This window comes from Streptomyces sp. NPDC005931, assembly GCF_042871235.1.
Classification (GTDB): domain Bacteria; phylum Actinomycetota; class Actinomycetes; order Streptomycetales; family Streptomycetaceae; genus Streptomyces.
In genome coordinates this window covers 1-54,889 of sequence record NZ_JBIAIG010000008.1, presented here as the reverse complement: position 1 = coordinate 54,889, position 54,889 = coordinate 1, and the positions used below count along the sequence as shown (strand labels likewise).

The 54,889-nt window shown below is 72.2% G+C and carries 56 protein-coding genes (1 of these 56 cut by a window edge); 32 read left to right on the top strand and 24 right to left on the bottom strand.

What is annotated here, in order from left to right; genetic code table 11:
• The 3 genes in view from ACFYOV_RS19710 to ACFYOV_RS19700 are tightly spaced (at most 40 nt apart) and all read right to left on the bottom strand, a layout consistent with a single transcriptional unit that may run on beyond the window.
• Positions 1-1,052, bottom strand: partial view of a hypothetical protein gene (locus ACFYOV_RS19710; protein ID WP_389089318.1) — the 5' portion only. Its footprint begins 319 nt before the window's first position; only the first 1,052 of its 1,371 coding nucleotides appear in the window; the start codon lies at positions 1,050-1,052; the stop codon falls past the left edge of the window.
• A 7-nt stretch (positions 1,053-1,059) separates the two neighbouring features.
• Entirely contained in the window at positions 1,060-1,314 is a 255-nt protein-coding gene (locus ACFYOV_RS19705) for a MoaD/ThiS family protein (protein ID WP_389089317.1), read from the bottom strand.
• 40 nt (positions 1,315-1,354) lie between these two features.
• Positions 1,355-2,272 carry an alpha/beta hydrolase gene (locus ACFYOV_RS19700; RefSeq protein ID WP_389089316.1) on the bottom strand — a complete coding sequence of 306 codons (918 nt, stop codon included), beginning with the start codon at positions 2,270-2,272 and terminating at the stop codon, positions 1,355-1,357.
• 219 nt (positions 2,273-2,491) lie between these two features.
• On the opposite strand from ACFYOV_RS19700, the gene ACFYOV_RS19695 reads away from it, so the two are divergent.
• The 5 genes from ACFYOV_RS19695 to ACFYOV_RS19675 all read left to right on the top strand — a co-directional run bounded on the left by ACFYOV_RS19695 (position 2,492) and on the right by ACFYOV_RS19675 (position 7,940).
• Positions 2,492-3,271: a response regulator transcription factor gene (locus ACFYOV_RS19695; RefSeq protein ID WP_389089315.1), complete on the top strand. Its 780-nt coding sequence runs from the start codon at positions 2,492-2,494 to the stop codon at positions 3,269-3,271.
• Positions 3,272-3,378: 107 nt separating this feature from the next.
• Positions 3,379-4,401, top strand: a complete 1,023-nt coding sequence (locus tag ACFYOV_RS19690) for a LacI family DNA-binding transcriptional regulator (RefSeq protein WP_389089313.1) — start codon at positions 3,379-3,381, stop codon at positions 4,399-4,401.
• Positions 4,402-4,604: 203 nt separating this feature from the next.
• On the top strand, positions 4,605-5,603 hold the full coding sequence (locus ACFYOV_RS19685; RefSeq protein ID WP_389089312.1) for a S1C family serine protease: 999 nt from the start codon (positions 4,605-4,607) through the stop codon (positions 5,601-5,603).
• Positions 5,604-5,751: 148 nt separating this feature from the next.
• Positions 5,752-6,486, top strand: coding sequence for a response regulator transcription factor (locus tag ACFYOV_RS19680; protein ID WP_389089311.1), 735 nt, complete (start codon positions 5,752-5,754; stop codon positions 6,484-6,486).
• On the top strand, positions 6,483-7,940 hold the full coding sequence (locus tag ACFYOV_RS19675; RefSeq protein WP_389089309.1) for a sensor histidine kinase: 1,458 nt from the start codon (positions 6,483-6,485) through the stop codon (positions 7,938-7,940). Before ACFYOV_RS19680 ends, ACFYOV_RS19675 begins: the two co-directional genes overlap by 4 nt.
• Before the next feature lie 499 nt (positions 7,941-8,439).
• Here the strand turns inward: ACFYOV_RS19675 and ACFYOV_RS19670 are convergent, their stop codons facing one another.
• The 3 genes from ACFYOV_RS19670 to ACFYOV_RS19660 form a co-directional block, all read right to left on the bottom strand.
• Positions 8,440-8,715, bottom strand: coding sequence for an EsaB/YukD family protein (locus ACFYOV_RS19670; RefSeq protein WP_389089651.1), 276 nt, complete (start codon positions 8,713-8,715; stop codon positions 8,440-8,442).
• 111 nt (positions 8,716-8,826) lie between these two features.
• Positions 8,827-9,144, bottom strand: coding sequence for a hypothetical protein (locus ACFYOV_RS19665; protein ID WP_389089308.1), 318 nt, complete (start codon positions 9,142-9,144; stop codon positions 8,827-8,829).
• A gap of 77 nt (positions 9,145-9,221) precedes the next feature.
• Positions 9,222-9,674 carry a hypothetical protein gene (locus ACFYOV_RS19660; RefSeq protein ID WP_389089307.1) on the bottom strand — a complete coding sequence of 151 codons (453 nt, stop codon included), beginning with the start codon at positions 9,672-9,674 and terminating at the stop codon, positions 9,222-9,224.
• Positions 9,675-9,847: 173 nt separating this feature from the next.
• Here ACFYOV_RS19660 and ACFYOV_RS19655 point away from each other — a divergent pair, with 173 nt between their 5' ends.
• Together ACFYOV_RS19655 and ACFYOV_RS19650 are read left to right on the top strand one after the other, a co-directional pair.
• Positions 9,848-10,099, top strand: a complete 252-nt coding sequence (locus ACFYOV_RS19655; RefSeq protein ID WP_389089305.1) for a hypothetical protein — start codon at positions 9,848-9,850, stop codon at positions 10,097-10,099.
• Complete coding sequence (locus ACFYOV_RS19650) at positions 10,099-10,491, top strand: DNA-binding protein (protein WP_389089304.1); 393 nt, start codon at positions 10,099-10,101, stop codon at positions 10,489-10,491. Before ACFYOV_RS19655 ends, ACFYOV_RS19650 begins: the two co-directional genes overlap by 1 nt.
• Here the strand turns inward: ACFYOV_RS19650 and ACFYOV_RS19645 are convergent.
• Positions 10,481-11,149 (bottom strand): pentapeptide repeat-containing protein, encoded by a 669-nt coding sequence (locus tag ACFYOV_RS19645; RefSeq protein ID WP_389089302.1) that lies wholly within the window; start codon positions 11,147-11,149, stop codon positions 10,481-10,483. The two genes, ACFYOV_RS19650 and ACFYOV_RS19645, sit on opposite strands and share 11 nt — an antisense overlap.
• Before the next feature lie 45 nt (positions 11,150-11,194).
• On the opposite strand from ACFYOV_RS19645, the gene ACFYOV_RS19640 reads away from it, so the two are divergent.
• Positions 11,195-11,818 carry a hypothetical protein gene (locus tag ACFYOV_RS19640; protein WP_389089301.1) on the top strand — a complete coding sequence of 208 codons (624 nt, stop codon included), beginning with the start codon at positions 11,195-11,197 and terminating at the stop codon, positions 11,816-11,818.
• On the opposite strand, the gene ACFYOV_RS19635 is transcribed toward ACFYOV_RS19640, so the two are convergent.
• Positions 11,799-12,032 carry a DUF397 domain-containing protein gene (locus ACFYOV_RS19635; protein WP_389089299.1) on the bottom strand — a complete coding sequence of 78 codons (234 nt, stop codon included), beginning with the start codon at positions 12,030-12,032 and terminating at the stop codon, positions 11,799-11,801. The genes ACFYOV_RS19640 and ACFYOV_RS19635 overlap by 20 nt on opposite strands.
• Complete coding sequence (locus tag ACFYOV_RS19630) at positions 12,029-12,856, bottom strand: helix-turn-helix domain-containing protein (protein WP_389089298.1); 828 nt, start codon at positions 12,854-12,856, stop codon at positions 12,029-12,031. The genes ACFYOV_RS19635 and ACFYOV_RS19630 overlap by 4 nt, the downstream gene beginning before the upstream one ends.
• Positions 12,857-12,981: 125 nt before the next feature.
• Here ACFYOV_RS19630 and ACFYOV_RS19625 point away from each other — a divergent pair, with 125 nt between their 5' ends.
• Complete coding sequence (locus ACFYOV_RS19625; RefSeq protein ID WP_389089296.1) at positions 12,982-13,263, top strand: hypothetical protein; 282 nt, start codon at positions 12,982-12,984, stop codon at positions 13,261-13,263.
• Positions 13,264-13,599: 336 nt separating this feature from the next.
• Here the strand turns inward: ACFYOV_RS19625 and ACFYOV_RS19620 are convergent, their stop codons facing one another.
• On the bottom strand, positions 13,600-15,417 hold the full coding sequence (locus tag ACFYOV_RS19620) for a bifunctional metallophosphatase/5'-nucleotidase (RefSeq protein ID WP_389089295.1): 1,818 nt from the start codon (positions 15,415-15,417) through the stop codon (positions 13,600-13,602).
• Positions 15,418-15,661: 244 nt separating this feature from the next.
• Here ACFYOV_RS19620 and mshD point away from each other — a divergent pair, with 244 nt between their 5' ends.
• A complete protein-coding gene (gene mshD / locus ACFYOV_RS19615) occupies positions 15,662-16,588 on the top strand; it encodes a mycothiol synthase (protein ID WP_389089294.1) in 927 nt (308 codons plus the stop codon).
• Positions 16,589-16,724: 136 nt separating this feature from the next.
• Here mshD and ACFYOV_RS19610 read toward each other — a convergent pair whose 3' ends face one another.
• The 5 genes from ACFYOV_RS19610 to ACFYOV_RS19590 all read right to left on the bottom strand — a co-directional run bounded on the left by ACFYOV_RS19610 (position 16,725) and on the right by ACFYOV_RS19590 (position 21,546).
• Positions 16,725-17,339: an ABC transporter gene (locus ACFYOV_RS19610; protein WP_389089293.1), complete on the bottom strand. Its 615-nt coding sequence runs from the start codon at positions 17,337-17,339 to the stop codon at positions 16,725-16,727.
• Positions 17,340-17,521: 182 nt separating this feature from the next.
• Positions 17,522-19,045: an ABC transporter permease gene (locus ACFYOV_RS19605; protein WP_389089292.1), complete on the bottom strand. Its 1,524-nt coding sequence runs from the start codon at positions 19,043-19,045 to the stop codon at positions 17,522-17,524.
• A complete protein-coding gene (locus ACFYOV_RS19600; RefSeq protein ID WP_389089291.1) occupies positions 19,042-19,902 on the bottom strand; it encodes an ABC transporter ATP-binding protein in 861 nt (286 codons plus the stop codon). Before ACFYOV_RS19600 ends, ACFYOV_RS19605 begins: the two co-directional genes overlap by 4 nt.
• A gap of 61 nt (positions 19,903-19,963) precedes the next feature.
• The gene (locus ACFYOV_RS19595; protein ID WP_389089289.1) at positions 19,964-20,998 is read right to left on the bottom strand and encodes a zf-HC2 domain-containing protein; all 1,035 of its coding nucleotides are present in this window, start codon (positions 20,996-20,998) and stop codon (positions 19,964-19,966) included.
• A complete protein-coding gene (locus ACFYOV_RS19590) occupies positions 20,995-21,546 on the bottom strand; it encodes an RNA polymerase sigma factor (protein ID WP_389089288.1) in 552 nt (183 codons plus the stop codon). The genes ACFYOV_RS19595 and ACFYOV_RS19590 overlap by 4 nt, the downstream gene beginning before the upstream one ends.
• A gap of 148 nt (positions 21,547-21,694) precedes the next feature.
• On the opposite strand from ACFYOV_RS19590, the gene ACFYOV_RS19585 reads away from it, so the two are divergent.
• The 8 genes from ACFYOV_RS19585 (at position 21,695) to pstB (ending at position 31,972) form a co-directional block, all read left to right on the top strand.
• Positions 21,695-22,090 carry a hypothetical protein gene (locus ACFYOV_RS19585; RefSeq protein WP_389089287.1) on the top strand — a complete coding sequence of 132 codons (396 nt, stop codon included), beginning with the start codon at positions 21,695-21,697 and terminating at the stop codon, positions 22,088-22,090.
• Positions 22,091-23,132: 1,042 nt separating this feature from the next.
• Positions 23,133-25,505: an RNA degradosome polyphosphate kinase gene (locus ACFYOV_RS19580; protein ID WP_389089286.1), complete on the top strand. Its 2,373-nt coding sequence runs from the start codon at positions 23,133-23,135 to the stop codon at positions 25,503-25,505.
• A complete protein-coding gene (locus ACFYOV_RS19575; protein ID WP_389089285.1) occupies positions 25,486-26,952 on the top strand; it encodes a CHAD domain-containing protein in 1,467 nt (488 codons plus the stop codon). The genes ACFYOV_RS19580 and ACFYOV_RS19575 overlap by 20 nt, the downstream gene beginning before the upstream one ends.
• A gap of 56 nt (positions 26,953-27,008) precedes the next feature.
• A complete protein-coding gene (locus ACFYOV_RS19570) occupies positions 27,009-27,464 on the top strand; it encodes an NUDIX hydrolase (RefSeq protein WP_389089283.1) in 456 nt (151 codons plus the stop codon).
• A 351-nt stretch (positions 27,465-27,815) separates the two neighbouring features.
• A complete protein-coding gene (gene pstS / locus ACFYOV_RS19565; protein ID WP_389089282.1) occupies positions 27,816-28,943 on the top strand; it encodes a phosphate ABC transporter substrate-binding protein PstS in 1,128 nt (375 codons plus the stop codon).
• A gap of 134 nt (positions 28,944-29,077) precedes the next feature.
• On the top strand, positions 29,078-30,085 hold the full coding sequence (gene pstC / locus ACFYOV_RS19560; RefSeq protein ID WP_389089281.1) for a phosphate ABC transporter permease subunit PstC: 1,008 nt from the start codon (positions 29,078-29,080) through the stop codon (positions 30,083-30,085).
• Positions 30,082-31,137, top strand: a complete 1,056-nt coding sequence (gene pstA / locus ACFYOV_RS19555; protein ID WP_389089280.1) for a phosphate ABC transporter permease PstA — start codon at positions 30,082-30,084, stop codon at positions 31,135-31,137. Before pstC ends, pstA begins: the two co-directional genes overlap by 4 nt.
• A 58-nt stretch (positions 31,138-31,195) precedes the next feature.
• A complete protein-coding gene (gene pstB, locus ACFYOV_RS19550; RefSeq protein WP_389089278.1) occupies positions 31,196-31,972 on the top strand; it encodes a phosphate ABC transporter ATP-binding protein PstB in 777 nt (258 codons plus the stop codon).
• A 273-nt stretch (positions 31,973-32,245) separates the two neighbouring features.
• On the opposite strand, the gene ACFYOV_RS19545 is transcribed toward pstB, so the two are convergent.
• Together ACFYOV_RS19545 and ACFYOV_RS19540 are read right to left on the bottom strand one after the other, a co-directional pair.
• Positions 32,246-33,244, bottom strand: a complete 999-nt coding sequence (locus ACFYOV_RS19545) for an anion permease (protein WP_389089277.1) — start codon at positions 33,242-33,244, stop codon at positions 32,246-32,248.
• A gap of 8 nt (positions 33,245-33,252) precedes the next feature.
• Complete coding sequence (locus ACFYOV_RS19540) at positions 33,253-33,873, bottom strand: DUF47 family protein (RefSeq protein ID WP_358868685.1); 621 nt, start codon at positions 33,871-33,873, stop codon at positions 33,253-33,255.
• Between the two features lie 239 nt (positions 33,874-34,112).
• Here ACFYOV_RS19540 and ACFYOV_RS19535 point away from each other — a divergent pair, with 239 nt between their 5' ends.
• Positions 34,113-34,526, top strand: coding sequence for a metal-sensitive transcriptional regulator (locus ACFYOV_RS19535; RefSeq protein WP_389089275.1), 414 nt, complete (start codon positions 34,113-34,115; stop codon positions 34,524-34,526).
• Between the two features lie 43 nt (positions 34,527-34,569).
• Here the strand turns inward: ACFYOV_RS19535 and ACFYOV_RS19530 are convergent, their stop codons facing one another.
• Both ACFYOV_RS19530 and ACFYOV_RS19525 read right to left on the bottom strand, forming a co-directional pair.
• Complete coding sequence (locus tag ACFYOV_RS19530; RefSeq protein ID WP_389089274.1) at positions 34,570-34,749, bottom strand: hypothetical protein; 180 nt, start codon at positions 34,747-34,749, stop codon at positions 34,570-34,572.
• 82 nt (positions 34,750-34,831) lie between these two features.
• Positions 34,832-35,677: a hypothetical protein gene (locus tag ACFYOV_RS19525; RefSeq protein WP_389089272.1), complete on the bottom strand. Its 846-nt coding sequence runs from the start codon at positions 35,675-35,677 to the stop codon at positions 34,832-34,834.
• A 106-nt stretch (positions 35,678-35,783) separates the two neighbouring features.
• Between ACFYOV_RS19525 and ACFYOV_RS19520 the strand changes: the two genes are divergently transcribed.
• Positions 35,784-35,945, top strand: coding sequence for a hypothetical protein (locus tag ACFYOV_RS19520; protein ID WP_389089271.1), 162 nt, complete (start codon positions 35,784-35,786; stop codon positions 35,943-35,945).
• 94 nt (positions 35,946-36,039) lie between these two features.
• Positions 36,040-37,590 carry an FAD-binding oxidoreductase gene (locus tag ACFYOV_RS19515; protein WP_389089270.1) on the top strand — a complete coding sequence of 517 codons (1,551 nt, stop codon included), beginning with the start codon at positions 36,040-36,042 and terminating at the stop codon, positions 37,588-37,590.
• Positions 37,591-37,602: 12 nt separating this feature from the next.
• Here the strand turns inward: ACFYOV_RS19515 and ACFYOV_RS19510 are convergent, their stop codons facing one another.
• From ACFYOV_RS19510 to ACFYOV_RS19495, 4 genes are all read right to left on the bottom strand, one after another.
• Complete coding sequence (locus tag ACFYOV_RS19510; protein ID WP_389089269.1) at positions 37,603-38,310, bottom strand: phosphatase PAP2 family protein; 708 nt, start codon at positions 38,308-38,310, stop codon at positions 37,603-37,605.
• A 212-nt stretch (positions 38,311-38,522) separates the two neighbouring features.
• A complete protein-coding gene (locus tag ACFYOV_RS19505; RefSeq protein WP_389089650.1) occupies positions 38,523-39,467 on the bottom strand; it encodes an NlpC/P60 family protein in 945 nt (314 codons plus the stop codon).
• Between the two features lie 123 nt (positions 39,468-39,590).
• On the bottom strand, positions 39,591-41,270 hold the full coding sequence (locus ACFYOV_RS19500) for a serine/threonine-protein kinase (protein WP_389089267.1): 1,680 nt from the start codon (positions 41,268-41,270) through the stop codon (positions 39,591-39,593).
• Between the two features lie 48 nt (positions 41,271-41,318).
• The gene (locus ACFYOV_RS19495; RefSeq protein WP_389089266.1) at positions 41,319-42,239 is read right to left on the bottom strand and encodes an oxidoreductase; all 921 of its coding nucleotides are present in this window, start codon (positions 42,237-42,239) and stop codon (positions 41,319-41,321) included.
• 79 nt (positions 42,240-42,318) lie between these two features.
• Between ACFYOV_RS19495 and ACFYOV_RS19490 the strand changes: the two genes are divergently transcribed.
• From ACFYOV_RS19490 to ACFYOV_RS19460, 7 genes are all read left to right on the top strand, one after another.
• Positions 42,319-42,912 (top strand): TetR/AcrR family transcriptional regulator, encoded by a 594-nt coding sequence (locus ACFYOV_RS19490; RefSeq protein ID WP_389089264.1) that lies wholly within the window; start codon positions 42,319-42,321, stop codon positions 42,910-42,912.
• 316 nt (positions 42,913-43,228) lie between these two features.
• A complete protein-coding gene (locus tag ACFYOV_RS19485; protein WP_004000049.1) occupies positions 43,229-43,537 on the top strand; it encodes a hypothetical protein in 309 nt (102 codons plus the stop codon).
• A gap of 199 nt (positions 43,538-43,736) precedes the next feature.
• Positions 43,737-44,567, top strand: coding sequence for a hypothetical protein (locus tag ACFYOV_RS19480; RefSeq protein WP_389089263.1), 831 nt, complete (start codon positions 43,737-43,739; stop codon positions 44,565-44,567).
• Positions 44,557-45,891 (top strand): hypothetical protein, encoded by a 1,335-nt coding sequence (locus ACFYOV_RS19475; RefSeq protein ID WP_389089261.1) that lies wholly within the window; start codon positions 44,557-44,559, stop codon positions 45,889-45,891. Before ACFYOV_RS19480 ends, ACFYOV_RS19475 begins: the two co-directional genes overlap by 11 nt.
• The gene (locus ACFYOV_RS19470; RefSeq protein ID WP_389089260.1) at positions 45,888-47,447 is read left to right on the top strand and encodes an SCO6880 family protein; all 1,560 of its coding nucleotides are present in this window, start codon (positions 45,888-45,890) and stop codon (positions 47,445-47,447) included. Before ACFYOV_RS19475 ends, ACFYOV_RS19470 begins: the two co-directional genes overlap by 4 nt.
• A 13-nt stretch (positions 47,448-47,460) precedes the next feature.
• On the top strand, positions 47,461-48,870 hold the full coding sequence (locus tag ACFYOV_RS19465; RefSeq protein WP_389089258.1) for an ATP-binding protein: 1,410 nt from the start codon (positions 47,461-47,463) through the stop codon (positions 48,868-48,870).
• Positions 48,871-48,881: 11 nt separating this feature from the next.
• Complete coding sequence (locus ACFYOV_RS19460) at positions 48,882-50,354, top strand: type VI secretion protein (protein WP_389089257.1); 1,473 nt, start codon at positions 48,882-48,884, stop codon at positions 50,352-50,354.
• Here the strand turns inward: ACFYOV_RS19460 and ACFYOV_RS19455 are convergent.
• Positions 50,343-50,945: a GNAT family N-acetyltransferase gene (locus tag ACFYOV_RS19455; RefSeq protein WP_389089256.1), complete on the bottom strand. Its 603-nt coding sequence runs from the start codon at positions 50,943-50,945 to the stop codon at positions 50,343-50,345. The two genes, ACFYOV_RS19460 and ACFYOV_RS19455, sit on opposite strands and share 12 nt — an antisense overlap.
• Positions 50,946-51,039: 94 nt before the next feature.
• Here ACFYOV_RS19455 and ACFYOV_RS19450 point away from each other — a divergent pair, with 94 nt between their 5' ends.
• From ACFYOV_RS19450 to ACFYOV_RS19435, 4 genes are read left to right on the top strand one after another with little or no spacing between them, the layout of a single operon-like run.
• Positions 51,040-51,960 carry an ABC transporter ATP-binding protein gene (locus ACFYOV_RS19450; RefSeq protein WP_389089255.1) on the top strand — a complete coding sequence of 307 codons (921 nt, stop codon included), beginning with the start codon at positions 51,040-51,042 and terminating at the stop codon, positions 51,958-51,960.
• Positions 51,957-52,748, top strand: coding sequence for an ABC transporter permease (locus ACFYOV_RS19445; protein WP_389089254.1), 792 nt, complete (start codon positions 51,957-51,959; stop codon positions 52,746-52,748). The genes ACFYOV_RS19450 and ACFYOV_RS19445 overlap by 4 nt, the downstream gene beginning before the upstream one ends.
• A gap of 47 nt (positions 52,749-52,795) precedes the next feature.
• The gene (locus ACFYOV_RS19440; RefSeq protein ID WP_389089253.1) at positions 52,796-54,118 is read left to right on the top strand and encodes a sensor histidine kinase; all 1,323 of its coding nucleotides are present in this window, start codon (positions 52,796-52,798) and stop codon (positions 54,116-54,118) included.
• Positions 54,115-54,783 (top strand): response regulator, encoded by a 669-nt coding sequence (locus ACFYOV_RS19435; protein WP_389089252.1) that lies wholly within the window; start codon positions 54,115-54,117, stop codon positions 54,781-54,783. The genes ACFYOV_RS19440 and ACFYOV_RS19435 overlap by 4 nt, the downstream gene beginning before the upstream one ends.
• Positions 54,784-54,889: the final 106 nt, after the last annotated feature.

Genomic DNA, 54,889 nt, shown 5'->3' with positions numbered 1-54,889 from the left:
GCCGCGAGATACCCGCCCGCCGCGATCGCCAGCGCCGCCGCCGCGACCGTCGCCATCAGCCCGTACATCCGCTCGTCGGGATCCGCGTGCGACCGCAGTTGCAGCACCAGCGACAGCAGCACCCACACCCCCAGCGCCCCGAGGATCGCCCCCGGCGACCGGTCGGACGCCAGCAGCGCCGCGTCCGCGACCAGCGCCCCGAGGAAGCCCAGCGCGATGCCCTGGCGCGCCGGCCACATCCCGTTCAGCCGGAACCACCCCGCGGCGGTGACGCCCTGGAGGATCACCAGCGGCACGAGCAGGGCGTACGTACCCAGTGCCGCGCCACCGGCGAGCAGCAGCCCCAGCGCCGCGGTGAGCAGGGCCGGCTGCATACCGGGCTCGATGACCGGCGAACGCCCCTCCGCACGGGCCCGCTGGGCATCGGTGATGCGCGCGTTGCCGGCGAGCGTGGCAGGCCCGTACCCGGGCCCGTCACCCTGCCCCGGCCCCACGGACGCCGCGGGCGCGGCGCCGGACGCCGCCGCCGCTTCGGCCCCACCCCCGTACGTGGCCGCCACCGCGGGCCCCGCGTGGGCCTGCGGCGGCAGGTACGCCGTCTCCTCCACGGAGACCGGCGCGACCGGCGGCTGCACGGACGTCTCCCAGGTCTGCCCCTGCCACTGCTGGGTGTGCGGCCCTGAATCCGGATCCACGTACGCGGGCTGCTGCCCGGGCCAGGCCTGCTGCTGATACGCGCCGCCGTGGTACGCGTCGTACCCGTTGGACGCACCGGAGACGTCATATCCAGCGGACCCACGCGAGGCGTCATACCCAGCGGATCCACGCGAGGCGTCATACCCAGCGGATCCACGCGAGGCGTCATACCCAGCGGACCCACGCGAGGCGTCATACCCAGCGGATCCACGCGAGGCGTCATACCCAGCGGACCCGCGCGAGGCGTCATACCCGTTGGCCCCATTGAAAGCGTCGTACCCGTTGGACGCGCCGGAGGCGTCGTGTCCGGCGGACGCGCTGGACGCGTCATGGCCCTCGTACGGCTGGTTCGTCATCCCTCGCTCACCCTCCCGCGAACGGGGGAAGGACCTCGACGGTCCCGCCGTCGGCCAGCCGCACGGCGTCGTGCGCGCGGGTCCCCACCGGATCGCTGTCGACGAGGAACGAGCACCGCTGAAGGACGCGCGTCAGTTCCCCGGGGTGCCGCTCGCGGACCGCGTCGAGCGCCTCGGCGAGCGTGCCCGCCTCGTACGGCTCCTCGGCCACCCCGGCCGCGGCCTTGGCTGCGGCCCAGTACCGCACCGTGACCTTTGCCATCTGCTGGTTCCTCAATCGCTCGACGGTGAACACCGCCAGGCTAGCCCGCCCGGCCGACGACCCATTCCCCGATGCGGCGCAACAGCGCCTCGGGCGCCGCGTTCTCCGCGTGTCCCATGTCCGGCTCGACCCACAGTTCCCCGTGCTCACCGGCTGCCGCGGCCAGCATCCGCGGATGGTCGAGGGGGAAGTACCCGTCCCGGTCGCCGTGCACGATCAGCAGCGGCGTGGGCGCGATGCGCGGCACCGCCTCGACGGGGGACAGCGGCACGGGATCCCAGTCGCGGTGGTGGATGCGCGTCCGCAGCCCGTACCGCCCGACCAGCCGCCCCGCGGGCCGGGTCACCAGCCAGTGCAGCCGTCGCATGGGCGCGGTCCCGCGGTAGTACCACCGCGCCGGCGCGCTCACGGAGACGACGGCGTCCACCCCCGCCCCCAGAACCTCGCCCCCGCCCGTGCCCGCGCCGCCGCCCACACGGGACAGCGCCGCGTACCGCAGCACCACGGAGCCCCCCATGGAAAACCCGACCACCGCCACCCGGGTGTGCCCGAGCCCCCGCGCCCAGTCGACCACCGCCGCCAGGTCGAGCACCTCCCGGTCGCCCACGGTGGACCGCCCACCCGACGCCCCGTGCCCGCGGAAGGAGAAGGTGACCACGGCCCCGTACCCGGCGAGCACCCGCGCCACCCTGCGCACGTGCGGCCGGTCGGCGTCACCGGTGAACCCGTGCGCCACCACGAACACGAGGCCATCCCGGCCCGACGGGGACCCCGGCCGGCCCGACCGCGTCCCGGACTCTTCGTATACGACTGCTCCCGGTTCGTATACGGAATCGATCCGCACCCCGTCCCATGTGCTCAGGAACGTCCGCAGAGGCCCCTTACGCCCCTCAACCCCCGTCTCGGAATGCGGACGAATGGTGGAACGCGCCACATGACCTGCCGGACCGGTGCTCATGTCGGCTATTCTGCTGGGCAGAGGACTCGGGCAGCGAAGCCCCCGGGTCCTTTTGTGCTTTCGGCAGCGTTGTATACGACGCGGGAGACCGCCGGTGTACGGGCCGTCGATCGCACGCAGCAAGGCCGTAAACGTCCTCGCAGGGACCGAGGAGGAACCAGACGTTATGGGCGAGCGAACCGTGCACGAACACCGGACGACCCTGGCAGGTGGGGCGCGATGAGCTCGCTGCTGCTCCTGACCAACGCCCTCCAGCCGTCGACGGAGGTGCTCCCCGCCCTCGGACTGCTCCTGCACAACGTGCGCGTGGCCCCCGCCGAGGGCCCCGCCCTGGTGGACACCCCCGGTGCCGACGTGATCCTCGTGGACGGCCGCCGCGACCTCCCGCAGGTCCGCAGCCTGTGCCAGCTGCTGCGCTCCACCGGCCCCGGCTGCCCGCTGGTCCTCGTCGTGACGGAAGGCGGCCTCGCCGCCGTCACCGCGGACTGGGGCATCGACGACGTGCTCCTCGACACCGCCGGCCCCGCCGAGGTCGAAGCCCGCCTGCGCCTGGCCATGGGCCGGCAGCAGATCGTCAACGACGACTCCCCGATGGAGATCCGCAACGGCGACCTGTCGGTCGACGAGGCGACGTACAGCGCGAAGCTGAAGGGCCGGGTCCTGGACCTGACCTTCAAGGAGTTCGAGCTGCTGAAGTACCTCGCACAGCACCCCGGCAGGGTCTTCACCCGCGCCCAGCTGCTCCAGGAGGTGTGGGGCTACGACTACTTCGGCGGCACCCGCACCGTCGACGTGCACGTACGGCGGCTGCGCGCCAAGCTCGGGCCGGAGCACGAGTCGCTGATCGGCACCGTCCGGAACGTGGGTTATCGATTCGTTACCCCGGAGAAGGTCGAGCGCGCCGCCGAGGAGGCCAAGGCCAAGGCCGACCGGCAAAAGGCACCGGATCCGGACGAGACACCCGCCCGGGGATCCGCCAAGGCCCGCGCACAGGCCTGAACGGGGCCCGCGCGGGCGTTGCGGTCGCACACAAGCGCGCCCGATCGCGTGTACGGAACTTCCCTTACGCCCTGCCCAGAGCGGGTATATCCGCGTAGACTCCGCGCGTGGCCAAGGTAACCAGGGATGATGTGGCGCGGCTGGCGGGGACGTCCACCGCCGTCGTCAGTTATGTCATCAACAACGGACCCCGGCCGGTCGCCCCGGCCACGCGCGAGCGCGTTCTCGCCGCGATCAAGGAGCTGGGGTACCGGCCCGACCGGGTCGCCCAGGCGATGGCGTCACGACGCACGGACCTCATAGGTCTGATCGTGCCGGACGCGCGCCAGCCCTTCTTCGGGGAGATGGCGCACGCGGTCGAGCAGGCCGCGTCCGAGCGCGGAAAGATGGTGCTGGTCGGGAACTCCGACTACATCGGCGAGCGCGAGGTCCACTACCTGCGCGCGTTCCTGGGGATGCGCGTCTCCGGGCTGATCCTGGTCAGCCACGCGCTCAACGACCTGGCGGCCGCGGAGATCGAGGCGTGGGACGCCCGGGTCGTCCTGCTGCACGAACGCCCCGAGGCCATCGACGACGTCGCCGTGGTCACCGACGACCTCGGCGGTGCCCAGCTCGCCGTCCGCCACCTGCTGGAGCACGGCTACGCGTACGTCGCCTGTGTCGGCGGCACCGCGGAGACCCCCGCCGTCGGCGACCCCGTCTCCGACCACGTCGAGGGCTGGCGGCGCGCGATGGAGGAGGCCGGCATCCCGACCGAGGGACGACTCTTCGAGGCCCCGTACAACCGCTACGACGCCTACCGGGTCGGCCTCGACATCCTCTCCGGACCGAACCGCCCGCCCGCGATCTTCTGCTCCACCGACGACCAGGCGATCGGCCTGCTGCGCGCGGCGCGCGAGCTGCGCATCGACGTGCCGGGCGAGCTCGCGGTCGTCGGCTTCGACGACATCAAGGAGGCGGCGCTCGCCGACCCGCCCCTGACCACGGTCGCCTCCGACCGCTCGGCGATGGCCCGCGCGGCGGTGGACCTGGTCCTCGACGACGGTCTGCGGGTGGCCGGCTCGCACCGCGAACGGCTGAAGGTGTTCCCGTCCCGCCTGGTCGTCCGCCACTCCTGCGGCTGCGCGTAGGCCGGCCCGCGGGAATCGCGATCCACCGCACCCCACACCGCGCGCTGTGCCCGTGCCGGTGTCTGTCCCGGTGAGGCACGACCCGCGCGCCCGTCCCCCGCCCCGCCTCCGCCCGGTGTCCCTGTTTCGGGCATACGCGGTTCTGTCGGGCTTCTCAGCGGGCACTCAGAAAGCTCTCATGGTGGCGCGCGAGGCTCTCTGCCATGACCGAGAGTTCCCGCCCCAGCGGCGCGCACGAGAGCCCCGACCAGGTGAACCCCGAGTGGCCGCCTCCCCCGGCCTACGCGCCCGCGGTTCCTCCCGCCGCCGGTCCCGCGTCCCGACCACGGGGAAGGAAGCGCACCCGCGGCCCGGTCGCGGTGCTCGCCGCCGTGGCGATCGTCGCGGCAGCGGTGGGCGGCGGCACCGCCTACGGCATCCAGGAGCTGACCGGCGACGACACCGTCGCCGCCTCGAGCGCCACCGGCACCACCGTGGTGCCCACCGGCCAGAAGGGCACGGTGGCCGGCGTCGCGAAGGCGGTCAGCCCGAGCATCGTCGAGATCAGGGCCACCTCGGACACCGGCTCCTCCACCGGCTCCGGCGTGATCGTCACGGACGACGGCGAGATCGTCACCAACAACCACGTGGTCGCCGGGGCCTCGTCGATCAAGGTCCGGACCCACGACGGCACGACCTACACCGCGAAGGTCGTCGGCAGCGACAGCTCCAAGGACCTGGCGCTGATCGAGTTGGCGGACGCCTCCGGACTGACACCGGCCGGCCTGGGCGACTCCGACCGGGTCCGGGTCGGCGACCAGGTCGTGGCGATCGGCTCCCCCGAGGGCCTGACCGGCACCGTCACCAGCGGCATCGTCTCGGCGCTCGACCGTGACGTGACCGTCTCCACGGACGAGGGCCAGGGGCGGCAGCCGGGACAGCAGGGCTGGCCGTTCGAGTTCGGCGGACGGGAGTTCAACGGCGACACCGGCGCGTCCACGACGACGTACAAGGCGATCCAGACCGACGCCTCCCTGAACCCGGGCAACTCCGGCGGCGCCCTGATCGACATGAACGGCAACGTCATCGGCATCAACTCCGCGATGTACTCGGCGAACGGAGCCGGCTCCGCCGACGCGGGCAGCGTGGGCCTGGGCTTCGCGATCCCGGTCAACACGGTCAAGGCGGACCTGGCGAAGCTACGGGCGGGCTCGACCACCTGAGGCGGCGCGAGGGCCTGCGCACGGCACCCCGGCCGTCTCCTCCGCACCTCTCGGGAAACATGCGACGCTGAAGCACCGCAGCACCGCAGCACCGCAGCACCGAAGACCAGCCGCGCTCCCCGTGCAGACAGCAGAGGAACCCGAGCCCATGAGCCCCGCAGACGGCGACCGTGCCCCGCAGCGCATCCTGATCGTCGACGACGAGCCGGCCGTACGCGAAGCGCTCCGGCGCAGCCTGGCCTTCGAGGGGTACGACACCGAGGTCGCCGGGGACGGCGCCGAAGCGCTGGAGAAGGCGGCGGCGTACCGGCCCGACCTGGTGGTCCTCGACATCCAGATGCCCCGCATGGACGGCCTGACGGCGGCCCGCCGCATCCGGGCCGGCGGCGACACCACGCCCATCCTGATGCTCACGGCCCGCGACACGGTCGGCGACCGGGTGACCGGCCTGGACGCGGGCGCCGACGACTACCTGGTCAAGCCGTTCGAACTGGACGAGCTGTTCGCCCGTATCCGCGCCCTGCTGCGCCGCAGCTCCTACGTCGCGGCCGTGGCCGGTGCCGCCGACGAGAGCGACGTCCTGTCCTTCGCCGACCTGCGCATGGACCTGGCGACGCGGGAGGTGACGCGGGGCGGGCGGCAGGTGGAGCTGACCCGCACGGAGTTCACCCTGCTGGAGATGTTCATGGCGCACCCGCGCCAGGTGCTCACGCGGGAGCAGATCCTGAAGGCGGTGTGGGGCTTCGACTTCGAGCCCTCGTCCAACTCCCTGGACGTGTACGTGATGTACCTGCGCCGCAAGACGGAGGCGGGCGGCGAGCCGCGCCTGGTGCACACCGTGCGGGGCGTGGGCTACGTGCTGCGGCAGGGCGGCGCGGAGTGAGAACCGTGCTGCGCCGCTTCCGCGCGCTGCCGATCCGGGCGCGGCTGTCCCTGCTGGTGGCGTCGGCGGTGGCGTTCGCGGTGGCGGTGGTGTCGGTGGCGTGCTGGTTCGTCGTGAAGGAGAAGCTGTACGGCGAGATCGACGACGACCTCCGGTCGGGCGTTCCCCGTTCGCTGCCGGCGAGCCAGGTGGCGGCCACGATCGACACCTGCCCCCAGTCACCGTCGCAGTCCTTCCCGTTCGGGGCACGGGTCAAGGGCTACGCGCAGATCGTCCGGGCGGACGGCACGGCCTGCCTCTACGGCACCTCCACGGCTCTGGTGAAGGTCGCGGCGGGCGACCGGGCCGTGGCCACGGACCCGGCGCCCGGCGAGGGCAGCCTCCGCAACGGCACCGACAGCGAGGGCAACCCGGTGCGGGTCCTGACCACGGCGCTGGTCGTCGACGGCGCCGACGGCACGTACCTGGCCGACGACGCCGCCCTGCTCATCGCCGTCCCCGTCGAGGGCACCGAGTCCACCCTCGACGACCTCGCCCTGATCCTCCTCCTCGTCTCCGGCATCGGCGTCCTCGGTGCCGGCGCGGCCGGGCTCGCCGTCGCGCGGGCCGGGCTGCGGCCCGTGGACCGGCTGACCGAGGCCGTGGAGCAGGTGGCCCGGACCGAGGACCTCGGCATCCGCATCCCCGTGGAGGACGAGTCGGAGGACGAGGTGGCCCGTCTGTCGCGCTCCTTCAACTCCATGACCTCCGCCCTGGCCAGCTCCCGCGACCTCCAGCAGCAGCTCATCGCCGACGCCGGCCACGAGCTGCGCACCCCGCTCACCTCCCTGCGGACCAACATCGAGCTGCTCACCCGCAGTGAGGAGACCGGCCGCCCGCTGCCCGCCGAGGACCGCGCGGCCCTGCTCGCCTCGGTGACGGCGCAGATGACCGAACTGGCCGCGCTCATCGGTGACTTGCAGGAGCTGTCCCGCCCCGATCCGGGCCAGCACACCGGCCGGGCGCAGATCGTCGCCTGGCACGAGGTCGTCGAGGCCGCCCTGCGCCGCGCCCGGCTGCGCGGACCGGAGCTCACCATCACGGCGGACGTCCGGCCCTGGTACGTACGGGCGGAGCCGAGCGCACTGGAACGGGCCGTGGTCAACGTCCTGGACAACGCGGTGAAGTTCAGTCCCCACGGCTCCACCGTCGACGTCCGGCTCGACGACGGCGTGCTCACCGTCCGCGACCACGGTCCCGGCATCCTCGCCGACGAACTCCCCTACGTCTTCGACCGTTTCTGGCGGTCCCCGAGCGCGCGGGCGCTGCCCGGTTCGGGGCTCGGCCTGTCCATCGTGGCGCGTACGGTCCAGCAGGCGGGCGGCGAGGTGCGGCTGGACCCGGCCGAGGGCGGTGGCACGACCGCCACCGTCCGGCTGCCGGGCGCGCCGTCCCCGCCGCCCGAGGTGCCGTGAGGGCGGCCGGTACGGACAGCGGGGCGGGCGCGGCCCCCCTGCACGGCAACCTTTCGGCGCGGGGCGGCGACTGACCGGCGGACCACCCCCGTATGGCCGGCCCCACCCTGGAGCAGGATCGCCGCTTCCCACAACGCCAGACAGCCGACGGCGCTCCCGGCACCGATCACCGCACCGCGCCCGAGCGGAGTGAACCGCCCCGCGAGCGCGAGGGCGACGGCCAGGACACCGGCGACCCCCGCGAGCCGCGCGGCACCGCTCCAGTCGTGGGCGTCCGCGGCGGTCCACACCCCGAGCACACCCAGCGCACCGGCGGTGCCGAGGAGGGTCCCGGCCGGGGCCTGCCACCGCCGCCGCCCGCACAGGCCACCGGTGACCGCGCAGGCGAGGGCTGCGACGAGCAGCACGGTTCCCACGCCCGCCAGGTCGAATTGGCCCCGTGCCAGCATCCCGGCGGTCAGGGACCAGCCCGCGGTCGCGCATCCGGCGACGACCTGCCTCACCTCGGGCCGCCAGCGCCACCCCGTGCGGCGAGGTCGTCGGCCGCCTCGTCGGTGACGTCGTGGACCACGGGCGCGGTGGGTGCGTCCTCGGCGCGTACCAGCCGCAGTACGGTCCCGTCGGCGACACCGGCCGACTCCAGCGTGCTGTCGTGCGCGAGCGCGGAGCCGTCCGGGGTGACCAGGTGTCGCACCTCGGGCCGGTCGCCGACGCGGTCGTCCAGCAGTCGCATGACCTCCGGCAACAGAACACCGGCGGGCTCCCGCGACGGCAGGACGAGATCGACCCGACGCCGCTCACCGACGAGCGTGACACGGCTGAGTGCGGTACGGCCACCGGTCGCGGACGTGCTCAGGGCCCCCGTGGCTTCACGTGTTCGAACCTATCACCGGGTGGCGGGAGTTACGGAGGACGCCGAGGAAGGCGCGGACGGGGTTGCGGAGGATGCCGAGGGCGGCTGGGCCGGGGGAGCCGTGGGCGTGGCGTACGGACTCTTCCCGATCACCCGGTGGGACAGGAACGACCACCCCACACACCCGGCACACAGCACCGCCGCGACCACAAGTCCGACGGACACCCTCCCCAACCGCTCGTCCAGCGTGCGCCGTTGCCGCTGCGCCCCGAAGAGCAGGGCATCCCGCAGCCGCCGCCGACGGACGGATACGGACTCGAGGAGCTGGTTGTCGTAGTCGTGAGCGGTCACAAACTCTCCTGCCCATCCCTCCGAGGGGGCTGCGTACGATCATTGCCATGGCAGGGGTAGGCGGCCGACGGCGTGCGTCATTCGCCCTCTTCGGCCTGGGAGGCGAGGCGCAAAGTGAGTTCCGCGCTGGCCAGCATCCGGGTGATCTCGATCGGGAGGCTGCCGAACTCCTTGCTCACCACGTCGAAGGGGTCGATCCGGCGGGTCTGTCCGTCACGCCCCATCGCCTCGATGACACAGCGGTATCCGCGCGGTGCTGCGGGATCGTCCGCAACAGTCCAACGCGCACCGTGCTTCTGAATGAGGTAATCGGCAACATAGGACATCAAGTCGGCGTGCAGCGTAATCCAGTCAGACTGCTCGAATTCATCAAGCGGGGCGCGTGAAACATAATCCTGGAGGGCCGGAATGAGACTCATCGGATCACGGCTGTAGATCTCAGAAGGCACTCCGAGCATGTCCGCCATGCCGATGATGTTCCGGCGTTCACCTTCGACCCATTCCTGCAGATCCGATTCACTCACCACCACGTGACACGCCTTCCATGTTATCCACATCTACTTCGGAGCTGGGCCATATTCGATGAATATGATGCGAGCCTGGATTAGATAGTTCCGCAGACAAACGCAATGCCGACACGGCAGTTGGCGTGATCTGCACCTTCACCTCGCCGAGATGACATACCAGCGGTAGCATCAGCACCATGAGCAGTAGCAAGAAGTACTCGATCAGTCTGCCCGAGGACCTGGCAGAAGCCGTGCGCGCCCACGTCGGCCCTGGGGGTTTCTCGGCTTACGTCGCAGAAGCCCTGGAGCAGCGGGTCGCCATGGACAAGCTGAGGGAGATCGTCACCGACTTCGAGACCGACAACGACGAGCTCACCCGCGAAGAGATCGAAGCCGCCCGGGCACTGCTGCGCCATGATCACCGGCAGTCCGGCGGGGCCGCCGCCTGATGCCCGGAACCCTCCTGCTCGACTGCGAGGGCCTCTCGAAGCTCTACCGCAAGGACCGCGCCGTCATCGCTCTCGTACAGGCCGCATCGGAAGAGGGCATCCGCGTGGCCACCAGCGCCATGACCACGCTGGAGGCCGACTACGAGCGGGTCCACCCCGCCCGCATCAGGTGGGTCCTCTCCCGCGTGGACGTCCACGACGTCACCAGGGTGGTCACCGACCACGCCGCGACGCTCCTGCGCACCCATCGCCTGCACGGCCACAAGTACGCGATCGACGCCGCGCTGGCCGCCATCGCCCGCGCCGCTCCCCCGCCGGTCACCCTCCTGACGTCCGACCCCGAGGACCTGAAGCTCCTCTGCGGCCCTACCGTGGAAGTGCTCAAGGTGTAGCTGCATCGAGGGCGCCGGAACGTGGGACGAGGACGCGGATCCGCGCTCCGCGGCTGTTCAGCCAGTGTTCGAGGTCCGGTCCGGCGAGTTCCTGCCGTATGCCGTCCCGGGCTATGACCGCCGGGCCGAAGAGAGTACCGGTCAGGCCCCGCACGGTCGTGTGCGCGTCGAGGACCGCCTTCAGGGACGTCTCGCGCACCGACGCGTCCGTGAGGTCGGCGCCCTCCAGGCGGGCGTCGGTGAAGGACGCGCCGTTCAGTCTCGCCGACCGGAAGCGGGCCGAGCGGGCGTCGACCGACCAGAGGCTCGCGCTGCCCAGGTCCGCGCCGTCCAGGGTGGCGCCGCGCAGGGACGCCTCGTCGAGCTCGGCCTTGATCAGCGATGCCGAGGAGAGGTCGGCACCGTCCAGCACGGCGCCTTCCAGGTGGGCTCGGTAGAAGTCGGTACCGACGAGTCCGGTGTTCCGCAGGATCGTCTCCGGCAGGAGTGCCATGCCCAGGTCCGCGCCGGACAGGTCGGCTCCGGAGAGGTCGAGTGCCGAGACGTCCAGGAGCGAGTCGTCCCGCTCGGCCCACGCGCGCAACACGGCAGCGGCCTCCGCGTCCGGCGGCAGCTTCCTGACCGGCCGCCCGACGTCACGGGTACCGGACAACGTCATCCCCCCGAGCCTCGCTGTGTCAGTGCGCGAGTCTACGTTCGTCTCATGAGTTCCGGACTGAATCTCTTCCTGATCGACGTCGCTGCCACACGGGCCCTGGTGGGCTCCCGCGACGACCAGTTGCTCGAGGTGATCCGCACCGAGTTCGCCGGTCAACTGGCCGGCGACGACGACTACTTCAGTGACGCCATCGGGCAGGGGGCGCCCACCGCCTACGAGGCGCTGCACGCGGTCGTCCACGGTGGTCCGTTCAGCGGGGACAAGGAGCACGCCTTCCAGTACGGCTACGCGTACCAGCGGCTGTGCTCGCTCACCGGATCGTTCCTGGACAACAGCTGCTTCACCCCTTACCGGGGCGCCTGGCTGTCGGTCGTGGACCAGGGCTTGCGGGCGCTGGGCATCACCGCCGTGTCCGTCGAGGACTTCGACCAAGGCGCTCTGCCCGCTCCGCTGCCGTACTGCCACACCCCGGGATACGGTGAGTGGACGCCCGAGAACATAGCCCGGGCGCTGGAGCAGTTCGAGGCGACCAAGCGTGAGGTCGACGCGTCCAGGCAGGCGCCGCCGCCCCTCGAGCCGGATGTCGTGGACGCCGTCATGCAGTGCCTCGCCTGGATGCGGCACGCGCAGGCTCGGCCCGGGTTCGGCGTCATCGGTTTCCGTTCGTAGGGCCGCCGGCGGACTCACCGGCATGGGTCACGAACGCCGTCCACGCCGCCCTGGAGAGGAGAAGCGGGCGGGACGCCGGGGTCTTGCTGTCGCGGACCGGGACGATGTCCGCGTGCGCGTAACCGTCCGCGATTTCCAGGCAGTTATTCGCTCCGCCGTCGCTGTAGCTCGACTTGCGCCATATCACCGTGCTGAGGTCGGGAGTGGTCTTCATGCTCGGCGCTCCTTCAGTACGTCCCTGATGAACCTCAGCGAGTCTGACGGAGGCAGCGCCAGATCGCGGAGGCGATCGTAGGACAAACGGTGTCTCAGAACGTCCTCCGGATCCTCCATCAGCAGGCCGCTGCTGTCACCCTCCGTGTAGGCGACGGCGCTGCCGTCTCCCTGCCAGAGAAGGGTGAGTGACCCCTTGGCCACCAGGTGGTGCACCCCTGCCGAGAACGGCAGCACCTGGACGACGATGTGGGGCCACTGCGCGACGGCCTCGATGTGCAGCAGCTGGCCTTCCCATGTCTCCGCGCTGGCGGAGGGTCGGCGGAAGGCCGACTCGTCGACGAGGAAGCGCACACTTGGCACCGGGGCCCGGCTCAGCAGCAGCTGACGCCCCAGACGGGCCGCCACCTGCTCGTCGACGGCTTCCTTGTTGTGCCCCGTTGCCCGGGGCCCAGACAACACCTCCCGGGCGAACTCCTCGGTCTGCAGCAGTCCGGGGACGTCCGGCGTGTAGACCCAGAGGATGCGGGCGGTTGCCTCAAGGCGCATGTATGCCTGGTACTTGTCCTTGAACGCGTCATACCGAGCGATCTTCCACAGGCTGACCAGCAGCCCCTCGGACCCGTAATAGCTGTCCAGGTCCTCCATCACCGTCACCTTGGACAGGCGCTGCCCCGACTCCAGGCGGCTCAGGTAGCTCTTGTCGTAGCCGGTCTCGTCGGCCAGTTGGCCGAGGGACCGGCCCTCCTTCTCGCGAAGGAACTTCAGCGTGCGTCCGAGTACGGCGCGCCCCGACTCCCGCTCGACGTCCGCCGGTTCGGTCACCTCGTCCCTCCCTCGTTGTCCGGGGCCCCGGACAACGGCGGCCCCCTTCCGCAGCGTACGCGCGTCGGGTGACGATGGGGGCACGTTCCGTAATCACCGCTCGTCGCACAGGGAGCACCGCACCGATGGATCTTCGCCTCCTGCCCTGGACCACCCCCGAGGGCAAGCCCTGTTACCTCAGCACCGACAGCGACCGGAGCCTGCTCTCGCGGATCGCGGACGACGTGGAGGCGGCCCAACTGCGGTCCGGGGAGGAGGTGCTGGGCGGGGCGAGGGCCGTGTTGGCGGACCGGGGGGCCGGTGAGCGGGCGGTGCGGTTCGCGCTGGTGCGGGCCGTGGAATCACTGGAGGACGTGCTGCGCGTCGCGGTCAGCCGCGGTGGGCGTATCGCGCCGCGCGCGGAGTGAGGGGCGGGCCGTCGTGGTGCGGCGGTCGGTGGAAGCAGATCACCTCATGGAAGGGCACACCCCGCAAGGGCGTTACCCCGTGCGAAGGGGCCGGGGGGCCGGGGGGGGGGGCCCGCCCCCCCCCCCCCCGGGGGGGGCCCCGGGGGGGGGGTTGTTGGGGGGGGGGGGTGGGTGGGCCCGAGGGGGGGGGGGGGGGGGGGGGGGGGGGGGGGTTGGGGCCCCCCCCCCGGCGGGGCCCCCCCCCCCCCGCGGGGGCGTCCCCCGGGGGGGGGGGGGGGGGGGGGGGGGGGGCCCCCCCCCCCCCCCGGCCCCTCGTGTGGGTCACCGGTCGTGCGGTTACTTCACGATCGTGATGCGGTCCGCCTTCGGCGGGGCGATCGGGGACGTCGGGGACGAGTTGGCCGTGAGGTACTGCTCCAGGGCGGTCAGGTCGTCCTGGCCGACCAGGTCGTTCGTGCCCTGGCCGAGGGTCGGGAAGCCGTCGCCGCCGCCCGCGAGGAAGCTGTTGGTGGCGACGCGGTAGGTGGCCGTCGGGTTGATCGGTTCGCCGTTGAGCCTGATGGAGTCCGTGACGACGCGGTCCGCGCCCGTCTTCGTCAGGTCCAGGGTGTAGGTCAGGCCCGAGGAGATCTGGAGGATCTTCGGGGCCGCCTCGTTCGGGCCGCTCACCTGCTCCTTGAGCGCCTGGATCACCTGGGCGCCCGTGAAGTCCTGGAGGTTGACCGTGTTGGCGAAGGGCTGGACGGTGAAGCCCTCGGCGTAGGTGACCACGCCGTCGCCCTCACCGGCCTTGGCCGCGTAGGTCAGGGGCGCGCGGATGCCGCCGGGGTTCATCAGCGCCAGGTCGGTCTCCGGGTCCAGCGCCTTGCCGTGCGCCAGCTGCGCGTCGGCGATCAGGTCGCCGAGCGGGGACTCGGTGCCGTCGCGGGAGATGTCGCCGGAGATGTAGCCGATCGGGCGGTTGCCGATGGGCGCGGCGAGGGTGTTCCACTTGTCGATCAGCGCGGTCATGTCGGGCGCCTTGGGGACGTCCCGGGTGACCACGTGGTTCGCGGACTTCACGGCCGTACGGGCGATGTCACCCGTCCAGCGGTCGTACGTCAGCGTGGTGTCGGTGTAGAGGCGGCCGAAGGACGCGGCCGAGGTGACCATGCGGGGCTTGCCCGCCGGGTCGGGGATGGTGCAGACGTACGCCGCGTGGGTGTGGCCGGTGACCAGCGCGTCCACCTGGGGCGAGATGTTCTTGGCGATGTCGGCGATCGGGCCGGAGATGCCGTCGCCGGCGCCCGGGGAGTCGCAGTCGTAGTTGTACGCCGTCGAGGCCGGCATACCGCCCTCGTGGATGAGCGCCACGACGGACTTCACGCCCTGTCGCTGGAGTTCCCTGGCGTACTTGTTGATCGTCTCGACCTCGTCCTTGAAGGACAGGCCCTTGACGCCCTCCGCCGAGACGATGTCCGGGGTGCCCTCGAGCGTCACGCCGATGAAGCCGACCTTGACGCCCTTGTTCTTCCACACCCAGTAGGGCTTGAGGATCGGCTTGCCGGTCTTCTCGTCCAGGACGTTGGCCGCCAGGTACGGGAAGTCGGCGCCCTCGAACTCCTCGTCCGTGTAGCAGCCCTCGGTCGGGTGGCAGCCGCCCTTCTGGAGGCGGCGCAGTTCCTTGGCGCCCTCGTCGAACTCGTGGTTGCCGACGGAGGTGACGTCCAGGTCGAGCTTGTTCAGCGCCTCGATGGTGGGCTCGTCGTGGAAGAGGCCCGAGATGAGCGGGGAGGCGCCGACCATGTCGCCGCCGGCCGCGGTGATGGAGTACCGGTTGCCCTCACGGGCCTTGCGCAGGTGGGTGGCGAGGTACTCCACACCGCCCGCGTCGATGGTCTTGGTGGTGCCGTCCGGCTGGAGTTCGGTGACCCGGCCGGAGGAGCCCGCCGGAGCCTCCAGGTTGCCGTGCAGGTCGTTGAAGGACAGCAGCTGGACGTCCTGGTAGCGGCCCGGGAACTCGGCCGGGGTCCCCTCGCTCTCGGCCGCTCCGGCCGACCCGGGCAGCGCGGCAGCGGCCAGCGCGCCGGCGGTGACCAGTCCGGCGGCGGTGGCGAGGAAGCGGTTGGTACGGCGTCTGCGGCGCTGGTGGTGCGCCGGGGATGTGGCTGGCATACGCCCCCCTGTGGGTCTACGTGGGTCTGGCGGGGCCGCATGGGACAGCGGGCCGCCCGGCGCAGCCTAGAGTCAACGCGCGTAGCGCGACAGGGGGTTCCGGGTTACATCCTGATTTATCTTTCGGCGTCCCTCTGGCGGGCCCGTGTCCGGGCCCTGTCCCGGCTTCGCCGGCGACGGCAACACCGTCACCTTTGCGCCAGTTTCGCCCTGCCTCTTGCGCCGTCGGCTTACCCTCGTACGCATGACCAGCGACGACATCGCACGGCCCGGCCGCCCCCGTTCGCTCCAGACGTACACCGCCCTCTCCCCGGAGCAGACCGAGGCGGTGCTCGCCCTGCTCGCGGAGGCCGCCCGTACCGACGGGCAGCAGGCGGTGTCCGAGCAGGGGCGCCTGCAACTGCGCGGCGGGGAGCGGGAGGGCGTGGCTCATCTGCTGCTGAGCGTCGATGACGAACTTGTCGGATATGCCCAGTTGGAGGACACCGACCCGGTGGAGCCGCCGGCCGCCGAGCTGGTGGTGCACCCCGCGCACCGCGGCCACGGGCACGGACGGGCGCTCGGCGCCGCGCTGCTGGCCGCCTCCGGCAAGCGGCTGCGGGTGTGGGCGCACGGCGGGCACTCCGCCGCCCGGCACCTGGCCCAGGTGCTCGGGCTCACGCTGTTCCGGGAACTGCGCCAGATGCGGCGCCCCCTGGCGGGACTGGAGCTGCCCGAGCCGGTGCTGCCGGAGGGCGTGACCGTGCGTACCTTCGTCCCCGGGCAGGACGACGCGGCCTGGCTCGCGGTGAACGCCGCCGCCTTCGCCCACCACCCCGAGCAGGGCTCCCTCACCCAGCGCGACCTGGACGACCGCAAGGCCGAACCCTGGTTCGACCCCGACGGCTTCTTCCTGGCCGAGCGGGAGGGGCGCCTCGTCGGTTTCCACTGGACCAAGGTGCACGCCGAGGAGGGCCTCGGCGAGGTCTACGTCCTCGGGGTGAGCCCGCAGGCCCAGGGCGGCGGACTCGGCAAGTCCCTCACGACGATCGGCCTGCGGTACCTGGCGGGGCGGGGTCTGCCGACGGCGATGCTGTACGTCGACGCCGACAACAAGGCGGCGGTGTCCGTCTACGAACGGCTGGGGTTCGTCACCCACGAGACGGACCTCATGTACCGCACGGAAACGTGAGTACGGGACGTACCGGGCGGGCACGTGAGCGGACCGCGGTGCCGAGGGACGGCGGACGCGGGGTCACCTCCGGGCGGAGGTGACCCCGCGTCAGGTGCAGGCCGCGAACGGTGGTCTCACGCCGCGGACGGTGGTCTCACGCCGCGCCTCGTCCCCATGGCCGCCGACGCACCGGCTCCGCAGCGCACGCGGCCCCCACGGCAACCGCCGCGCCCAGCAGCAGCGCCCAGCGGTCGTGCGCCGCCGCCCACCCCTCCTCGCCCGGCGTGGTGAACAGCTCCCAGCGTCCCGGCAGCAGCAGGGGCGCGAGGACGGCCGAGACGAGCAGGGCACCGGCCACCACGCGGCCGGGCAGGGTTCCGCCACGGCGGACCGCGAACGCCGCACCGGCCAGGGCGAGGACGAAGGTCGCCGCCGCCTCGAGGGTGACGTCGTCGACCGGGGGGCGTACCGGCTCCGGCACGAGGAGCACCGCGACGGTCCACCACAGGGCGGCGACCGGGGCGACGAGGGCCACCCGCAGGGTGTGGCGGACCGCCCACCGGGTCGGCACGGCGGCCGTGGTGTGGCGGGCCGGGTCGTCCAGCAGGAAGGCCAGGCCCAGCGCGAAGGCGACGGCGGCCGCGCGCAGGACGGTCACGACCAGCCAGTCGTTCGCGCCGTCGTCGCCCATCAGCCGCGGCACCCCGGCGAGCAGCAGCCCCACACCGCCGGCCGCGCCGACCGAGCGCCACGGCACCGTCCGCGCCACGGGGCGCACCAGCGCACGCCACCGGGCGCCCACCGGCGCCGTCGGCCTGGGCCCCCCGTCCACCGGCGCCGTCCGCTTCCCTTCCGCGTGCATCGGCGAAGTCCGCTCCGGCTCCGCACTCACTGACGCCGTCCGCTCCGGCTCCCCGTCCACCGGCGAAGTCCGCTCCGGCTGCGCGCCCCCTAGAGACATTCGTCCGCCTCTTCGGGCGCGGCCAGACCCAGCAGCTGCGCCGCCCGGTCGGTGGTCAGCCGGGGAGCCGTCAGCTCGTCCCAGTGCGCCCGGACCTTCGCGGCGACCGCCTCTCGGGGCTGTGCCAACAGTTCACGGACCAGCTCGGTGTGCGCCGCATTCAGGTACACCGGCTCGGTCCGGGAGATCACCACCGCTCCGCCGCTCACGCTGTCGTCGATGCGGACCCGGCGCAGGTCGGACATCGGGTCCGGGGACGCGCCGAGCGCCAACCACATCACGGTGACCATCCGGCCGTCGCACATCGTGCTCGCGGCCTCCTCGGTGCCGGCGACCAGCACACCGGCCACCGCGACGGAGAACTCCGGAACCCGGTTGCCGCCCCAGGAGGTGCCGACGGTCACCTCGTCCGGGCGGGTGAGCGGTGCGATCGCCGCGTCGCCGGACAGGCCGTAACGGGCCTCGACCCGCTGCCGCACCGTCAGGGCCCGGTCCCCGGCCGCACCGCCCGCGAGGGAGCGCACCCGCTCCACGGCCGCCGCCCAGTCGTCGACGCGCGGCCCCCACTCCGGGAAGGCGCAGTACGTGGAGCCGTCCCGCCGCACGCACGCGTGCTCCTTCTCCGGGGTGACCGACAAGCGGGTACGGGCCTCGGTCGTCTCCGGCGGGACGCCGCCGGCCTGGTACACCGCGCCCAGCCCGGTCACCGCGACGGCCAGCGCCAGGCCCGCCCGGACGGTGCGCAGCCGGGCGCCCCCCGAGAGCAGGACCGCCAGCAGGCCCAGGACCAGGGCCAGTCCGGCGAGGTACACGGCGTGCCAGGCGGCGGGACGGCCCACCAGCTCGGAGGGCAGCGTCTGGCTGCTGGGCTCGTGGACCACCATGACGAGCCACCGCGACCAGGCGTCGCCGGCAGCGGCGACCACGAAGAAATAGAGCAGGAAGAAGACGACGAGCAGCGGGGCCGCCAGCGAGGAGGACACCAGGCGGGCGAGCAGCACCCCGCCGGCGCCCATCAGCAGCACGGACAGCGGCCCCACGAGCAGTTCGGCGGGCGAACCGTGCCCGACCGCGCCGGGCTTGAGCGCCTCCCAGGTGAACTGCCCGACCACCCCCACCGCGGCGAGCAGGGCGGCGGGCACGACGGACAGCAGGTGCGCGACCGTGCGCTGCCACCTGGAGACCACCAGCACGGCGAAGTGCCGCTCGGTGTCGTGACGGTGGGAGCGCAGCACGGCGTGGTTGGCGGCCAGCAGCACCGCGAGCCCGACGAGCAGCGGCCCGGTCTGCGTGGCCCGGTCCGCGTCCTGCAGCGCGGGGAAGCCGTCCCAGGAGTCGGTCGTGCGCCACGCCGTCCAGCCGGCGTACACGGCGAAGGCGAGCAGCACCGGGACGCTCAGCAGCAGGCGCCGGGCCTCGAAGCGGGCCAGGGTGAGGACGGCCGCGGGGGCGGTCCCGTGCGCGGCGGGTCCGGCGGACGGGGCCGCCGTCTCGAGGGGGGTGGTCGTGGTCATGCCGCCACCTCCGCATCCGCGCCGTCGAGGGAGAGCAGGTAGCCGTCCTCCAGGGTGGGTTCGAGGAGGTCGGCGCCGGCGGGTGGGTCGCCGACGTTACGGAAGGTGCCCGTGCCGGTGCGCCAGCCGGCGATGGCCCCGGGATCGCGTCCGGTACTGCTCCACACGCGCCCGGCGGCCCGTGCGGTCAGCTCGGTGGGGGTGCCGTCGAAGCGGAGGGTGCCGCCGGCCATGACCAGGACACGGTGGCAGAGCATCGCCACGTCCTCGGTCTGGTGGGTGGACAGCAGCACGGTCCGGCCCTCGCCCGCCAGGGCGATCAACTCGCGGAAACGCATGCGCTGTTCGGGGTCGAGACCGACGGTGGGCTCGTCGAGGACGAGGAAACCGGGGTCGCCGACGAGGGCGGCGGCCAGCGCGACCCGCTGGCGCATGCCGCCGGACAGCTTGCGGATGCGCCGGCCGCGCACGTCGGCGAGACCGACCTCGTCCAGGACGCGGCGCGTCTCGCGGTGCCGCGCGGTGCGGTCGGTGAGTTCCTTGAGGATCGCCACGTAGTCGACGAACTCGAAGGCGGTGAAGTCGGGGTGGAAGCCGGGGTTCTGCGGCAGGTACCCGAGGCGGCGACGCACCTCCTGGCGGCCGCGCGCGGTGCCGGGGTCGTGGCCGAGCACGGTGAAGCCGCCCCGGTCCGGAGGTACGGCGGTGGCGAGCACCCGGAGCAGGGTGGTCTTGCCGGCGCCGTTGGGCCCGAGCAGCCCCGTGACGCCGGGCGACAGCCGCAGCGACACGTCGTCGAGGGCACGGGTCCTGCCGTAGTGCAGGCTGAGCCCGGCGGCGGAAACGGTGGGGGTCATACGGCACTCCTGTAGAGGTCGCGGAGGGCGGGCGGGGCGGGGAGCGAAAGGGAACCGGCGGTCACGCCAGGTCCCCGCGGGCCCGGCCCCGGCTGAGGTCGAAGCGGTCACGGAGCAGGAACAGCAGTCCGGCGGCGAGTGCGGCGACGGCCGCGGAGACGCCCTGGCCGGCCGCGGTGAACGGCGCGAGCGGGTCGGCGCCCTCGCGGACCGCCTCGGCGGCCAGCAGCAGCGCGACCCAGGACCCGCCGACCACGGACGGCGCGAGGACCGGGCCCAGCCGGGGGGTCAGCGCGAGACCGGTCGCGGTGAGCGCGAGGGCGGGCAGCAGCCAGGCCAGGGCGGCGAGTCCGTAGCCGGGCAGGGCGAGGCTGGCGAGCCCGTTGAGCGCGAGCGCGGCGCCGAGCACCGTCACGGTGCGGATCATCAGCAGCCGGAAGCCGTGCATCGGGGCGACGACCGCCATCTCGTACGTCGGATCCAGCGCGGGCCCGTACGACAGGGCGACGCCGGCGAGCGGCAGCAGCGGGGCGAGGGCGAGGAAGAGGGTGGGGGAGCCCCCGGACCGGGTGGCGTGGGTCGCGGCGACGGACAGCAGCAGCACGGCGACGACCGCGCCCAGCCAGGACCGGCGCAGCACCGGCGTGGCCGCGAGCAGCCGTACGGTGTGGTCGGCGACGCCGAGTCGCACCAGCAGCGCTTCGAGGAACCCCGGCCGGGGCGCGTCGAGTTCGGCGTCGAGCCGCTCCCACCCGGCGTCCAGAACCGTGCGGTCACCGACGTCGGCGAGCACCCCCCGGCACCGCGCACAGGTGGTGAGGTGGGTGTCGGCCGACCAGAGCACGGGCGGCTCCAACTCCCCGCGGCCGTAGGCCAGCAGGTCCTCAATGGGCACATGCCAACGCCGCCCGCCGCTCCCGGCCCGGGGAGCGTCCCCGTGGCCGGCGCCGACGTCCGCCACCGGCCCGGCGGCAGCACCGGTCACCCCGGCGGCAGCACCGGCCGCGGGACCACCGGGCGCATCCGCGCCGACCGGCGGCTCCCCCGCGCCGGGCGCCCCCGTACCGGTCACACCGTCCGTCGTTCCGTCCGTCATGCCAGTGCCTCCCGGAGTTGCCTGCGGGCCCGCATCGCCCGTGTCTTGACCGTGCCCGGCGGGATGCCGAGCAGGACGGCGGCCTCACGGGTGGTCAGCCCGTCGACCACCGTGGCCTGGAGCACCGCGCGCAGTTCCGGCGAGAGCCGGACCAACGCACCGGCCAGGTCCCCGTGCTCCACCCCGGCCAGCACCCGCTCCTCCGCGGACGCCTCGTCCCGGTGCCGCAGTCGCGCCAGCGCCTGCCGCAGCCGGCCCCGCGCCCCCGCGCCGCGCAGCGCGTCGACCAGCCGCCGGGAGGCGATGCGCCACAGCCAGCCGGCGGCATCCGCACCGGCCACGTCCCCGCGGTAGCGCGCGGTGCCCCGCCACACGGCGAGGAACGTCTCCTGCACCACGTCGTCGACGATCCCCGCGTCGGCGCACCGGCTGCGCATGCGCGCGGTCAGCCACGGCGCGTACCGCCGGTACAGCTCCTCGAAGGCGTGCCGGTCGCCGTCCGACGCGACGGCGCGCAACAGCTCCCCGTCGCTTCTCGTTTCGCTCACGTCTCCTCATCGGACGGGCCCCGCCGACCGGTTCACTCGATCGCGGTCGACTTTCCGATGCTCTTCCACTCCTGTGGCACGCGGTCGTCCGGGTCAGCATCCTGCGCGACGGCCCACCGGGCAGGCGCATCCCGTCACCGAGCACATCGTGACCGTCGGCGGCGACCATCTGCCCGCTCCCCGCGGCAGCGCGCCGCTGTACGACCGCCGGGCGGAGCCGGCCGCGCCGGGCGCCACCGGTTCCACGGGGACGTCCATCCCGCCGCCCCCCTCCCGGCCGCTCCACCTCGTGGCCGCCGGCGTGCTCCTCGCCGTCACCGCCCTGCCGGCCCCGGCCGCGTTCCGTCTGCTCCGCCACCGCACCGGCACGGCGGGCCGGCCACCGGAACGGCCCCGCCCCGCCCAACCATCCCCGCGCCCTCGGCCCTGTCCCCTGCTCCCCGAGCCTTCGGCCCTTTCCCGCACCTCCCCGGACCCGCCGCGGGCACCGTCCCCGGAACTCTCCGGCATCCTGTTGCGCCCGTACCGCACCGCCCTGCCCTGATCGTCCGGGTGCTGTTCGTCGCCCCCACCCCACGCGGCCGACCGGCTACGTCGGCTTCCGGCTTCCTCATCTGCCACGGCTTGCTCGCCGGGCCCGCCCGCGCCGGCGCCGCGCTCACCGGCGGAGAACCGGAGTCCGTTGCCGCGCGGCCGACCCGGACGCGGGGCATCATCCCTTCCCGGTGACAGGTGGACGGTGGCAGGTGGGAGTGGCAGGTGGGAGTGGCAGGTGGCAGGTGGACCGTGGCCAGGTTCGCCCGCCCGCGCCGGCGCTCACCGCGTGGGCCGCACGGTCCTGGTCGTGGCGTTCCGCCGGGGCCGGGCGGCGCACCGGCACCCGACCGACCGGCCACGGGGCGTTCGCCGACGTCTTCGCGCCCCACGGCCCGGCGGCGGTGGCGTTCGCCCTGTGCGGGCTCACGGTCGGCACGCTCACCGCGCTGCTGCTGCGTGACGCGCCCTGCCCACCTCACCATGACCGTGGCCGTGGCCGTGGCCTCGAATTAGCTGCTCAACGTGGTGCCGGAGCAGGTCCGCCCGTACCCGTGGCCGGCGGTGACGCACACCTCACCGGGCAACCCCGGGCTGCCGGACGACGTCTGGCAGGTGGGAGGGGGCCCTCACTGGTGCCGACCACTGCCTCACGTACCACCCGGCGCCCCTTTCCGGCCGCTGCACCTGGTGGAGACGGGCGTCGTGCCGACGGGTGCCGCCCTCGCCGCCGCCACCGCGTGCGCAGCCGCGCCGTCGCGCGGCCGGACGTCCGCGGGCGTACGTCCCTTCCACGGGGGGAGGGACGTACGCCCGCGACGGCCCCCGCACACCACCCCCGTCGGACCGTCCACGGCACACCGAGACGGCCCCCACCGCGCATGGAGGACGGCCACCGCGACACGCCCGGGGCAACTTGCCCGCGGACTCCCCGCGGCACCCCGGGGGACGGCCGCCGCGGGGTGGGGCGGACGTCCGCGGGCCGCCCCCCGCTATCCCGCACGTCATGTCTCCGTAACCACCGATTCAGACAGGCTTGCGACGCTCGGCCAATGAATCCCGCCGCGCCAGAGCCTTCGCCACCCCGAAGGGGCCCCGGGGGGAACGGGGACGCCCCAGGCGTACCACCGCTCCCGCCCGCGCTTTCCGACGCGCCCGTGACGCTGTTGGCGCGGAACAATGGGTCCATGAGCCAGCCGAACACCCAGGCACAGGTACAGCACGCGCAGCCCTCCGTGGGCTCCATAGCCGCGCACCGCCCGCACACCGTGGCGGCAGCGGTCTCCGACCTGGAACCCGATATCGACGCGGACCTCGACGGTTACGAGGAGTCACCGACCGACGGCTCGACCGTCCCGCTGCCGCAGGGTCGTTTCCTCGACCGGGAGCGCAGCTGGCTCGCGTTCAACGAGCGCGTCCTCGAACTCGCGGAGGACCCCGGCACCCCCCTGCTGGAGCGGGCCAACTTCCTCGCGATCTTCGCCAGCAACCTGGACGAGTTCTTCATGGTCCGGGTGGCCGGCCTGAAGCGCCGCATCGCCACCGGCGTCGCCACCCGCTCCGCCTCCGGCCTCCAGCCGCGCGAGGTGCTGGAGATGATCTGGGCCCGCTCGCGCGAGCTGATGGCCAGGCACGCCGCCTGCTACCACGAGGACGTCGCCCCCGCGCTCGCGGAGGAGGGCATCCACCTGGTCCGGTGGAACGAGCTGACGGAGAAGGAACAGGCCCGCCTGTTCACCCTGTTCCGGCACCAGATCTTCCCGGTCCTCACCCCCCTCGCCGTCGACCCGGCGCACCCCTTCCCCTACATCTCCGGCCTCTCCCTGAACCTGGCCGTCGTCGTGCGCAACCCGGTCACCGGCCACAAGCACTTCGCCCGGGTCAAGGTGCCGCCGCTGCTGTCCCGCTTCCTGGAGAGCTCCCCGGGCCGCTACGTCCCCGTCGAGGACGTCATCGCCGCGCACCTGGAGGAGCTGTTCCCGGGCATGGAGGTGCTGGAGCACCACGCGTTCCGGCTCACCCGCAACGAGGACCTGGAGGTCGAGGAGGACGACGCGGAGAACCTGCTCCAGGCCCTGGAGAAGGAGCTCATGCGGCGCCGCTTCGGTCCGCCGGTGCGCCTGGAGGTCGAGGAGTCCATCGACCGGGAGGTGCTCGACCTGCTGGTGCGCGAGCTGAAGATCAGCGAGGCCGAGGTCTACCCGCTGCCCGGCCCCCTGGACCTCACGGGCCTGTTCCGCATCCACAGCCTGGACCGGCCCGAGCTGAAGTACCCCAAGTTCATCGCCGGGACCCACCGCGACCTGGCCGAGGTCGAGTCGGCGTCCCCGCCCGACATCTTCGCCGCGCTGCGCAGCCGGGACGTGCTGCTGCACCACCCGTACGACTCGTTCTCCACGTCGGTGCAGGCGTTCCTGGAGCAGGCCGCCGCCGACCCGGACGTGCTCGCCATCAAGCAGACGCTGTACCGGACCTCGGGCGACTCCCCGATAGTCGACGCGCTCATCGACGCGGCGGAGTCCGGCAAGCAGGTCCTCGTCCTGGTCGAGATCAAGGCCCGCTTCGACGAGCACGCCAACATCAAGTGGGCGCGGAAGCTGGAGGAGGCCGGCTGCCACGTGGTCTACGGCCTGGTCGGCCTGAAGACCCACTGCAAGCTGTCCCTCGTGGTGCGCCAGGAGGGCGAGACGCTGCGGCGGTACAGCCACGTGGGCACCGGCAACTACCACCCGAAGACCGCCCGCCTGTACGAGGACCTGGGCCTGCTCACCGCCGACCCCCAGGTCGGCGCGGACCTCTCCGACCTGTTCAACCGCCTCTCCGGCTACTCCCGCCGGGAGACCTACCGGCGGCTGCTGGTCGCCCCGAAGTCCCTGCGCGACGGGCTGGTCTCCCGCATCAACAAGGAGGCCCAGCACCACCGCGCCGGGCGGCCCGCGTACGTCCGCATCAAGGTCAACTCGATGGTCGACGAGGCGATCATCGACGCCCTGTACCGGGCGTCCCAGGCGGGTGTGCCGGTCGACGTGTGGGTGCGCGGCATCTGCGCGATCCGGCCGGGCGTGACGGGCCTGTCGGAGAACATCCGGGTGCGCTCCGTCCTCGGCCGCTTCCTCGAGCACTCCCGTGTGTTCGCCTTCGGCAACGGCGGCGAGCCCGAGGTGTGGATCGGCAGCGCGGACATGATGCACCGCAATCTCGACCGCCGGATAGAAGCCATGGTCCGGGTGACGGACCCGGCCCACCGCGCGGCCCTCAACCGCATGCTGGAAACCGGCGTGTCCGACGCCACCGCGTCCTGGCACCTCGGCCCGGACGGCGAGTGGAGCCGGCACGCGACGGACGCGGACGGCGGGCCCCTGCGCAACATCCAGGAGATGCTCATAGACGCCCGGAGGCGCCGGCGTGGCACAGCAGCACCTTGACCCGACGGACCCCACGGCCTCGCCGGTGACGGGGGAGGCGCTCGCGGGCTACCTGCGGGCGCAGGCGACGGAGTTCCTCCGCGCGCTGCGTCTGCACCGGGAGACCGGCGCGGGCGCGGCGGGCTCGCCGGGCCCGGACGAGGCGGCCCGCGCGCTACGCCGCTCGGCCCGCCGCATCAGCGGCACCCTGCACACGTTCCAGCCCCTGCTGGACCCGGACTGGTCCGAGGCGATGCGCCCCGAACTGGCGTGGGTCTCGGGCACCCTCGCGCAGGAGCACGCCTACACCTCCCGTCTGGACCGCCTCCTGCTGGCCCTGCACCGCCTCTCGGGCGCGACCCCGTTCCAGCCACCGGGGGTGAGCCGTGTGGCCACGCTCGGGACCGGTACAGCCGGACGGGGTGGCGCACCGGCCGCCGGCCACGGCCGCGGAACGGCGGCGCGTGGCACGGGCAGAGCCGCCGGCGCGGCGGACCGCGGCCCTGGCACGGGCACGGAGCCGGGTGCCGCGGGGGCACCCGACCTGGTCCCCGGGCCGGGCGCCGGCGCGGACGCGGCCGACGGTCCGCCGGGCACCGCCGCCGACCCTGCCTGCTCCGTCGCCACGGCCACGGACACGGCCCGCCCAAGCACCGGCCGGGCCGACGGGGCGGGCCGCGCCGCCCGCACCCCCACCCGTACCGGAGAGGCTCCGTCCCGCACCCGCGACGCCCGCACCCAGGGGATGCCGGGCGTGGCCACGACCGCCGCCGTCCCCGCCCCCGACCGGGGCAACCTCACCGTGGGCGCGGCCAAGGCGGGGGCGCTGCTGGACCGGCAGCTCACGCTCGCGCGGACGCGGGCCCACTCCACGGCGCTCCAGGCCCTCGGCTCCTCCCGGTTCCACGCGGTCGCCGACAAGGTCGCCGTGCTGGCCAGCGAGGTGCCGCTGGCCCCCGCCGCGGCCGGCGCCGATCTGCGCCCGCTGGCCGGCGCCGCGCACGAGCGGCTGGCCGACGCCGTCGCCGCGCTGCCGCTGATCACCGCGGGCAGCCCGTACAACGCGGAGGCGCTGATCCACGGCCTGTCCCCGGACCCGGCACCGCACCCGCAGGACGCCCCCTGGCACCAGGTCCGCCTGCTGCTGCGCCTGCACCGCTACGCCCGCGAGGTCCTCCACGCCGACCCCGCCGACCCCGCCGACCACGGCGACCACGGCGTCCGTGCCGGACACGACGACAGCTCACCGGTGGACGTCCACCTCCTCATGGCCAGTGAGGCCCTAGACCGGCACCGCGACGCCTCCGAGGCGGCGGCCGCCGCGGCCCAGGCGGCCCGGACCCCGCGGATCGCCCCGGCCACGGCGTACGCGCTGGGCGTGCTGCACGCCGACCAGCGGCATGAGGTCGAGGCGGCGCGGTACGCGTTCCAGCGCTGCTGGCGGAAGGAAGCCATCGGCACGTTATGAGGAGGCCTTCGGCACGTCACAGGGATTCGGCACGTCACAGGGAGGCGAGGCACCCGGTGAGTTCCCCAGACGATCCCGGCGACTCCGGCGACTCCGCCCCGGACACCCTCACGGTGCGGGCGGCCGGCTGCGTGCTGTGGCGCCGCTCCCCCGCGACCGGGGGACTGGAGCTGTGCCTCGTGCACCGCCCGAAGTACGACGACTGGTCCTGGCCGAAAGGCAAGCTCAAGCGCGGCGAGGACGCGCTGGCCGGGGCGCTGCGCGAGGTCGAGGAGGAGACGGGCCACCGCGCCGCCCCCGGCGCGGAACTGCCCGCCGCCCACTACGTGGCGAACGGCCGCCCCAAGGAGGTCCGCTACTGGGCGGCCGAGGCCCTCTCCGGCACCTTCACCCCCACCGACGAGGTCGACCGCGTCCTGTGGCTCTCCCCGGCCGCGGCCCGCCGGCGCCTCACCCAGCCCCGCGACCGCGACCTCGTCGACGCGCTCCTGACCACGCTGCGCCCGGCCTGACCACGCCCGGGCCCGCGCACCGGTGCCGCACCGAGCGCGCCGCGCCGGGCCCCGCGTCCGGCCCCACCGGGCCCGTCGTCATCACGTGTCCCGGCAGCCCCGTCCCCCGGCCGACCGCTATCCTCGCCCGCGTCCGGTATCCCCCCGTGTCCTCGACGTAAGCGTTCCGTGACCTCACCGCACCGTCCACAGGGGTTCACCCCTCGTTCATTTACGCCCATCGGCGCCTTCACCTGTTCTGCCTAATTTCGGCCTTACGCGACGCGGATCGCCGGGAAGCAGCGGCAGCCGTGTCACCCCAGACTGCGCACGCCGCCGAATTCAGGACGGCGGCTCTCGGAAGGAAGTCAAGTGAAGCTTCAGCGCATGAACCGGCGGGCCCTCGCTCTCGGTGCTCTCGCCGTCTCCGGCGCCCTGGCCCTCACGGCGTGCGGCTCCGACGACACCGGCACCTCCAACGGCGGTGACGCCTCCGCGAGCGCCAAGGCCGGGAACATCAAGTGCGAGGACGCCAAGGGGCAGCTCCAGGCCTCCGGCTCCTCCGCGCAGAAGAACGCGATCGACGCCTGGGTGAGGCAGTACACCGCCGCCTGCAAGAGCGTCCAGATCAACTACAACCCGACCGGTTCCGGCGCCGGCATCACCGCCTTCACCCAGGGCCAGACCGCCTTCGCCGGCTCGGACTCCGCGCTGAAGCCCGAAGAGATCGAGGCGTCCAAGAAGATCTGCTCCGGCGGCCAGGGCATCGACCTGCCGATGGTCGGCGGCCCGATCGCCGTCGGCTTCAACGTCCCCGGCGTCGACACCCTCGCGCTCGACGCCCCGACGCTTGCGCAGATCTTCGACAACAAGATCACCAACTGGAACGACGAAGCGATCAAGAAGCTCAACCCCGACGCGAAGCTTCCCGACCTGAAGATCCAGGCGTTCCACCGCTCCGACGAGTCCGGCACCACGGACAACTTCACCAAGTACCTCAAGGCCGCCGCGCCCAAGGACTGGAAGTACGAGCCGAGCAAGTCCTGGGAGGCCAAGGGCGGCCAGTCCGCGCAGGGCTCCTCCGGTGTGGCCCAGCAGGTGAAGCAGACCTCGGGCGCGATCTCCTACTTCGAGCTCTCCTACGCCAAGGACGGCATCAAGACCGTCGACATCAAGACCGAGGCCGCCGAGCCGGTCAAGGCCACCATCGAGAACGCGACCGCCGCCATCGGCGCCGCCAAGGTCGTCGGCACCGGCAAGGACCTCGCGCTGGAGCTGGACTACACCCCGTCCACCGAGGGCGCCTACCCGATCGTCCTGGTGACGTACGAGATCGTCTGCGACAAGGGCAACAAGTCGGACACCCTGCCCGCCACCAAGTCCTTCCTGAACTACATGGCCTCCGAGGACGGCCAGGGCGTGCTCGCCGAGGCCGGCTACGCCCCGATGCCCGAGGAGATCATCACCAAGGTTCGCGAAACCATCTCGAGCCTGAGCTGACCCGAGTGTGCGGGCCGGTCCCGGACCGGGACCGGCCCCGCACCGTCCGGTGCACCGCCATCAGGAGCCCCCGGCCCCCGGACGGCTCCGACCGAGCCGCCCGCCCCGGCGGTTCCGCAGACCGGAGAACCCCGATGGACATAACCACCCAGAAACCCGCCGCTCCCCCAGCACCCCAGCCGCCGGCCGGTGCCGAGGCCAAGCGCGCCGCCCGCGGCGCCACCCGCCCCGGCGACCGGATCTTCCTCGGGCTCTCCCGCGGCTCCGGCATTTTCGTCCTGGTACTCATGGCCGCGATCGCGGCCTTCCTGACGTACCGCGCGACCATGGCCATCAGCAAGGACGAGGCGAACTTCTTCACGTCCTTCGAGTGGAACCCCAGCGGCATCCCGCCGGAGTTCGGCATCGCGGTCCTGGCCTTCGGCACCGTCGTGTCGTCGGTCATCGCCATGGTCATAGCGGTCCCGATCGCCGTCGGCATCGCCCTCTTCATCACGCACTACGCCCCCCGCCGCCTCGGCGGTGCCATCGCGTACGTGATCGACCTGCTCGCCGCCGTCCCGTCCATCGTCTACGGCCTGTGGGGCGCCCTCGTCCTGGTGCCGCACCTGGACGGTCTGTACGGCTGGCTCGACGACTACCTCGGCTGGACCGGCATCCTCGAGTGGAACGACGGCGCCCCGCGCTCGCTGTTCACGGTGGGCATCCTGCTCGCCATCATGATCCTGCCGATCATCACCAACGTGAGCCGTGAGGTCTTCCGCCAGGTCCCGCGGATGCACGAGGAGGCGGCCCTCGCCCTCGGCGCCACGCGCTGGGAGGTCATCCGCATGTCGGTGCTGCCGTTCGGCCGCTCCGGCGTCATCTCCGCCTCGATGCTGGGCCTCGGCCGCGCGCTCGGCGAGACGATGGCCGTGGCCATGGTGCTCTCCCCGTCCTTCGACATCAACGCCAGCCTGCTCGACCCGGGCGGCGGCACCTTCGCCCAGAACATCGCCAGCAAGTTCAACGAGGCGACCGAGATGGGCCGGGACGCGCTGATCGCCTCCGGTCTCGTCCTGTTCGTCATCACGCTGCTGGTCAACGGCGCGGCCCGCCTGATCATCGCCCGCCGCAAGGAGTACTCGGGGGCCAACGCATGAGCCACGCATCCGTCACCGCCAAGCGCTCCTCGCTGCGCGGCGCGACCCTGCCCAAGTGGTTCGCCTGGGCGGTCGCCGCGGGCTCGATCGCCCTCGGGCTCGGCATCAGCGCCGCGGCCGGCCTGAACAGCGACATCCAGTGGGCGCTGATCGCTTCCCTGCTGTTCGTACTCGGCTCGTACGCGATCTCCGCGAAGGTCGAGGGGCGCCGCCAGGCCAAGGACCGCACCGCGACCAGTCTGGTCTGGGTCGCCTTCATCCTGGCCGTCGTCCCGCTCGCGTCCCTGACCTGGGACACCGTCAAGCGCGGCACCGAGGTCCTCGACGGCCACTTCCTCAGCCACTCCATGGGCGTGGTCGCCGACACCGAGCCCGGCGGCGGCGTCTACCACGCCCTGCTCGGCACCCTCCAGCAGGTCGGCCTCGCCACCCTGATCTCGGTGCCGATCGGTGTGCTCACCGCGATCTACCTGGTCGAGTACGGACGCGGCAAGCTCGCCAAGGCCGTCACCTTCTTCGTCGACGTCATGACGGGCATCCCGTCGATCGTCGCCGGTCTGTTCATCCTCAGCCTGTGGATCCTCATCCTCGGCATGGGCTACTCCGGCTTCGCCGGCTCGATGGCCCTGTCCATCCTGATGATCCCGGTGGTCGTCCGGTCCACGGAGGAGATGCTCAAGCTCGTCCCGAACGAGCTGCGCGAGGCGTCCCTCGCCCTGGGCGTCCCGAAGTGGCGCACCATCCTCAAGGTGGTCCTGCCGACGTCCATCGGCGGCATCACCACGGGCGTGATGCTGGCGATCGCCCGTATCACCGGTGAGACCGCCCCCGTGCTGCTGCTGGTCTGGGGCACGAACTTCATCAACTCCAACCCGTTCCAGGACCCGCAGGCCTCGCTGCCGATGTACATCTACCTGCAGTACACCAACGGCTCCGACGCGGCCTACGACCGTGCCTGGGCCGCGGCCCTGACGCTCATCGCGTTCATCATGGTCCTCAACCTGGTGGCCCGGGGCATCGCCCGCTGGAAGGCCCCCAAGACGGGTCGCTGACGCGCGGCCACGAGCGAGACAAGTCAGCGATCCGAACCCGAAAGAAGCAGTGATTCCCATGGCCAAGCGCATCGATGTCAGCGGCCTCAACGCCTACTACGGCTCCTTCCTGGCCATCGAGGACATCTCGATGACCGTCGAACCCCGCTCCGTGACCGCCTTCATCGGCCCGTCCGGCTGCGGCAAGTCCACCTTCCTGCGCACGCTCAACCGCATGCACGAGGTGACGCCGGGCGGCCGGGTGCAGGGCAAGGTCATGCTCGACGACGAGAACCTGTACGGCGCGGGCATCGACCCGGTGGCGGTGCGCCGCGAGGTCGGCATGGTCTTCCAGCGCCCGAACCCGTTCCCCACGATGTCCGTGTACGACAACGTCGCGGCGGGCCTGCGGCTGAACGGCAAGTACAAGAAGTCCGAGCTGGACGACGTGGTCGAGAAGTCCCTGCGGGGCGCGAACCTCTGGAACGAGGTCAAGGACCGCCTCAACAAGCCCGGCTCCGGCCTGTCCGGTGGTCAGCAGCAGCGTCTGTGCATCGCCCGCGCGATCGCGGTGGAGCCGAACGTCCTGCTGATGGACGAGCCCTGCTCCGCCCTGGACCCGATCTCCACCCTCGCCATCGAGGACCTGATCGGTGAGCTGAAGGAGCGGTTCACGATCGTCATCGTGACGCACAACATGCAGCAGGCGGCGCGTGTCTCCGACCGCACCGCGTTCTTCAACCTGGCGGCCGTGGGCCAGCCGGGCAAGCTGATCGAGATCGACGACACGGAGCGGATCTTCTCCAACCCGTCGGTCCAGGCCACAGAGGACTACATCTCCGGCCGTTTCGGCTGATCCGAACCCCTCGCGGTGCTGCATGGCGGTGCCACCGCGAGGCCGCAGAAGGGCCCGCCCCCCGGCTCCCGGGGGGCGGGCCCGTCGCGTGTTCCGGACGCGGCGCGGGTGTGGTGGCCGCCGCCGTCCTGCCCTGGCGGACCGTCCCTCCGGCGCCGGCCTTCCCCCAGCCGTCCACGTTTCGCGACCGCCGGCCGGCCGGTCGCCCTGCGCGGAGCACCGCGTGTCCCTGGCACCGTGCACGCACCCGGTCGGCCGCCGCGCCGGCGGACCTCACAGGAACGCCAGGTGCACCAGCCCGAAGGAGCACGCCGCCACCGTCGCGGCCGCCGGCATGGTGATGAACCAGCCCAGGATGATGTTCTTCGCGACGCCCCAGCGCACGGCGTTCACCCGCTTCGTCGCCCCGGCGCCCATGATCGCCGAGGTGATCACGTGCGTCGTGGAGATCGGCGCGTGGAACAGGAACGCCGACCCGAACATGATCGTCGCCCCGGTGCTCTCCGCGGCGAAACCCTGCGGCGGGTCCAGCTCGATGATCTTGCGGCCCAGCGTCCGCATGATGCGCCAGCCGCCCGCGTACGTGCCCAGCGACAGCATCACCGCACAGGCGATCTTCACCCACACCGGGATCGGGTCGCCGTGGTCCTCGACGTCGGCGATGACGAGCGCCATCACCACGATGCCCATGGTCTTCTGCGCGTCCTGGAGACCGTGTCCCAGCGCCATGCCCGCGGCCGACACCGTCTGTGCGATGCGGAAACCGCGCTTCGCCTTGTGCGGGTTGGCCCGCCTGAATATCCACAGGATCGCCGTCATCACCAGGTAACCGGCGAGCAGACCCACCAAGGGCGAGACGAACATCGGGATGACGATCTTCTCCAGCACACCGTGCCAGTACACCGTCGTCCCGCCCGCCAGCGCCGCACCGACCATGCCGCCGAACAGGGCGTGCGAGGAGGACGAGGGCAGGCCGAAGTACCAGGTGATCAGGTTCCAGACGATGGCGCCCACCAGCGCGGCGAAGAGGATGCCCATCCCCTTCGAGCCCTCGGGGGTCTGGATCACCCCCTCGCTGACCGTCTTGGCGACCCCGGACCCCAGGAAGGCGCCGGCGAGGTTCATCACCGCCGCCATCGCCAGCGCCGCCTTGGGCGTGAGCGCCCGCGTCGAGACGGACGTGGCGATCGCGTTGGCCGAGTCGTGGAAGCCGTTGGTGTACGTGAAGAAGAGCGCGACCCCGATGGTCACGACCAGAGCGAAGGTGTCCATGGATAGGGTCAGGACTCCTTGACGGCGATGGTCTCCACCGTGTTCGCCACGTGCTCGAAGGCGTCCGCCGCCTCCTCCAGTACATCCACGATCTGCTTCAGCTTGAGCACCTCTATGGCGTCGTACTTGCCGTTGAAGAGGTGGGCCAGCAGCTTGCGGTGGATCTGGTCGGCCTGGTTCTCCAGACGGTTGACCTCGATCCAGTACTCGGTGAGGTTCTCCATCGTGCGCAGGTGCGGCATGGCCTCGGCGGTGAGCTCGGCGGCCCGGGCCAGCACCTCGATCTGCTGCTCGACGCCCTTGGGCAGTTCCTCGATGTTGTAGAGGACGACCAGGTCGACGGCCTCCTCCATGAAGTCCATGATGTCGTCGAGGGAGGACGCGAGGGAGTAGATGTCCTCGCGGTCGAAGGGCGTGATGAACGAGGAGTTCAGCTGGTGGAAGATCGCGTGCGTGGCGTCGTCACCCGCGTGTTCGGCGGCCCGCATACGCTCTGCGATCTCGGCCCGGGCGGAGGTGTCCGCCCCGAGCAGTTCCATCAGGAGCTTCGAGCCCGTGACGATGTTGTCCGCGGACGCGGCGAACATGTCGTAGAAGCTCGTCTCCCTGGGGGTCAGACGAAAGCGCACGTGGGGTCCTCGGTATGCATCGGTTTCGGTCAGGCTGATGCTAGGCGCATCATCCGGCCACGACTAACGGGCCGCCCCCCAGTGTCGCCCATCAGGCACAGTGATGAGCACTGGGGCGATCCGGGGTCGGGAACCGGCCGCCGCGCACGACATCGGCCAAGATGCCTATACCCAGCAAAGTTCGGTACCATATACCCACCAGGGGTATGTGTCGGCTGCCAGTGCACCAGGAGGACGCGATGACGACCACCGAGGCCGGCGCAGGTGCGCCCTCCTCCCCGGAGAGGACGGACGCGACGGACGTCACGACCGCGACGGAGGTCACGGACACCGGGGCCGTCACCGGCATCGTGACGGACCACGACCACGGCGTCCACGGCTACCACCACCAGAAGCAGGAACACCTCAAGCGTCTGCGCCGCATCGAGGGCCAGATCCGCGGCCTTCAGCGCATGGTCGACGAGGACGTCTACTGCATCGACATACTCACGCAGGTGTCCGCCTCCACCAAGGCCCTGCAGTCCTTCGCGCTCCAGCTGCTGGAGGAGCACCTGCGCCACTGCGTCGCGGACGCGGCCGTCAAGGGCGGCGACGAGATCGACGCGAAGGTCAAGGAGGCGACGCAGGCGATCGCCCGCATGCTGCGCACCTGACCAGGGGGCGCACGCCGATCGAGGGGGCGTCCGGCGGCCGGATTCAGTCGCCGGGGCTCTCGCCCCGGGCCTCGGCCACCCGCAGCACCTGGTCGATGCTCTCCAGGCTGAGCCGGTCCTCGGCCTCGGACGCGGCGATGATCAGCTCTCCGCACAGCTCTATCTCGGCGAGGGCCACGTGGTCCTGAACCGTCCCACCGCCGAGCGGAGCCACACGCGTCACCTCGTCTCTGCCGTCACCGGCTTCCTAGAGTAGGGAGCGCCCCACTCCCCGCGCATGGCACGTAAGGGCTAGTTCACGCCGGTCACTCCTCGGCGATCCGGCCCGCGTAGATGTCCTCCGCCTCGGGCAGCCGCACATCGGCGGCGGCCCCGAAGTCGTGGAGCAGCGTGGTGGAGGCGACGGCGACGGGCTGCTCCTGGCGCCCGTTGACGAAGCTGAACCGGTGCCGGACCTTCCTGATGCGGCCCTGGTCGTCGAGGTAGACGTCGAACGGCACCTCGGCCGTGGCGAACCCTTTCGCCGCCGCCCCCAACGGCCCCTTGTTGGCGTCCGATGCGGCCCGCGACGCCCGCGCCAGGTCCGCCGTCCCCCGGTAGTGCCGCACCTCGGTGCCCGCCACCCGCGTCCGCCCGACGAACGTCGCCGTGCGCGTCCCGCGCAGCACCTCGGCGGCGGCGTACGGATCGGTGGCGCCGCCGGTGACGAGGTTCCCGTCGGACAGCGTCCCGGTGTCCACCCGCACCCACTTGTCGGCGGGCACCCCGGCGCCCCGGTTCTTCATGAACAGCGCGCCCGGGGCGAGCAGTTCGGTGATGGCCCGCCGCGCGCTCGCCCCCGCGGGATCCTGCGGCAGCCGCACTTCCAGCCGCCCCAGCCGCCTGCGGAAGTCGTACACGCCCTCCCCCCGGATGGTGACCCGGGTGCCGCCGGTCGCCATCTCCATGGCCGTACGCGCCCTGGAACTCCCGGCGTCCACCAGCGCGTCCGCGGCGGCCCGCACCACGCGCACCGGATCCCCGCCGGACGCACCCACGCTCGCGGCACCGCTCGTCGCGCATCCGGCGCCGGCCAGTCCCAGACAGCCGACGACCGCGACCGCAACCACCCCATCGCCCAGCCGCCCGCGCCGCAGTTGCCGTCGAGCCATCGTCCGCCTACCCCCGCTCCGTCCGACACGGGCCGCTTGTCGTTCCCGTTAACGACCGGTAATCGCCCCCGTCACGCGGGCCCGTGGGAGCGGTACGGTGGTCGGCGTGGCGTATCAGGACGTGCGGGCGGAGCCCCGGGAACACATCACGACCACCACCGAACAGGGCCCCTTCTGCGTGGCCCGCTGCTCCTGCGGCTGGCGGGGTCCCGCCAGAAGAGCAAGGAGCCAGGCCCGCACGGACGCCGAGAACCACACCGCAGAGTGAACGGACCCCCGCACGCTGCGGACCGTCGTGCCTCCCCCGGCATGGAACCCGTGCGCCCCGCATCCCGTCTCGTTCCACGGACCCGGGAGACACCATGGAACGACGCACCTTCCTCACCGCCGGCGCCACCGCCGCCCTCACCGCCGCCCTCACCGCCGCCGCAGCCTGCACCGCCGACGGGGGCACCAGGACCCGCGCGGCCACCACCACCCCCCTCACGCCCACCCGCGCCACCGCCCCCGCCGACTGGAAGGCCCTCGCCCGCGGCCTGGACGGGCAGCTCGTCCGCCCCGGGGACGCCGACTGGCAGACCGCCCGCCGCCTCTACAACACCCGCTTCGACAGCCTGCGCCCCGCCGCCGTCGCCTACGTCGCCCACGAGGACGACATCCGCACCGCCCTCGCCTACGCCCGCACCCACGCGGTCCCCGTGGCGATCCGCAACGGCGGCCACCACTACGCCGGCTGGTCCTCCGGAACCGACCGCCTGATCCTGGACGTCTCCGGGATCGCCGCCGTCCGCGCCTCCGCCGGCACCGCCGTCATCGGCGCCGGCGCCAAGCTCATCGACGTCTACCGCTCCCTCGCCGCCAAGGGGGTCACCGTCCCCGGCGGCTCCTGCCCCACCGTCGGGATCTCCGGCCTCACCCTCGGCGGCGGCCACGGCGTGGCCTCCCGGGCCTACGGCCTGACCTGCGACAGCCTCACCCAGGCCACCCTGATCACCGCCGACGGCAAGCGGCTCACCGCCGACGCCACCAGGAACAAGGAGCTCTTCTGGGCCCTGCGCGGCGCCGGCCACGCGAGCTTCGGCGTCGTGACCGAGCTGCGTTTCCGCACCCACCCGGCCCCGCGGAGCGTCACCGCGTACCTGACCTGGCCCTGGCCGAGGGCCGCCGCGGTGGTGAAGGCGTGGCAGGAGTGGGGCCCGGCCCAGCCGGACGAGATCTGGTCGTCCCTGCACCTGGGGAACCGCCCAGGCGGCACCCCCACCGTCTCCGTCACCGTCTTCTCCCTCGGCACCCACGGCGAGTTGCAGAACGCCGTCGACCGCCTCGCCGACCGTGTCGGCGCCTCCGCGAGCAGCGTCTCCCTGCGGCGGCGCTCGTACGAGGAGTCGATGGAGATGTACGCCGGCTGCTCGTCGTTCGCCGAGGACGCCCAGTGCCACCTGCCCGGCCGGACGCCGGGCCGCTCACCGAAGGGTGCGCTGCGCCGCGAGACGTACTCGGCCCGCTCGGACTTCTTCGACCGGCCGCTGTCCGCCGCCGGGATCCAGACCGTCCTGTCCCGGATCCGCGCCGTCCGCGGCGGCTCCGGCAGCATCGCCCTCACCGCGCTGGGCGGCGCCGTCAACCGCGTGGCGCCCACCGCCACGGCGTTCGTGCACCGCCGCTCCCGGATGCTGGCGCAGTACCTCGCCTCGTGGCGGGAGGGCACCTCCGGCTCCGCCGCGGAGGCGTGGCTGACGTCGGCCCACCGGGCCATGCGCCCCCACGCGTCGGGGACGGCCTACCAGAACTACCCGGACCCGACGCTGAAGAACTGGCGCGCGGCGTACTACGGCGACGCCGCTCCCCGCCTGGCCGAACTCAGGAAGCGGTACGACCCGAACCGCCTGTTCGGCCACCCGCAGTCCCTGTGAGCACCTCGGCGCTTACGCCGCCAGGTCCCGCTCCTCGGGGCCCGTGGCCCCGCTGCGGGCGCCCGGGAGCAGCGTGTCCTGCTGCCCGTCGGTCCGCCCCCGCGCCCTGATCAGCCACCCGGCCCGGGGCGACCGCTCGATCGCCCGCGTGACCGGCGTCAGCAGGGCCATGGCGAGCGGCGACAGCAGCAGCGCGACCGCGGTGCCGAGGGCGAGCCCGCCCACCACGTCCGTCGGGTAGTGCACGCCCATGTAGACGCGGCAGAAGCCTTCGAACAGGGCGATGCCGAGCCCGACGAGCCCGAACTTCCGGTTGGCGACGAACAGTCCGACCGCCAGCGCCATGGTGATGGTCGCGTGGTCGCTGACGAAGGAGTAGTCGGTCTTGCCGGAGACCAGGACCTCGAGGCCCTCGTGGTCGTAGAAGGGACGGGGCCGCTCCACGAATCCGCGGATCGGCGCATTCACCAGGACCGCGACGCCGGCCGCGAGCGGTGCCCACACCAGCGCCGCGACGGAGGACGCGGCGTCCTCACCGCCGCGCCGCCGCACGCCCCACCAGCACCACAGCACCAGCAGGACCATGGCGAGCAGCAGTCCGTACTCACCGACGTACTCCATGATCCGGTCGAACCACGGCGGGGCCTGCTTGGCCAGGCCGTTGATGTCGTACAGCAGGTCGACGTCGGGGTTCGACCCGGATTCGGCGAGTCCAGCCATGGTGCTGCGGCCCCTTCGTCCTCTCTCCCGGCGCACCGTGCGTACGCCGCTCCTGCCACCCCCGTGGTTCGTAGATCCGCTCGTCTGCTCGGGCTACGACAACAGGAACGCACGGCCCCCGCTGATACGTTCCACGCTCCACCGAATGATCACGTAGACGTTATCGAAGAGAGACTCGTCGCCCCAGTTCAGGGGGTCGGTTCACGCAGCGCTCACAACGCCGTGGGCAACGCTTTTGCGCCATCCTCGGTGACCCGGGTGGCCCCGAAGTAGTCCGGGGTGTCGATCGGGTCGAACCGGATCACCGCGCCCGGCCGGGGCGCGTTGATCATGTACCCGCCTCCGACGTAGATGCCGACGTGCCGGATGGCCCGCGAGTTGGTGAGGTCGTCGGAGAAGAACACCAGGTCCCCGGGCAGCAGTTCCTCACGCTTGGGATGCGGCCCCGCGTTGTACTGGTCGTTGGCCACTCGCGGCAGCGTGATCCCCACGCTCTCGTACGCGGCCTTGGTCAGCCCCGAACAGTCGAACCGCCCACCCTGCTCGGCCGTCCCGTTGCCACCCCACAGGTACAGCGTCCCGAGCTTCTTCTGCGCGTAGGCGATGGCGCCGGCGGCCTGCTTCGAGGGATCGACCCGGCCGACGGGGGCGGCGAAGCTCTTCTCCAGGGCGCGGATCCGCTTGACGTAGTTCTGCGTCTCGGTGATCGCGGGCACCCCGCCCGCCCTGATGACGCGGTAGGCACCGGCGTTGTAGGCGGCGAGCATGTTGTTGGTGACGTCTCCGGGGACCTTCTTGACGTACCCGGCCAGCTCGCAGTCGTAGGACGCGGCCGACGGGATCGCGTCCTTCGGGTCCCAGATGTCGCGGTCCCCGTCACCGTCCCCGTCGATGCCGTGCGTGGCCCAGGTGCTGGGGATGAACTGGGCGATGCCGCGGGCGTCGGCGTGACTGACGACGTTCGGCTTCCACCCGCTCTCCTGGTACAACTGGGCCGCCAGCAGGGCGGGGTTGATCGCGGGGCACAGGTTGCCCCACTGCTGCACCAGCTTCCGGTACGCCGCGGGCACGGAGCCCTCGGCGAGCCTCTTGCCCGCGCCCGTCGCACCGTTGACGAGGTTTCCGGCGACCACGTACACGCCGACGACGAGCAGCATCACGAAGCCGAGTCCGCCCGCGACCGCCGCCGCGCCGACCACCCATACCTTCCGCACGCTTCAACTCTCCCCCACGCAAACCCGTTTTACGGGTCAATTACCAGCCTGCCGCCGCCGTGTCAGCTACGTCACGGTGAATCCGCGGCAGTCGATGGTCGCGTACTTCCCCGGTCGCTCGACATGCAGGAACAGAACGGTCCAGTCCCCCGGATCGTTCTCGACGGGTATCGCCTCATCGGCCTTCCTGCCGCGCACGTGGGCGTGGAAGTCGTCGGGGTAGGTGAGGACGACGGTGTCGGACGCCGCGTCACCGTCGTGGCGCGCGTACAGGTCGACGGGCTCGCTCGTGTACCCGAGGCCCCGGTTCTCCGTGGACAGCCCTTCGATCGGCCGGCCCGTGTCCGTGTCGATCTCGTGCGGGGGTTTGACGGCGACCGAGACGTAGTACGTCTCACCGGGCCGGGAAGCGGGGTATTTCAGCCGGATGGCGATCCGACCCTTGCCCGAGGTGTACGGAGACCGCGAGTCGGCCGCGGTGATGGAGCTCTGGAAGTTGATGTTCCGTTCTTCGGACGGAAGCTGGCACGACCCTCCGGACGGGGAGTCGGGATCCGCCGTCCAGTAGTCGACGTTCGGATTGGTCGCCTCGACGTAGGCGGGCGGCCGGGCCGTCGGCTCCTTGTCGGCCCCCTGCGTGGGCGCCTGCGTGGTGCCCCGCGGCCGGGCCTGCCCGTCCTGGTCCGCGCCGTCCCCGCCCGGCAGCAGGAAGACCGCCGTCACGGCCCCGGCCACCAGCCCCGCGCCCACTGCGATCAGCCAGGGCGCGGGGCGCCTGCGCCCTGGCGGTGCGGGAGGGCTCAGCTGCGTGGGCGTGTACCCGGAGGGGTACGGGGACGCGGCCGTCGGCAGGGCATGGAAGGCGGCGGACGGCACCGCAGCGGGCGCGCTCACCGGCTCGGCGGGACCGGAGAGCGACCGGTAGAACCCGTCCTCGACGAGCGCGGACCGCACGCCGCAGCGCGCGATCACCTCGGCGAGGCCGGGGCGGGCCGCGGGGTCCTTGGCGACACACGCCTCGATGAGCGCCGCCAGCCCCGGCTCCACACCGGCGAGGTCGATCGACTCGTGCACCGCGCGGTAGCTCACCCCGGCGGGCTCACCCGCGCCGAACGGCGGCCGTCCCGTCGCCGCGTATGCGAGCGTGGCCCCGAGCGCGAAGACGTCGGCGGCCGGTCCCACCTCGTTGCGCAGCAGCACCTCCGGCGCCGTGAAGCCGGGGGTGCCCGGGGCGAGCCCGGCCTCGGTGAGGACGGTCTGGCCCGCGCCGCGGGCGATGCCGAAGTCGATGAGCTGCGGCCCCTGCGCTGCCAGGATGACGTTCTGCGGCTTGAGATCCCGGTGCGTGACCCCGTGGGCGTGCACGGCCGCCAGCCCCTCGGCGAGGGCGGCGAACACACCCCGGCACGTCTCCGGAGGCAGCGGCCCCCGGTCCTCCACCGCCTTGTTCAGCGTCGGTCCGGCCACGTACTCGGTGGCCAGCCAGTAGGGGGCGGAGTCCAACGAGGCGTCAATCAGGTTCGCTGTGTAAGCACTCCGTACCGCCCGGACCGTCTCCACCTCGCGCCGGAAGCGGGCCAGTGCCTCGGGGTGGTCGGTGATCTCGTCCCGGATCACCTTGACGGCGACCAGACGCCCACCCGGCGACCGTCCGAGGTACACCTGCCCCATGCCTCCGGCGCCGAGCCGTCCGAGCAGGGTGTACGTACCTATGGACGCGGGATCCTGGGGCTTCAGTGACTGCACGGCACCGACCATGCCACACGGACCGGTTCCCCCGTCCGCCCCACCGCACTACGGACGCGCGACGTCTCCACCGACGAGCCGGAACGCCACACCCGTCAGCTCCTCCGACACCGCCCACAGCCGACGTGCCGTCAGCGGGTCCGCGGCCGCCCGCGAGCGGCCGACGAGCGTCGGAGCGCCGCGCGTCTCCGCGAAGCCGTCGGGGCCGACGTAGCTCGCGCCGGGGAGGTCCTGCGTCGCCGCGTACAGGGTGGGCAGCGCGCCCGCCCGGTCGTCCTGGGCGAGGAACCTGTTGCCGGCCTTCATGCACGCCCGCAGCACCGGACTGGCCGCGTGACTCTGGAGGTTCGTCGCGGCGTAACCGGGGTGCGCGGCGAGGGCCCGCACCGGCGAGCCCGCCTCCGTCAGGCGCCGCTGGAGTTCCAGGGTGAACAGGAGGTTCGCCAGCTTGGACTGGGCGTAGGCGCGCCGCGGGGTGTAGCGGGCGGTGAGGTCGAGGTCGTCGAACTCGATGGTCGCGTCACCCCAGCGGTGCGCGGCGGAGGAGAGGGTCACGACGCGGTCGGTGAGGTACGGCAGCAGGAGGTTCGTCAGCGCGAAGTGGCCCAGGTGGTTGGTACCGAACTGCATCTCGAACCCGTCCCTGGTCCGCTGCCTCGGCAGCATCATCACGCCGGCGTTGTTGACGAGGATGTCCAGCGGCCGGTCCCAGCCGGCGGCGAACTCCCGGACCGAGGTTAGGTCGGCCAGGTCGAGCCGGCGCACCTCCGTACTGCCGGACAACGTCACGGCGGCGGCCCGCCCGCGCTCCGGGTCCCGTACCGCGAGGACGACGTGCGCCCCCGCCCGTGCCAGCGCCTCCGCGGCGGTGCGGCCGATGCCGCTGTTGGCGCCGGTGACGACGACCGTCCGTCCGGTGAGGTCGGGCAGGTCGGTCTCGTTCCACGCGTGCTCGCTCGTCTCAGCCATGCGCCGAATGTAGACGGCGGCAACAATGCTGTCAATGACAACAAAGTTGATGACATCAACATCGAGATACGATGAGGCCATGCCCGCAAGCCGCCCCTATCACCACGGAGACCTGCGCTCCGCCCTCCTCGCCGGCGCCGAGCGCACCCTGCGGGAGAAGGGAACGGGCGCACTCTCCCTGCGCGAACTGGCCCGCGAGGCCGGGGTGAGCCACGCCGCGCCCGGCCGCCACTTCAAGGACAAGCAGGCCCTGCTCGACGCCCTCGCCCTGAGCGGCTACGAGCGGCTCGCCCAGGCCCTGGAGACCGCCGACGACCCCGCGCTCCCCCTGGAGCCCCGCCTCACCGCGCTCGCCCGCGCGTACCTCGACTTCGCAGTCGGCAACGCCGCGCTGCTCGACCTGATGTACGCCCGCAAGCACGATCCGGAATCCGCCGGGCGCATGGCCGCCGCCATCGACCGCACGATCGGCTCGATCGGCCGGTTCATCGCCGAGGCGCAGGAACGGCGCGAGATCGCCGCGGGCGACCCCCACCAGCTCACCGTCGCCGTCGGCGCCGCGCTCCACGGGCTCGCCGCCTTCACGGCCGTCGACACGCTGGCCGGCACCTCGCCCGCGACCGGCGTCGAGGAACTGATCCACCTCCTGCTGCACGGCCTGAAGCCCCGCTGACCCCACTCGACAGGCCGTCAGAAACGTCACACTGCACAGGAAAACCGTCAACGACAAAACCGGGCGACAGGTTCCGCTCCCACCTCGTTGCCGGGCGTAACACACCGTGATACACAGAGTGACGATACGACTCTTCACCCACTGGAGCACGCCCCTGCCGCAGACCGGCGTGCGCCGGTGGCAAGCTATTCGCACGAAACCCGCCAACCAATGACGCCAAGTCGACATGCGACAGTGTCATTGTCGGCGAGAATGAGGCCTGACCTCTGCACGACCGCAGAGGATGCGGAACTACCCAACAGGGGCGGTGACTTACATGCTCTTTGCGGCCGACAAGGGAGACATCAACACCATCATCGGCGGGATCGCTCCGGACTGGGGCCCCTTCGGCAGCCTGGGCAACGAGGCCAAGGTGATGATCGAGGTGGTCATGGCGGTCGCCATCCTGATCTGCCTCGGCATCGCCATCTGGGGCGCCGCCAAACAGCGGATCGGTGCGACGGCCCTCCGGGACACCTTCAGCGCCGAACAGGGCAAGGGCCTCATCATCGCGGGGCTGACAGGAGTCTTCATCATCGGCTCGCTGGGCACGCTGTTCACCATCGTGTACGGCATGGCCGTGTAGCCCCCGCCCCATCGGTCCGACCGGGCACGCCCGGCTGCCTCCCCACCCCATTCGCCCGTCGTGCCCACCGGCTGAGGTTGCGTCTCCCTGATGTCGAGTCACCACACCGCGCCCGCGCGGGAACCAGCACGGCTACCGTCGTACGTGGAGTACACGGAGCACGAGGTGTTTCCGCACGACGTCGAGGGGGCGTAGCGGCATGAGTCTCGGAGACCAGCACGAGGCCTCCGGCGGTTACGGCGGCACGGGCCAGACCCGCACCCGCCTGCCCGAAGGGGACGGCGGCCCGTACGGCGGCGCCCGCAGAGGCACCCGCTCGTCGTCGCGCAGCCTGGTCACGGTGGTCGGCGTGGTCGTCCTCCTCATCGCCGCGATCGCCTTCGCGAACCGCGGCGAGGGGGACTCCCCGTCGGCGGACACGGACGACTCCCCGAAGGCAGCGGCGACGGAACCGTCGGGCAAGAACCCGGTCGACACGAAGTCGTCGGGGATCCCGACGGGGTTCGCGCACGACCGGCAGGGGGCGGAGAGCGCGGCAGCGAACTACGCGGTGGTGCTGGGCTCCGCCGAGATGTTCGACGAAGGCCGCCGACATCAGATCGTCACCACCGTCTACGCGCCCGAGATCGCCGCCGCCCGGCAGGCGGATCTGGACAAGGCGTACTCCAGCAAGGAGTTTCTCCGAAACATCGGACTCGACAAGGACGGAAAGCCGCCAGCTGGCCAGACCTTCGTCTCCCGTGTGGTCCCAGTGGGCACCAAGGTGACGGCCTCCGGCGCGGACGACGCCACCGTCGAGGTCTGGTACACCTCGCTGTTCGGATTGTCCGGCGAAGGCTCCACCAACCCGGTTACCGAGAGTTGGTACACGACTACGTACCAGCTGAAGTGGATCAACAACGACTGGAAGGTCACCGACTTCCAGCAGCAGGACGGACCAGTCCCGGTCGGGCGCGACCAGAAGGCCTCCACCGCCGACGACATGACGAAGGCTGTCGAGGAGTACGGAGGGTTCACTTATGCGCGCTAACCACCGCTTCCTCGGGCTCGCAGCCTCCGTCGCCGCCGTGCAGGCCGCCACGGTGCTGCTCGCCACCCGAGCCGACGCCGCACCCACACCGACCCCAACGCCGACGCCGACGAACAGCAACGATCCTTGTGACCTCGTTCGCGGCCCCGCCAAGGACTACTGCGAACGCGGCGAAGGCGGCAGCGGCGGAAGCTCCGGCGGAGCCGGTTCCCTCAACGACCCCACCTCCACCCTCGACCCCCTCGCCTCCCTGGCAAGGGGCTGCGCAGACGCCGCTTCCTGGACCGTCAAGAAGCTCAGCGCCGCCGTGGAGGACACCGCCACCGTAGACTTCACCAACCCCAAGTTCCTCCAGCAGTACGCCGTCGTCTTCGCCGCGTCGACCATCCTCACGCTGCTGCTCTGGCTGCTCGCCGTCGCCAAGCGGGCCGTGCGGGGCGTCCCCCTCACCACCGCCCTGTCGGAAGCCATCGGCTTCCTCTGGCTCACCGTGCTCGCCTCCGCGTTCACGCCCCTGATCCTCTACACCGTCGTCTCCGCGACCGACGGCGTCTCCGAGGTCCTCGCGAAGGCGACCGGCGATCAGACGGACACGTTCTTCGGCACGTTCTCCGCCGCCCTCGAGAAGGGCGAGGACATCGGCGGCGGCCCGATCATGCTGATCGTCGTCTCCCTCGTGTCCATCCTCGCCGCCGGCGTCCTCTGGCTGGAGCTCGTCATCCGCGCCGCCCTGCTCTACGTCGGCGCCCTGCTCGGCACCGTCGTCTACGCCGGGCTCGTCGACAAGAACCTGTGGGGCCACGTCCGCCGCTGGGCGGGCATCATGATCGCGGTGATCCTGGTCAAGCCCGTCATCGTCATCGTGCTCGGCCTCGCCGGCGCACTGTCCGCCGACGACGGCCCCGACGCCTTCTCCGCCGTCGTCTCCGGCCTCGCGATCATCCTGCTCGCCATCTTCGCGTCCGCGATGATCTACCGCTTCGTCCCCGGCTTCGGTGACGAGATCGCCGGCTCCCGCAACAACCGCCTCATGCAGGGCGCCGAGGGCAAGGCCGCCGCCGTCATCAGCTCCCCGGCGACCCTCGTCGCCCAGGGCATCAAGACCCACAGCTCCCGCACCGACAACAACGGCGGCAGCCAGTCCTCCGGTCCCCGCCATGCCAACCCCGCCTCCGGCGGAGTCGCCGCGCACAGCTCCCGCGGAACCGGCGGATCCGTCCCCTCCGCCGCACCCGCACCCCGCTCGAGCAGTCCGGTGAACACCCCGCACGCCAGCAGTGCCCGCAACAGCAGTACCAACAGCACGGGAGGTGAAGGGCGTTGACGACCGAGTCCCACCTGTCCCATCCGGTCACGCCCCGCCGTACGTATCTGATCGGCCGCGCCCGGCCGAACGCGATCGTCGGCCGCAACCGGGAGACCGGCGAGATCGCGCTCATCGTCGTCGGCGCGTTCCTCGGCATGATGTGCGGGCTCCTCGTCCCCGTCCTGTCCCTGCGCATCGTGCTGCTCGCCGGCCTGCCGATGCTGGCGCTGGCCGCGGTGTACGTGCCGTACAAGCACCGCACCTTCTACAAGTGGTTCGAGATCAACCGCAGCTACAAGCGCACCCTGCGCAGCGGCGCCACCTACCGCTCCGGGGTCGTCGAGGCCGGCACCCGGCTCGACGGGCGCGAGGTCGAGGTCGGCCCGCCGCCCGGGATCGGCCGGATCACCTGGCTCGCCGCGCCCTTCGGCCCGGACGAGATCGCCGTACTGCTCCACGCCGACCGCAAGACCGTCACCGCCGCCATCGAGATCGAGGGCCCCGGCGTCGGCCTGCGCGACTCCGAGGACCAGGAAGCCCTCGTCGACCGCTTCGGCACCCTCCTCAAGCACGTGGCCAACGGCGACGGCTTCGTCACCCGCATCCAGATGCTCGCCCGCACCCTGCCCGCCGACCCCGACGCACACGCCAAGGACGTCGCCGTCCGCGGCGACGACAAGACACCGGCCTGGCTCCAGCAGTCCTACGACCAGCTCCAGTCCATGGTGTCGACCAGCAGCGAGCAGCACCGCGCCTACCTCGTCGCCTGCATGCACTACACCCGCGAGCTGGCCGCCGAGGCCAACACCATGGCGCGGGCCATGCGCTCCCAGAGCGGCGGCAAGGTGGACCGCGACGCCGGGCTCGCCGTCGTCATGGCCCGTGAGCTGACCGACATCTGCTCCCGCCTCCAGGAGGCCGACATCCGCGTGCGGCAGCCCCTCGGCCAGAGCAGGCTGTCCTCGCTGATCCACTCCATGTACGACCCGGACCACCCGATCGACCACATCCAGGCGATGACCAAGCGCAACGCCTGGCCGGCCGAACTGGACGCCATGGAGCCCACCTACCTCCAGGCCAAGACCCGCGAGTCCGCCACCCGCGCCCCCTGGTGCCACGCCACCGCCTGGATCAAGGAGTGGCCGATGACCCCCGTGGGCGTCAACTTCCTCGCCCCGCTGCTGGTCCACACCCCCGACGTCATCCGCACCGTGGCCGTCACGATGGACCTGGAACCCACCGAGGTCGCCATCGAGCGGATGCTGACCGAGAAGACCAACGACGAGGCCGAGGCGTCCCGCGCCGCCAAGATGAACCGCACCGTCGACCCGCGCGACATCGCCGCCCACAGCCGCCTCGACCAGCGCGGCGAGGACCTCGCCAGCGGCGCGGCCGGCGTCAACCTCGTCGGCTACATCACCGTGTCCTCCCGCTCGCCCGAGGCCCTGGCCCGCGACAAGCGCACGATAAGGGCGTCGGCCGGAAAGTCGTACCTGAAACTGGAGTGGTGCGACCGTGAGCACCACCGCGCCTTCGTGAACACACTCCCGTTCGCCACCGGCATTCGAAGGTAGGGGCTGAGCCCATATGCGGGATCCGCTGTCCGTCGTCACCGACGCCTTCACGTCCTTCCTGTTCGGCAAGGTCGAGACGACACGTCTGCCGGTGCGCACGTCCACGGGCCAGGCACAGGCGGTCTACCTGCCCACCGCCGCCCCCGGCCTCGGCGACTCCGGCGTCATCATCGGCCGCGAGGTCTACTCCGGGAAGGGCTACATCTACGACCCCTTCCAGCTCTACGGCCAGCAACTCCCCGCCCCGCACTGGCTGGTCCTCGGGGAGTCCGGGAACGGCAAGTCGGCCCTGGAGAAGACCTACGTCCTGCGCCAGCTGCGCTTCCGGGACCGCCAGGTCGTCGTCCTGGACGCCCAGGGCGAGGACGGCGTCGGCGAATGGAACCTCATCGCGCAGGAGCTGGGGATCACCCCCATCCGGCTGGACCCGATGGCCGCCCTCGACCACGGCATCCGGCTCAACCCCCTGGACCCGTCGATCACCACGACGGGACAGCTCGCGCTGCTGCGCACCATCATCGAGGTCGCGATGGGCCACGGCCTCGACGAGCGCTCCGGCTTCGCGCTCAAGGTCGCGCACGCCTACGTCAACGAGACGATCGTCGGACGCCAGCCGGTCCTCTCCGACATCGTGGAACAACTGCGCCACCCCGAACCGGAGTCGGCCGAGGCGATGAACGTCGCCATAGACGACGTACGGGCGTGGGGCCTGGACGTCGCCCTGGTCCTGGACCGGCTGGTCGACGGTGACCTGCGCGGCATGTTCGACGGCCCCACCACGGTCGGCATCGACCTGGACGCCCCGCTGATCGTCTTCGACCTGTCCCACATCGACCGCAACTCCATCGCCATGCCGATCCTGATGGCGATCGTCGGCGTGTGGCTGGAGCACACCTGGATCCGCCCCGACCGCAAGAAGCGCATTTTCCTGGTCGAAGAGGCCTGGCACATCATCAACAGCCCGTTCGTGGCGCAGCTGTTCCAGCGGCTGCTGAAGTTCGGACGCCGGCTCGGCCTGTCCTTCGTGGCCGTCGTCCACCACCTGTCCGACGTGGTCGACGGAGCGGCGGCGAAGGAGGCGGCGGCCATCCTGAAGATGGCGTCGACGCGGACGATCTACGCCCAGAAGGCCGACGAGGCCCGGGCCACCGGCCGGGTGCTGGGCCTGCCCCGATGGGCCGTGGAGATCATCCCCACGCTGACCCCCGGCATCGCGGTGTGGGACGTCAACGGCAACGTCCAGGTCGTCAAGCACCTGGTCACCGAGACCGAACGCCCCCTCGTCTTCACCGACCGCGCGATGACCGAGTCCTCCGCCGACTTCGACGACGACGCGCTGCACGCCGCCGAGCTGGAGGCGGAGGAACGCGCGGCGGCCTTCGTGGAGCAGCACGTCGGCGACTCCGAGTCGACGGTGGCATAGGAGGAGGGCACGTGAGACCGGGCGATCACCGCGCACACGGGCGGGACGGCCAGGGCGGCATTCCCGACGGGCTGCTGATCGGCTTCCTCGCGTTCCTCCTCGGCATCACCGTGATGGTCTGGACGGCCACGGGTCTCGCGGGCCTCTTCGCCCACGGCTCCTGGCCGTCCGGCGTCACCTTCGCCCGCACCCCCCTGGCCATGCGCCGGCTCGCCGCGCAGCCCCACGACCTGCCCGGCGCCTGGCCGGAGACCCCACCGGCCGGCCTCTCCGGGTACGGCCTGTTCTGGGGCCTGCTCATCGGCCAACTGATGATCCTCGTCGTCCTGACGGTGTTCGTCCTGGGCACCGTGGCCCGCTGGCGGGCGGTACGGGCACGCCAACGGGCGCACCGGGCGGCGGCGGCCGTGGCGGCACCGGAACCCGCCCCCGCGCCGGCGCAGCACGAGGTACCGACACCCCGGGCGCCGCAGGAGGAGAAGGCCCCGGCACGGGAGGAGCCGGTCACCGCGCCCGTCACCGAAGACGGACCCGTGACCGGGTGGGACACCCACCGCCCCGAACACGCGGTCCACTACGGCCCCCCGGCCACCCGCCACACCACAGCGACCCGGGCCGTACACGACGCGGCGGGCCCCGTCCTCGTCCTGACCTCGAACCCGGCCCTCTGGGCGGACACCAAGGACGCCCGGGCCAAACTCGGCCCCGTCCTCCTCTACGACCCCACCCACCTCTGCGACACCCCTTCCCGCCTCCACTGGTCCCCCACGACCGGATGCGAGGACAGGACGACGGCGACCCGGCGGGCCGCCGCACTCCTGGCCGCCGTACGCCCCACCGCGAAACTCGACCAGGCCGTCGGCGACACCGCGGAACTCCTCCTGCGCAGCTACCTCCACGCCGCCGCGGTCGACGGCCGCACCGTCCGTCACATCCACCGCTGGGCCCAGGGCGCCCAGGTCCAGGACGCGGTCCGCATCCTCCGCACCCACCAGAAGGCCGCCCCCGGCGCCGCGGGCGAACTCGAGGCGGCCCTCACCGCGCACCCCGAACGCCGCGACATGGCACAGCAACTGACCACCCGTACGCTGGCCGCCCTGTCCACGGTCAACGTCCGCGAGGCATGCACTCCCCATCGAAATGATGCCCTCGCCTTGGATTCCTTCGTCCACGAAGGGGGCACGCTTTATGTGGTGGGTGAATCCATCGAGGATCCCCGGACCCATCCGGGCGCGATGCCCCTGCTGACGGCGCTCGCCTCAAGCGTGGTCGAGCACGGCCGGCGCATGGCCGAACGGTCATCCTCCGGTCGGCTCGACCCACCACTCACCCTCGTCCTGGACGACGTGGCGGCTGTGGCCCCCCTCCCCCAGCTCCCCGACCTCCTGGCCACCGGCACCGACCTGGGCATGCCGACCCTGGCCCTGCTCCGATCCCGCGAGCAGGGCAGGACCCGCTGGCCGCACGACGAACTACCGGTCTGACCCCAGGCGTTCGCCGATCCCCGCGCCGGGTCGCCGCTCGACCACCATCTCCACCTCGCGCACCCCCGGCTCCCCGTCCAGCGGCACGGTCACCCCGCTCTCCACGAACCCCGCCCTGCGGTAGAAGCGCAGCGCCCGCGTGTTCTCCGGATGCACGATCAGCCGCACCCGCTCCGCCCCGCGCCCCCACGCCCACTCCAGCGCGGCGTCGAACAGCGCCTCGGTCACACCGCTCCCCCGAAGCTCCGGACGCACGTACACCCCGACCAGATGCCCCTGGCGCCGCTCCACGGGGAACCCGGCCCAGTCCGTCGTACCGGCCTCCTCGACCAGCACGGCGACCGTGCCCACCCACCGCCCGTCCCCGGCCTCGGCGACGAACTGCTGCGCCCCCGTCGCCCCCTCCGCGGCGTTCGCCGTCCGCTCCCGCCAGTGCGAGTCCGGCCGGGCCGCCGCCTCCTGGTACGTGTCCAGGAACGCCAGGTGCGCCACCGGGTCCGCCAGTGCGGCCAGCCGCAGCTCCCTGACGGCGGGCCACTCCTCGGCGCGCACCGACCGGATCACACAGGCCTCTGGGGGCGGGCTCCACATGCCGGTCACCGTAGTACCCGGGTACTACCGCCCTCACCCGGTTCACTGCCCACGGTCGGACGCCCGCCGCCCCCGCGCGGACGAGCATCGAAGCATGATGACCGCACAGGAACTCACCAAGCGCTACGGCGACCGGACCGTCGTCACCGACCTGTCCTTCACCGTCCGCCCCGGCACCGTCACCGGCTTCCTCGGCCCCAACGGCGCCGGCAAGTCCACCACCATGCGGATGATCCTCGGCCTGGACGCCCCCACCCGCGGCCACGCCACCGTCGGCGGCCGCTCCTACGCCACCCACACCGCACCGCTGACCGAGGTGGGCGCCCTGCTGGAGGCCCGCTCGGTTCACCCGGGCCGCACCGCGTACCACCACCTGCGCGCCCTCGCCCACACCCACGGCATCCCGAAGAGCCGCGTGGAGCAGGTCCTGGCGCAGACCGGCCTGACCGACGTGGCCCACCGCCGCGTCAAGGGCTTCTCCCTCGGCATGGGGCAGCGGCTCGGCATCGCCGCCGCCCTGCTCGGGGACCCGGCCACCCTCGTCCTCGACGAGCCGGTCAACGGCCTCGACCCCGAGGGCGTGCTGTGGGTCCGCAACCTGCTCAAGTCCCTGGCCGGCGAGGGCCGCACGGTGCTGGTCTCCTCGCACCTGATGAGCGAGACGGCCCTGACCGCCGACCACCTGATCGTCATCGGCCGCGGCCGGCTCCTCGCCGACACCACCGTCACCGACTTCGTACGACGCTCCGGCGCCGGCACCGTCACGGTCGTCACCCCCGGGGCAGCCACCCTCGCCGGCCTCCTGGCCGCCCCCGGCGTCACCCTCACCACCGACGCCCCCGGCACCCTCACCGTGCACGGCACCGACGCCGAGCACATCGGCCGCACGGCCGCGACCCACGGCATCCCCCTGTTCGAACTCACCCCCAACTCGGCCTCCCTGGAGGAGGCGTTCATGAACCTCACCCGCGACGCGGTCGAGTACGCCGCGACCCCGGAAGGAGCAGCCGCATGAGCACCGCGACCGTGACCGGCGCCCCGGCCCACCGCGTGACCCCGGCCCGGGTCCTGCGCTCGGAATGGCACAAGCTGTGGACGCTGCGCTCCACCTCGATCAACCTCGCCGTGACCAGCGCCCTGACCCTCGCCATGGGCGTCGGCCTCGGCGCCGCCTACGACGGCACCGGCGAGGGCGGCCTCGACACCGTCGTCTTCGTCCTCCTCGGCACCCAGTTCGCCACCATCAACCTGGCCGTCCTGGGCATCCTCGCCACCGCCGGCGAGTACTCGACGGGCCAGATCCGGGCCACGATGACCGCGGTCCCGCGCCGCCTGCCCGTCCTGTGGTCCAAGGCCGCGGTCCTGGCCGCGGTCACCTTCCCGCTGTGTCTGTGGACCAACCTCCTCACCTTCCCGCTGGCCCAGTCCTTCCTGGACGGCACCGACCAGTCGGCCGCCCTCGGCGACCCCGGCGTGCTGCGCGCCCTCGCCGGCAACGCGGCCGGCCTCACGCTCCTCACCGTCACGGCCCTCGGCATCGGCGCCCTGACCCGCTCGGTCCCGGTCGCCTCGGGCGTCTACATCGGCCTCGTCATGATCCTCCCGGAGGTCCTGGCGATCCTCCAGTACGACGCCGTCGACGACGCCGTGCGCCTCTTCCCCAGCAGGGCCCTGGAGGCCCTCACCACCGCCCAGCCCATGCCGGGCAGCCCTTCCCCGGGCACCGCGCTGCTCGCCCTGACCCTGTGGGCCGCAGCCTCGCTCGCGGCGGCCGCGACGGCCCTGCGGCGGCGGGACGTCTGACCCGCGTGGCCCGCACCGTGTTCCTCCGGACGGACGGACCCCCCACCATGGACCCCGTGGCCCAGCAGACGGAGACACCCACGGCTCGCACCCCCGCGGCCGAGCGGACGCGAACGCCGACCGCACGCACCCCCGCGGCCGAGCGGACGGCGGAACCCCTCACCCAGTACCTCCAGCGGCTCAACAGGCGGGCGCACGCCTTCGACCGCCGCCGTCCGCTCCTGTGGGACCTGCACTTCACCGCCTTCTGGGTCACGGCCGCCCTCGTCGACCACGTCGGCGACGGCTGGCGCAACGTGACCCACAATCCGGACGTGCCCGGTTGGCTCCTGCTCACCCTGAGCCTCGGCCTCTCGGTCCCCCTGCTGTGGCGGCGCCGGCACCCGGCGGCGGTCCTGCTGGCGATGGCCCCGTTCGCCCTGGTCAACGCCTGGTCCGGGGCCGCCCTCCAGGCCGCCCTGCTGCAGCTCGTCGTGATCTATCACATCGCCCTGCGCCTGCCCCTGCGCGCCCTGTGGTGGGCGACGGCCCTGGTCCTCACTCCGGTCCTGGTCTCCACCGCCCGCTACGGCGAGGGGGACTGGAGCCAGCAGATCGGTTCGCAACTGACGTCCGTCGTCGTCGCCGCCCTCATCGGCATCACCGTCCGCACCCGCCAGAGCTACACCGAGGCCCTGGAGGACCGCGCCCGCCGCCTGGAGATCGAACGCGATCAGCAGGCCCGGCTCGCCGCCGCCGCGGAACGCGCCCGCATCGCCCGCGAGATGCACGACATCATCGGTCACAACCTCTCCGTCATCACCGGCCTCGCCGACGGCGGCAAGTACGCGGCCGCCAAGTCCCCGGAACGCGCCGCCCAGGCCCTCGACGCCATCGGCACCACCAGCCGCCAGGCTCTGGGCGAACTGCGCCGCCTCCTGGACGTCCTGCGCGACGACCAGCACGGCCGTCCCGCCGACCTCACCCCGCAACCCACACTCACCGACCTGGACCAGCTCGTCGACGGCGTCCGCAGCGCGGGCCTCCCCGTCCACACCACGGTCCGGGGCGGGGCCACCCTGTCTCCCGGCCGCCAGCTCACCGTCTACCGCGTCGTCCAGGAAGCCCTTACCAACACGCTGAAGCACGCCGGTGCCGACGCGACCGCCGCGATCACCATCTCCCACAGCAGGAACGGTGCCGTCGACGTCACGATCACCGACACGGGCCGGGGCAAGGACGGCGGGGCGTCCCGAGTCCCGTCCGACGGCCGCGGCCTGCCCGGAATGCGCGAGCGAACCGCCTTGTACGGCGGCACACTTGAGGCCGGCCCCCGCCCCGACCGGGGCTGGCGCGTCCACCTGCACCTCCCGGAGGAAACCCCGCAGTGACCACGGTCCTCATCGCCGACGACCAGCCCCTCCAGCGTTTCGGCTTCCGCATGCTCCTGGAGAGCCAGGACGACATGACGGTCCTGGGCGAGGCGTCCGGCGGCAGCGAAGCGATCCGCATGACGGCGGAACTGCACCCCGACGTGGTCCTCATGGACATCCGCATGCCGGGCCTCGACGGCATCGAGGCCACGCGCCGCATCGTCGCCTCGGGGGACCGAACCCGCGTCCTGATCCTCACGACGTTCGACCTCGACGAGTACGCCTACGCCGGCCTCCGAGCGGGCGCCTCCGGCTTCCTCGTGAAGGATGCCCAGCCCGAGGAACTCCTGTCCGGCATCCGCGCCGTGGCGACGGGCGACGCGGTCGTGGCCCCCAGTCTGACCCGTCGGCTTCTGGACGCCTACGCCCACCACTTGCCGACCAGCAGCGTCACCGAGGACGACCCACCGGACCCGCGCCTGGCCGCGCTCACGGAGCGGGAACGCGAGATCCTCACCGTCATCGGCAAGGGCTGGACCAACACGGAGATCGCCACGCGTCTCCATCTCGCCGAGTCCACGGTGAAGACCCATGTGGGGCGCATCCTGGCGAAGACGGGCTCGAGGGATCGCATCCAGGCGGTGATCCTGGCGTACGACACCAAACTGGTGGAGCCCTCGTAGGAGAGCGATTTTCCCTGCCCTAAACGCAGAAAACCCCGCACCATATGGTGCGGGGTTTCCCGTAATAATCGTTCGGCGGCGTCCTACTCTCCCACAGGGTCCCCCC

Excerpts from the sequence above, each read along its gene's own strand:
- ACFYOV_RS19620 (WP_389089295.1), bottom strand. The coding sequence starts at position 15,417 with ATGCCAGCCACATCCCCGGCGCACCACCAGCGCCGCAGACGCCGTACC.
- pstC (WP_389089281.1), top strand. The coding sequence starts at position 29,078 with ATGGACATAACCACCCAGAAACCCGCCGCTCCCCCAGCACCCCAGCCG.
- ACFYOV_RS19450 (WP_389089255.1), top strand. The coding sequence starts at position 51,040 with ATGATGACCGCACAGGAACTCACCAAGCGCTACGGCGACCGGACCGTC.
- ACFYOV_RS19705 (WP_389089317.1), bottom strand. The coding sequence starts at position 1,314 with ATGGCAAAGGTCACGGTGCGGTACTGGGCCGCAGCCAAGGCCGCGGCC.
- ACFYOV_RS19605 (WP_389089292.1), bottom strand. The coding sequence starts at position 19,045 with ATGACCACGACCACCCCCCTCGAGACGGCGGCCCCGTCCGCCGGACCC.
- ACFYOV_RS19455 (WP_389089256.1), bottom strand. The coding sequence starts at position 50,945 with ATGTGGAGCCCGCCCCCAGAGGCCTGTGTGATCCGGTCGGTGCGCGCC.
- ACFYOV_RS19490 (WP_389089264.1), top strand. The coding sequence starts at position 42,319 with ATGCCCGCAAGCCGCCCCTATCACCACGGAGACCTGCGCTCCGCCCTC.
- ACFYOV_RS19465 (WP_389089258.1), top strand. The coding sequence starts at position 47,461 with ATGCGGGATCCGCTGTCCGTCGTCACCGACGCCTTCACGTCCTTCCTG.
- ACFYOV_RS19655 (WP_389089305.1), top strand. The coding sequence starts at position 9,848 with ATGAGCAGTAGCAAGAAGTACTCGATCAGTCTGCCCGAGGACCTGGCA.
- ACFYOV_RS19685 (WP_389089312.1), top strand. The coding sequence starts at position 4,605 with ATGACCGAGAGTTCCCGCCCCAGCGGCGCGCACGAGAGCCCCGACCAG.
- ACFYOV_RS19680 (WP_389089311.1), top strand. The coding sequence starts at position 5,752 with ATGAGCCCCGCAGACGGCGACCGTGCCCCGCAGCGCATCCTGATCGTC.
- pstB (WP_389089278.1), top strand. The coding sequence starts at position 31,196 with ATGGCCAAGCGCATCGATGTCAGCGGCCTCAACGCCTACTACGGCTCC.
- ACFYOV_RS19600 (WP_389089291.1), bottom strand. The coding sequence starts at position 19,902 with ATGACCCCCACCGTTTCCGCCGCCGGGCTCAGCCTGCACTACGGCAGG.
- ACFYOV_RS19625 (WP_389089296.1), top strand. The coding sequence starts at position 12,982 with ATGGATCTTCGCCTCCTGCCCTGGACCACCCCCGAGGGCAAGCCCTGT.
- ACFYOV_RS19525 (WP_389089272.1), bottom strand. The coding sequence starts at position 35,677 with ATGGCTCGACGGCAACTGCGGCGCGGGCGGCTGGGCGATGGGGTGGTT.
- ACFYOV_RS19485 (WP_004000049.1), top strand. The coding sequence starts at position 43,229 with ATGCTCTTTGCGGCCGACAAGGGAGACATCAACACCATCATCGGCGGG.
- ACFYOV_RS19445 (WP_389089254.1), top strand. The coding sequence starts at position 51,957 with ATGAGCACCGCGACCGTGACCGGCGCCCCGGCCCACCGCGTGACCCCG.
- ACFYOV_RS19650 (WP_389089304.1), top strand. The coding sequence starts at position 10,099 with ATGCCCGGAACCCTCCTGCTCGACTGCGAGGGCCTCTCGAAGCTCTAC.
- ACFYOV_RS19700 (WP_389089316.1), bottom strand. The coding sequence starts at position 2,272 with ATGAGCACCGGTCCGGCAGGTCATGTGGCGCGTTCCACCATTCGTCCG.
- ACFYOV_RS19440 (WP_389089253.1), top strand. The coding sequence starts at position 52,796 with ATGGACCCCGTGGCCCAGCAGACGGAGACACCCACGGCTCGCACCCCC.
- ACFYOV_RS19635 (WP_389089299.1), bottom strand. The coding sequence starts at position 12,032 with ATGAAGACCACTCCCGACCTCAGCACGGTGATATGGCGCAAGTCGAGC.
- ACFYOV_RS19695 (WP_389089315.1), top strand. The coding sequence starts at position 2,492 with ATGAGCTCGCTGCTGCTCCTGACCAACGCCCTCCAGCCGTCGACGGAG.
- ACFYOV_RS19535 (WP_389089275.1), top strand. The coding sequence starts at position 34,113 with ATGACGACCACCGAGGCCGGCGCAGGTGCGCCCTCCTCCCCGGAGAGG.
- ACFYOV_RS19645 (WP_389089302.1), bottom strand. The coding sequence starts at position 11,149 with ATGACGTTGTCCGGTACCCGTGACGTCGGGCGGCCGGTCAGGAAGCTG.
- ACFYOV_RS19595 (WP_389089289.1), bottom strand. The coding sequence starts at position 20,998 with ATGACGGACGGAACGACGGACGGTGTGACCGGTACGGGGGCGCCCGGC.
- ACFYOV_RS19475 (WP_389089261.1), top strand. The coding sequence starts at position 44,557 with ATGCGCGCTAACCACCGCTTCCTCGGGCTCGCAGCCTCCGTCGCCGCC.
- ACFYOV_RS19515 (WP_389089270.1), top strand. The coding sequence starts at position 36,040 with ATGGAACGACGCACCTTCCTCACCGCCGGCGCCACCGCCGCCCTCACC.
- pstA (WP_389089280.1), top strand. The coding sequence starts at position 30,082 with ATGAGCCACGCATCCGTCACCGCCAAGCGCTCCTCGCTGCGCGGCGCG.
- ACFYOV_RS19495 (WP_389089266.1), bottom strand. The coding sequence starts at position 42,239 with ATGGCTGAGACGAGCGAGCACGCGTGGAACGAGACCGACCTGCCCGAC.
- ACFYOV_RS19480 (WP_389089263.1), top strand. The coding sequence starts at position 43,737 with ATGAGTCTCGGAGACCAGCACGAGGCCTCCGGCGGTTACGGCGGCACG.
- ACFYOV_RS19640 (WP_389089301.1), top strand. The coding sequence starts at position 11,195 with ATGAGTTCCGGACTGAATCTCTTCCTGATCGACGTCGCTGCCACACGG.
- ACFYOV_RS19510 (WP_389089269.1), bottom strand. The coding sequence starts at position 38,310 with ATGGCTGGACTCGCCGAATCCGGGTCGAACCCCGACGTCGACCTGCTG.
- ACFYOV_RS19505 (WP_389089650.1), bottom strand. The coding sequence starts at position 39,467 with ATGCTGCTCGTCGTCGGCGTGTACGTGGTCGCCGGAAACCTCGTCAAC.
- mshD (WP_389089294.1), top strand. The coding sequence starts at position 15,662 with ATGACCAGCGACGACATCGCACGGCCCGGCCGCCCCCGTTCGCTCCAG.
- ACFYOV_RS19580 (WP_389089286.1), top strand. The coding sequence starts at position 23,133 with ATGAATCCCGCCGCGCCAGAGCCTTCGCCACCCCGAAGGGGCCCCGGG.
- ACFYOV_RS19545 (WP_389089277.1), bottom strand. The coding sequence starts at position 33,244 with ATGGACACCTTCGCTCTGGTCGTGACCATCGGGGTCGCGCTCTTCTTC.